The sequence below is a fragment of the Nocardiopsis sinuspersici genome, from assembly GCF_001998325.1.
Taxonomy (GTDB): Bacteria; Actinomycetota; Actinomycetes; order Streptosporangiales; family Streptosporangiaceae; genus Nocardiopsis; species Nocardiopsis sinuspersici.
Genome location: NZ_MCOK01000001.1, coordinates 115,344 through 172,601, shown reverse-complemented (window position 1 = coordinate 172,601; position 57,258 = coordinate 115,344). Strand labels below are relative to the sequence as shown.

Sequence of the window (57,258 nt, the reverse complement as noted above, 5' to 3'; positions counted from 1 at the left end):
CGAAGTCCTCCACCGGGAGGAAGACCTCGCCGCGCACCTCCAGCAGCTCGGGCGCGGGGCGCACGCTCTCGTCCAGCCGCTCGGGGATGACGTCGATGGTGCGCACGTTGAGCGTGATGTCCTCGCCGACACGGCCGTCGCCGCGGGTGGCCGCGCGCACGAGGCGGCCCCTCTCGTACACCAGGTCCACGGCCAGGCCGTCGATCTTGAGCTCGCACAGGTAGCCGTTGACGGGCACCTCTGCGCTGGCGCGGTCGGCCCAGGCGTTGAGCTCGTCGACGTCGAAGGCGTTGCCCAGGCTCTCCATCCGCACCAGGTGCTCGACCGCGGCGAAGTCGACGCTGATGGGCGCGCCGACCTTCTGGGTGGGCGAGTCCTGGGTGACCAGCGCGGGGTAGGACTCCTCGATACCGCGCAGCTCGCCCATGAGGGCGTCGTACTCCGCGTCGGAGATCACCGGCCGGCCCAGGTAGTACCGGTAGCTGTGGTCGTCCAGTTCCTGGCACAGCTCCGTGTGCCGTGCGCGTACCTCGTCGGGGATGTCTGTGGTGGTGTCGGGAGCGCTCACTCGCTACCTTTCTGCTCTCGTGCTCGCCTGCTGCGGTCGCGGACTCCCGGCGCCTACCTGCGGGGCTCGTCCCGCAGGACCCGGGCACCGTCGCGGGAGGCGGTCAGCGCCGCCCTCGCGTGCCCGGGCGAGGCGCCCGCGAGACCGCACGTGGGCGTGGTGACCACCGCGCGGGAGAGCAGGTCAGGGGAGAATCCCAGCCGGTTCCACAACTCGCGAACAGGGTCGACGGTAGCGGCGGGGTCGGACATTCGGGCGGTCTGCGCGGGGGTCCCGTCGTCGGTGGAGGGGACCACGCCGAGCAGGAGTCCGACCCCCGCCTCCACGGCGGTGCCGACCATCTCGTCGTGGTCGCGGGTCAGGAGCAGGGCGTTGAGGCTGAGCGCCCGCGCGCCGCTGCGCCGCAGGAGGTCGACGGGGACGCCGGGGGCGCAGCAGTGCGCGGCGGGGACGGCCCCGCTCTCGGCGATCGCGGAGAAGAGGACGCGCAGTGAGGCCTCGATCCGGACCGGGTCGACCGCGGGCAGGCGGCTCAGGCCGCTGGCGGTGGGCAGGGAGCCGAGCAGGACCGAGGGCAGGGAGGGCTCGTCGACCTGGACGATGATCCGTGCTCCGGGGACCCTCTTGCGGACCTCGGCCAGGTGGGCGAGGACGCCCTCCAGGTGGGACTCGGCCAGGTCGCGGCAGGCGCCGGGGTCGGCGACCAGGCGCTGGCCGCCCCGCAGCTCGATCGACGCCGCCAGGGTCCACGGCCCGGCGACCTGCACCTTGAGGGTGCCGGTGAAGCCGTGGGCGTGCTCGGTGAGGGCGTCGAGGTCGTAGGACATGAGGCTGGCGGCGCGGCCGAGGTCGCGTCCGGGGCTGTCGGCGACCCGCCATCCGCTGGGCTGGACCTCGATGGGGAACTCCGGCAGGAGGCCGCCGGTGCGGCCGACCATGTCGGCGCCGACACCGCGCTCGGGCAGTTCGGGCAGGTGCGGAAGGTCGGGGAGCTCGCCGAGGACGGTGCGCATGGCCTCGCCGGGGTCCTCGCCGGGCCAGGACCCGACTCCGGTGGCGGAGGCGCCGGGCCAGGGATAGGGGTTCTGTTGGTTCACATCGCCCAAGGTTAGGGCAACGGAGGGCGGGTGGCGCGTCCGACGAACCGCGCCCACCTGGATGATCCCGCCTTTGGTGAGGCTCTCGACCACCGGCGGTGCCACTGGGAGCAAGATCAGCGGGAGGAAGGCGCACCCGTCACACCGGTGACGTTTACGGTCGGCCCGTCAGCAGTGGTTCGTGGGTGCGCGGCGCCGGCGCGGTCCGGCGGCGCCGCCGGACGTGTCGGCGGCGCCCTCCTCCCCCTCGGGCACGGAACCGCCGTCCGCGGGGGAACCGTCGCCCACGGGGCCGGCGGCGCCGGAGCGGCGGGAGCGCAGGACCAGCAGGACCACGGCCGCCAGGGCGAGCGTGCCCGTGCCGAGCGCCATCCACGGCGAGTGCAGGAACATGGACCACCAGGTGCCCGCCAGCCCGCCGATGACCACGCCCCACATGCCCGCCCAGACCAGCGAGCCGACGAACATCGCGGCGAGGTAGCGCGGGAAGCGCATGCGCATGGCGCCCGCGGCCAGGTTGACGGCGGTCTGCACGCCGACGGTGCAAAAGCTCAGGGTGACCACGGGGGCGCCGTAGCGGTCGATGCGCTGCCGGGCGGCGTCCAGCCGCGCGCCGAGTCTCGCGCCCATGCGGCTGCGGTACACCCCGGCACCCAGTCCGCGGCCGATCCAGTACGTGGCCTGGGCACGGCACAGGACCACGCCGAGAAGCGTGAAGTAGACGAGCCAGAACGGCTGGCCGTCGAGAAATCCGAACTCCGGCATGGGCAGGCTCCCTTACCTCGCCCCGCAACTATGCTATGCCTTACCTAACTTCGGCAAGGGGGCGCGGGTTCCGGGCCCGGGTGGCGATCCCCACCCGGCGGCCGCCCGGCCTCGCTCGGGACCGGGCCGGGCAGCCCCCGGCACCGGTCCCGGGCGGGACCGGACGCCCTCAGGCGGGGGCCCTCACCCTGGACGTGCTGGAGATCGTGGCCGACCCCAGCACCGTGTCCCCCTCGTAGACGACCACGGCCTGGCCCGCGGCCACACCCGTGGCGGGCTCCGCCAGCCGGACCGTCAGCTCGGGCCCGTCCCCGCCCCCGCTCTGCCACACGGTGGCCGGGTAGACCTCACCGTGGGCGCGCAGCTGCACGTGGCACTCGGTGGGCTCGGTCAGGGGCTCGGACCCGCTCCAGACCGGGCGCACCCCGGTGATGGAGTCCACCCGCAGCGAGGCGCGCGGCCCCACCGTGACGGTGTTCTCGACCGGCTCGATGGACAGCACGTACCGGGGGTGGGGCGCCCCGCCCAGTCCCAGGCCCTTGCGCTGGCCCACGGTGAAGGTGTGCGCGCCGTTGTGCTCGCCCACCACGTTGCCGTCCTCGTCGCGGATCGGGCCGGGCCTCTCGCCGATGCGCCGGTTGAGGAAGCCCGCCGTGTCGCCGTCGGCGATGAAGCAGATGTCGTGGCTGTCGGGCTTGTCGGCCACCGACAGGCCGCGCCGGTCCGCCTCCGCGCGCACCTCGTCCTTGGTGCAGTCGCCCAGCGGGAAGACCGCGTGCTCCAGCTGTTCGGCGGTGAGCACGCCCAGCACGTAGGACTGGTCCTTGGCCTGGTCCACGCTGCGCACCAGGCGGCCGTCGACCTTGCGGACGTGGTGCCCGGTGGCCACGGCGTCGAAGCCCAGGGCCACGGCCCGGTCCAGGACCGCCTCGAACTTGATCTTCTCGTTGCAGCGCAGGCACGGGTTGGGCGTGTTGCCCGCCTCGTACTCGGCGACGAAGTCCTGCACGACCTCGCGGTCGAACTCCTCCGACATGTCCCACACGTAGAAGGGGATGCCGATGACGTCGGCGGCCCGCCGGGCGTCGTGGGAGTCCTCCACGGTGCAGCAGCCGCGCGCACCCGTGCGGTAGGACTGTGGGTTCTTGGACAGTGCCAGGTGAACGCCGGTGACGTCGTGGCCCGCCTCGGCCACCCGGGCCGCGGCGACCGCGGAATCGACCCCGCCGGACATGGCGGCCAGTACACGCAAAGTCATAGTGCGTCCAGCGTATGCGCCCTCCGGGGGTCGCCGCCACGCCGATACCGGGGGCGCGGAACACGCGTCGGAGGACTCACCCGGACCTCGATGGGCGAGGGTGGTCGTCCGGTTCTGCGAAAATCGGGGTATGGCTCTGTTCCGTCGTCGCCGCTCCGCCGACTCCACCACCGCCTTCACCGATTTCTGGGACGCCTGGCCCGCCTTGCGCGAGGCGCTCACCAGCGCGGTCGAGTCGGACCAGCCCGTGCCCGCCGAGGTCTCCGAGCGGCTCACCGCTCTGGTCCACGCGGTTCACCCCGACATGGACTGGGAGGTGGGCCCCGCGCCGAAACCGGGTGGCGGCGGCCTGGAGGACCTCGACCTGTCGGCGGACGTCGACCCGGGCAAACTCCTCGAACAGCTGGCCGCGCTGGACGACCCCTCCCGGCTGGACGGCCCCGCCTACGCCCTGACCCTGCGCCCGGGGGCCTCGGAGGAGGCGCGCATCCAGTCCGAGCGCTGGGCCCGCTCCGCCCCCGAGGACGACCAGTGGCTGTTCCAGCCGGTGCGCCCCGCCGACCACGACCGGCTGTCCTCCACCGTCCGCTGGGACGACCACGAGCTCGACCTGTCGCACGTGTCGGTGTCCATGCGGGTCGACCACGCCACCGGCAAGGTCGAGGTGGGCGTGTACCACCCCGACAACATGTTCCTGTCCGAGCGGACGCGCGAGCGCCTGGCCGAGCACGTCGCCCTGCTGGCGCTGGGCGAGGACGACATGGTCCGGTGGATCGGGAAGACGGCGCCGTTGGACGAGCCGCCGCTGGACCCGCTTCCGCCCACCTCGATGCCCGCCGTGGTGCGGCAGATGGCCGACATGCTCGGCGGCTCCGGCGGATGGGTGACCCTGCACGGACGCATCCCGCTGCAGGGCGCGGTGGAGATCCTGCTGCGCCATCCGCTGACCCGGCGCGACTTCCCCGCGTTCACCCTGTTCGTGCAGGTGGTCGTGCCGTACACGCACATGGACGAGGACAAGCTGCCCACCGAGTCCTCCGCCTCGGCCCTGGACGACCTGGAGGCCCGGGTCACCAGTGTGCTGGGGGACAACGGCGCGCTGTTCATGCGCCAGACCGTGGGCGGCAGGCGCGACTACCGCTACTACCTGGACCCGGAGTCGGGTGTGCTGCCCGAGTTCGAGGCCGTCCTGACGGACTGGCCCGAGGGGGAGGTCAAGCTGCGCAGCCAGATGGACCCCTCCTGGTCGCAGTTCAACGCCGCCCGCAGGCCGTTCCGCCGCCAACTGGGCGAGTAGGGGGCCTTCTCCGGGAATAGGGGCCCCTCCTCGGGGCAGTGGTATCAGGGGACCGTAACTCCCCCGGGCAGGGACTCCGACGGGGAGGCCGTGTCCCGGGACCGCCCGGGGTGGGAAGGCGGGGAGTGGTCCGGTGGAGCACCGGAGCACGAGCCGTCGGCCCGCAGCCGACCCCGGGGGGCGAGGGCCGGGGTGGATTCCCTTCCGCACCTTTGGCCCCAGATCCCCACAGGCGCAACGTGTCATTCCCACCAGGAGGATGATCCGGTCTGATGGACGGCGTGCTGCCACGAGCACCCACGGGCCGGCCCCGGGCCGCCGCGGTCGGCGCGATCCTCACCCTGTGTCTGGTGGGTGCTCCGCTGATGTCCCTGTTCCCCGTCGGTGTGTGGGACACCGCCCATGCCCTGACGATGAGCGGTGCGGGCCAGGGGATCCTGCTGCTCGCGCCGGTGGTCGTCGGTGCCGTCCTGCTGATGTTCTGGATCGGCCACCAGTGGTTGGAGAGGTCCGGGGTGAACCATCCCGCCGCCTCGGCCGCGCTGGTGACGTCCACCGCCATGGCAACGCCCGTGGTCGCCATGTTCCTGGCGCCGGAGGTCATGCCCATGCCCGGGGGGACGACCGTCAACACCGCCTTCCTGACCGGGGTGATCGCCACACTGGGCATGGGTGCGTCGGTGCTGGCCCAGCGGCCGCCGGACCGCTGGCAGCCGGGGGTGCTGCCCGCCCTGGCCGTGGTCGCCGTACTGCTCACGGCGCTGCCCGGCCTGTCCGAGATGGTGCGCGCACACGCCGCCGACGAGCGCTCGCGCGCGCAGATCACGTCGTTCGACCAGACGATCGCGGTGCTGGACCATCCGGACTGGTCGCTGGCCCAGGTGCACGAGGTGCACGAGGGGCTGCGCCTGACCTACCGCGGGCCCGAGGGTACGCCGCTCCACGTGCTGACCTGGAACGAGGAGCGCTCGACGAAGGCGGGTATCCACGCCGGGTGCGACTTCCCGGGAACGTGGTGCCGTGACCTGGAGGGGATGGTGGTCGTGCACCACTCCGGCGGCCATCCGAGCGAGCTGCGGACGCACCTGGACGACGGCACGGTGGCGAGCCTGGTGCCGCGGCCGGGCACGGCCGCCGACCTGGTCGACGCCTCCCGTGCCCTGCGCCCCGAGCGGCCCGGCGAGCGCGCCGCCCTGGTGGAGTCCGTCACGACGTAGGCGTCCCGGCGCCGCGATCTTGTACTTATAGCGAGGCTCGGCGCTCCAACCTCGCTATAAGTACAAGATCACCCCGTGTGGGCGCACTCCAGTCACACCGGCACCGTATCCGGGCAGCTGGCTGTGTCGGCGAGCGGAAAGGCGCCCCCGGTCGCAACCGGGAGCGCCTTTTCATCTCCGGAACCAGGCGACGTCGACGGCGCCGTCCGGAGCGGGAGGACGGGCCGAACCGACGGTCGCCCGCCCGGAGGAACGTGCCTCAGCCGTTCTCCTTCTGGATGCGCTGGACGAGCATCTGCTTGCCCTGCTCACCGGCCTTCTGGTTGTTCTCCTGGATCCGGCGGAACCACCGAGCGAGTTCCTCGTCGCCCTGGCGCTCGGCGTCCTTGATGTAGGTCTCCAGCTTCCAGACGTTCTCCAGGGACTGGTGAACGGCCCAGACCAGGTTGTAGTTCTTGTCCTTGAGCGGGCTCTCCGGCTCCGAAGCCATGACAACCTCCTTGGTGTCGCGCTTTCCGCTGCCGCGAGTCCCCTGCCCGAACCGGCTGGTCAGTACACACCGCTACGGCTGATGACGGTCAGTCCTTGCCGACTCTTGGCCCAGACGGGAAAGGGACTCGTGCACGGGTGCGCTCGGGGGGCACGCGACCGGCGCGGAGCCCTCCGGACACCGGCCTTCGGCGGTGAGGTGCCCGGCGGTGTCACGGCGCTCCCGCGCGGCGGTGGAGGCGGTCGAGCGCTGGGCGCGGCCCGGCTACTCGGACTCCGCGGTGTAGTAGTAGGGCTCGTCACCGTCCTCGTCGTATTCGGGCTCCAACCGCTCCGACAGGTCGACCTCGACCCCGGTTCCGGCGAAGGCGGCACGCACCTGCTCCTCCATCTCCTCACTGAGGTAGTGGTGGTGCAGGTCGAGCCTGCGCAGCCCGGCGAAGGCGGCGGCCCGGTCCACGAGCACCTGGCCGCCCCGGTCCGTGAGGACACCCAACGACAGGTCGAGCACCTCCAGGCGCCGGACGACGGGCGCATCGGCCAGCGCCATAACCCATCCGTCCACGGTCTCGGCGTTGCACACGCCCAGGCACGTCAGCCGGGGGAACGCCTCACCCGAGAGCACCGGCTCCAGGTCCGACGGCCAGGCGTCACAGCCGTACTCCATCATCCCCAGCCACAGCTCCAGGTGCTCCAGAGCGGGCAGCCCCGAGGACGCCACCTCGCGCACGACCCGGCCGGGGAGCCCGCCGGTCTCCACGGTGAGGGAGCGCAGCGAGTCGTGCGAGGGGACGTGCAGCCCGAGCTCGCCGCCCATGATTCCGTCGGCGCCCCTCACGGTCAGCTCCTCCAGCCGGGGGAAGGCCGCCAGGAGCGGGGCCAGATCGGACTGCTCGATCCAGGACAGCTCACACTCCGAGCCGTCGATGTCACCGAGGAAGACCGAACGCAGGTTCGGCAGCGCGTCGGCGTGCTCGGCCAACAGGTGGGTGATCTCGTGCTGGCCTCCGCCAGAGGCGTCCCAGTCACCGACGACCAGCGCCCCCACCCGTTCGGCGTCCACCACGGACAGGAAGCGGGCGACGTGCTCCGCGCACGCCTCGCCGTCGTACCGCAGCCGCCAGGCCACGGAACCGGGATCGCGGGGATCCCCGCCCCGCTCGCGGGCCCGGGTGATCCGCTCCTCCTCCGTGCCCCTTGCGGGGAACTCGACCACGGGCAGGCCCGCGAACTCGGTGAGAACAGGCATGGGCAATCCCTTCAGGGGGTGGAACGCCCCCATATCTAGCAGCCCCGGGCGACATACGGGGATGGGCGGAGAGCGGCTGATGTGCCGGAAGCAGCGCCCTACGGGGGATCACCGGTGGTCAGCCCGGCTCCCCCGGCCGCGGGCGGCCCGGCTACTCGGCCACCGCGGTGTAGTACCGGGGCTCGCCGTCGTCCTCATCCTCGTCGTAGTCGATCCCCAACCGGTAGGACAGGTCTGTCTCGACCCCGACCCCCGCGAACGCGGACCGCACCCGCTCCACCATCTCCTCACTCATGAAGTGGTGGTGCAGGTCGAGCCCGCGCAACCCCGAGAAGGCCTCGATCCGGTCCACGAGCATCCGCCCGCCCTCGTCCGTGAGGATCCCCAAGGACAGGTCGAGTACCTCCACACGCCTGACCACGGGCGCCTCGGCCAGCACCGGAACCCACTCGTCCACCTTCTGAGCGTTGCGCACGCCCAGGTACTTCAGCCGGGGAAACGCCTCACCCGAGAGCACCGGCGCCAGATCCTCCGGCGAGGTGCTACCGCCGTAGTGCTCCACCCCCAGCCACAACTCCAGGTGCTCCAGAGCGGGCAACCCCGAGGACGCCACCCCACGGGTGGTGGAGCCCGGCAGACCACCGCACTCGATGGTGAGGGAACGCAACGAGTCGTGTGAGGGCACATGCAGAGCGAGGACATCATCGCCCATGCCGTCGGCGCCCCGCACCGCTATCTCCTCCAACCGGGGAAAGGCCACCACGAGCGGCGCCAGGTCGGAATGGTCGATCCAGGAGAGCTCGCACTCCTCGAACCCCATGTCGCCCACGTAGACGGAACGCAGGTTCGACAGCGCGTCGGCGTGTTCGACCAGCAGGTTCACGGCGTCGTACAGACCTTGGTCGGAGGAGTCGTCCCAGTCTCCGATGACCAGCGCCCTCACCTGCTCGGCGCCCACCTCGGACAGGAAGCGGGCGACGTACCCGGCCTCTCCGTCCTCGCTCTCCGTCCGGCCATCAATGCGTAGCCGCCAGGCCACGGAGGCCGCGGAGGGCGAACCGGACGGGTCCCCGCCGCGCTCATGGACCCGCTGAAGCTCCTGACGCCATCCCTGGTCCGTCCTCTCGAAGGGAAACTCGACCACGGGCAGACCGGCGAACTCGGCAAGGTGGTTCGTGTAGAACATGGGGCCTCTCTCCTCAGGCTTCGGGGGATGAAACGTCCCCCGGCCTGAGAGCTCATCTCATGTGGCGGGTCTGCGGAAGCAGATCAACGTGCGGGCGGTGCCGGCGAACGCGGGGAAGTGCCCGGCTCCGCGCTCGTGGCGACGACGGAGTCGGAGGCATCCGGCCGGCCAGGCCACGGTGCGTTCACCTTGCCGGCGGTGTCACCACGACCGCTGGGAGGACTCCACGCCTTCGCGGGCCGGGCGACGGGCGACTCCGCGTTCTCGGAGCCATCGTTCACGCAGTGGGCCACGCGTTCAGGAGCCGAGTCGATCATGGATTGGCGTACATCTGCACGACGACGCGGTCGAAACGGCGCGCCTCGAGGTCCTGGCGGGTGATGGTCCAGTACAGGACCCCCATCGGGACTCCGATCCACTGCGCGAGCAGGACCCAGTCCTCGGGGCTGGTCCCCCGCACGCCCTCCTCCAGGGACGCCGAGGCGGGTGCCGGGTCCCCGTAGCCGTCGAAGTCCGCGGCGTAGCCACCGATCTGCCACTCGCCCCCCTCGTCGGACTGCTCGGACCAGACGTCCTGCAACGTCTTCGCGTGGGGGTGCCGGGCGAGGACCTCGTCCTCGACAGGGCAGGAGGGCAGTCCCACGCCGTGGATCAGCCGCAGGTCACCGGTGCGCCGCAGCTCATCGTCCAGGTCCTCGGGGGAGTCGTACTCGTAGGGCTCGTAGTCGAGCGAGACCTTCCGTTCCTCGACCGGTGTTCCAGCCGGGACGTATACGGCGCCGCCCGACAGGACAACGTCATCCAGTTCGATGTTCGCGAACAGGAGCACACGGCCGTCGGGCGGGAGCGGAAGGTCGGTGGCTTCCGGCGGGATCGCCGCCAGGTCGAGCGTCGCGATGAGTTGGTGCTCACAGGAGCCGTCGGGGTCGTCGGAGTCCCACACCGTGGCCGGGGTGGGCACGTCCGGCGGGAGCATCAGCGGACTGCCGAGCCGACCGACGACCGGGCCTGTGCCGTCGCGCGCAGTCCGCAGCTTCGGGCGGGCCAACCCGAGCCACCGGTCCACGTCGTCCGCCGGAACCCCCCTGTCGAGCGCCTGCTCCCGGAACCGGTCCAGCCACCACAGCGCCGACGCCGGCAGGGCTCCCACCGCCGGGTGCAGCACTCCCGCACCGAACTCCCAGCCGGGTTCCGGCCCCACCACTCCCGGCTCACCCGGCCCTGCGAGCCACTCCGCGGCGGACGAGCGGGTCCCCGCGTCGGCGTCCGACAGCGCGGCCGTCGCGGCTGCCCGGGCACCCGGGTGGTCGCCGAGCACCCTCCGGGCCGGCAGGCGGTGGCGGTTCGCGCCGAGCGCGAGCGAGGTCAGGCGCGGGACCAGGGCCTCAGGGACGACAGGGAACCGTTCGAGGATCGTCAGGATCATCGTCGTCGTGTCGACGGCGGACTCGTCCGGGTGCCGCCTCCCGTCGCCGCCGTCGAGGTACTCGTCCGCGAGGTCGAGGCGCTCGGCGAACAGGGGCCACCAGCGCTCGGCGTCCTCGGGTGTCAGGAAGGCGCCGATCTTTCGGCGGGTGTGGGTCGTGCGGGTGACCAGGAGCGCGGCGGTCCGCCGGTCCGCGTCGGGCATCCCGGCGGAGCGGTACGCGTCTCGCAGGGCGCGGACGTCGGGCATCATCGCCGGCCGCCCCTCGACGCCGTGCCACGGATGGTCTCCGTCGGACCCGCCGGCCCCCAGCGCCCGCAGCTCCTTCGCGAGGTCCGCGTCCTGGGGCGCGGCGACGGGTGGCAGGGAGGCGACGGCCTCCGCCTCTCTCAGCACCCGCACGCGGAAGACGGCCCGGCCCAGAAGCTGCTCGCGTTCCGGGTCCGCCGACCCGGCGCCGCCGTCGGCCAGGGCCTCCTCGATCGCCACCACGCCACCGCCGAGGTCGGCCAGGCGAGCCAGGGCATCCGGCAGGCGGTCCGGCGCCGCGGTCAGCAGATGCCGTCGCAGCAGGTCCACCTGCCGGGGCCCGTCGAACCGGGACAGCGTGGCCAGCGCCTCCGCCCGAACGCCCGCGTCGGCGTCGACCGCCAGCTCGGCGGCGAGTCCGGCGTGCGCTTTCGGCCTGCGTCCGCACAGGCGCGCCACATACCTCCGGACGTGGTCCTCGAACCCGGTGGCGACGTCCGCGAACTCGTCGGCGTACCGGGCGAGGAACGCGACGCCCGCGTCGCTCTCCAGGAGTCGGTTCCGGCGATACGCCCAGTGGCTGGAGTCCGCGTACAACAGCGCCGACAGCGTGGCGTGCACGGGAGTCCGGCCGGGAGCGTCGCCGGCTCGGGCGACCTCGGCGAGGGTGTGGGGGTCCCACCGCCGCTGGACGTTCTCGGCGTCGACCCCGTCCGCGGCGCCGTACGCACGGGTCACGTCGTCGGCCAGCACGAGGAGCCACGACGGCTCCCCGGAGACCGTTGTCCTGTCGGCGGCGGCGTGCAGCACCTGCCCGAACCGAGCGAGCACGTCGGCCTGTGCGATCCGGTAGACCGTGAGCCGTGCGGTCTCGGCATCCCGCGGCGACCAGCCGGGACGCAGGTCGGCGACGGCCGCCACCCGCTCGGCCGACCAGGTGAGGTCCGGCTTGGCGACCATGTCGGCGCCGGCCGGCCGCTCACGCAACGTCGCCAGGGCCTTCGGACCGGTACCGCGCAGTACGTGCTCGACCAACGGCTCGAAGACCCCCGACACCCGCAACGGCGCGAGGCAGTCCCGCACCGCGGCCGCCACCCGGAGCGAACTGTCCGTGCCACCGCACAAATCGGCCATTCCTGCTTCGGATCTGTACATGTCGGCAGCTTAGGAACGGGGGCCGACATTCGCGTTCGCCACTGCGATCTGTTCGAGGCCGGCCGAATACCGCCGCCCGCACCACCGGCACGAACACGAGGCCGACCACTTCCCCGCCTTCGTCCGCATCGTCTGCACACCGGCCTGCTACCGCCGACTCACCCAATGAGACGAATTCGAAAACCCCAGGCGACAGGCCAGGATGAGCGGTGGTCGGCCCGGCTTCTCCAGTCCGTTTCCCCAGCGGTGGGCGGCCCGACTACTCGGACGCAGCGGTGTAGTACTCGGGTTCGCCGTCGGTCTCGTCGTATTCGGGCTCCAAACGGTCGGACAGGTCCACCTCGACTCCGATTCCGGTGAACGCGGCCCGCACCCGCTCCACCATCCCCTCGCTCAGGTAGTGGTGGTGCAGGTCGAGTTCGCGCAGCCCGGAGAAGGCATCGGCCCGGTCGACAAGCGCCTGGCCACCCTTGTCGGTGAGGATCCCCAAGGAAAGGTCGAGCACTTCCAGGTTCTTGGCGACGGGCGCCTCGGCCAGCACCGGAACCCACTCGTCCACCCTCTCGGCGTTGCGCACACCCAGGTACCGCAGCCGGGGAAACGCCTCACCCGCGAGCACCGGCGCCAGGTCCGACGGCGAGGTGTCACCGCCGTAGTCCTCCACTCCCAGCCACAGCTCCAGGTGCTCCAGCGCGGGCAGCCCCGAGGACGCCACCTCGCGCGCGACCCGGCCGGGCAGGCCCCCGGTCTCCAGGGTGAGGGAGCGCAGCGAGGCGTGCGAGGGCACATGCAGCCGGAGCTCGCCTTCCATGCCCGCCGCGCCCTTCACGGCCAGCTCCTCCAACCGGGGGAAGGCGGCCACGAACGGTGCCAGGTCCCCCTGACTGATCCAGGAGAGCTCGGACTCCTCGAAGTCGATGTCGCCGACGAAGACGGACCGCAGGTTCGGCAACGCGTCAGCGTGCTCGATCAGCGGCTCCAGGAACCCCTCCGGGCCTTCCTGAGCCGGGTAGCCCCAGGCACCGAGGACCAGCGCCCCCACCTGCTCGGTGTCCACCACGGACAGGAAACGGGCGACGTGCTCCCCGCGCCCCTCCTCGGGGGGCTCGTCGCTGGTCCGCAGCCGCCAGGCCACGGAGGCGGGATTGCGCGGATCCCCGCCCTGTGCGCGGATCCGTTCGATCCGCCCCTCCTCCGTGCCGTCGGCGGGGAACTCGACCACGGGCAGACCCGCGAACTCGGTGAGACTGGGCATGGGATCTCTCTTCTCAGGGGGCGATCAGGGGGTGGAGCGTCCCCCATGCCTAGCAGTCCCGGGTGACGTACGGGGATCGGGCACCTGACGCCACCTGACGGCGCCAGGCGGGAGCACGGCCCGGGTCCGAGCCGACGTGGGCGAGGGGAGGCCGTCCGGCGTGGACGTCGTCGATGCCCTGCCTCCCATGGAGGTTCTGGAGAGCCGGCAGCCAGGGACACGGAAGCTTCCGGACCCCTGTCTTCGGCCTGTGGGGCAGTGGTCGGCAGGTCGGGACGAGGAGTGGGGGATTGCTCCCGGCACCCGCCGCGGCCGTCCCCCCGCTGCGAGGCGCAAGGAGAACAGCCGCGGCGGTGGTGCCGACGCTGGATCAGGCGGCGACGGAACCGCGCGTGCCCCTGCTCGTATCGGGAACGGCGACCGGACGTGTCCCGGGGCGAACGCCGATCCGCCGGGCCCGCGGCCGGAAGCTCCAGCAGCCCGATACCTCGTCTCCGTCCCTCCCCACCACCCCTGACCCGGGATGCGCATAACGCATGGCGACACCCGGAAGCCCTTCCCCGGGCCTCCGGGTGTTCTGCCGCGTCCTTCGCTGCGTCTTCCTAGTCGGGGGAGCCGGGCGGCGGCTGGGCGGTGTCCCCGCTCCCCTCCCCCATGCGTTCGGCGGGCGGTACGGCCTCCGGAGCGCCGACGGCCTCCCGCGCGACAGGGACGGCGGGGGTGGCGTCACGCTCCCGGAGCATCCGTTCCAGGCGCTCGACCTGCTGTCCCAACTCCACCAGCCGGGACATGACCGCCTCGTGCTGGACCTCCTCCATCTCCTGGTCCTCGGCCCAGCGGAGCTCGCTGACCTCCTGCTCCATCGACGTCACGATCACACCGATCACCAGGTTCAGCATGATGAACGTCGTCAGCACGATGTACAGCACGAAGAACGTCCAGCCCAGCGGGTGGTCCTCCAGCACGGCGTCCGAGACGTCCGGCCAGCTCTCCAGCGTCATCAGCAGGAACATCGTGTACAGGGACGTGTCCAGGTCGCCGAAGTAGGCCGGCACGTCCTCGCCGAACAACTGGTTGGCGATGATCGCCGCGGTGTAGATGACCACCAGGAGCAGGCTGATCACCGTGCCCATCCCCGGCACGGACTTGAACAGGGCACTGATGATCTGCCGCATCTGCGGAACCGCGGTGACCACCCGCAGGATCCTCAGCACCCGCAGGATGCGGAGCACGGCGAACGGGCCGACGGCGGGGACCAGCGAGATGGCGACCACGAGGAAGTCGAACCAGTTCCAGCCGCTGCGGAAGAACCCGCCCCGCCAGGCGTAGAGCTTGAGGCCTATCTCGACGGCGAACAACCCGACGATGGCGTGTTCCACGACGAGCAGATACGGAAGCGCCGAACCTCCGTAAGTCGCCCAACCCAAAATCGCGGCATTGACCAGAATCACCAGGAGCATCATGTTGGAGAACCATCGGCTCTCGACCACCTGGGTGACCTGTTCACGGCTCAATGCCACTTCCCCCTCCGCAATTCCACTCCTATTCGGACAAGGAGCACCTGAATATATCGAAGCGGGCTGTGCTTTCTTGTCACGCGCCATCCCCCGACTGGGCGCGTGCGCGTTCCTCCGCCTCTCCCGTGCTTTCGCGATGCCTCCGCCCACGCCGTTCCGCCTGGTGACGGCGTCCCGGAGGCCACACCCCCGCCCGGGTCAGGCGAACAGGGGAAAGCCACGGAGAGGGGGAATCCGGAGTGCGACATCCCACAGCCGCGTTTTCGGCCTGAACAACAACCAGTAGCCGCAGGACCGGAAACGCTGAGCCTGTGCAAGGTCCATGCCGTATCAGCGTCGCATCCGTCGACAGCGCTCCGTGCGCCCGGAAAATCCTCCCGGCGGGTGGAGCGGTGACGTGCGGACAGTGGTTCGAAGTGCCCTGCTGGTCACTGGTATGTTCTCTGCTGGCCACGGCAGAAGCCCGAGCCGTCGACAGCGCCATCGTCAGCGCCCCCGACCCCCGACTCCGATCTAGGAAGAGACATGGCGGAGCTGAAGTACTTCACCGGGGCGATGAACTCGGGCAAGAGCACCATGGCCCTCCAGGAGCACCACTCACGCGGTGGGGAAGGCGCGCTGTACACGAGACAGGACCGCGCGGGCGAGGGCATCATCTCGTCCAGGCTCGGGCTGAAGTCCCCCGCCATCGAGGTGACCGACGACCTGGACCTGTACGACGACGTCGCCGACCGCGGCGTGCCCTACGTCATCTGCGACGAGGCGCAGTTCCTCTCCTTCAAGCAGGTGGGGCAGCTCGCGGGCGTCGTGGACGGGTTGAAGATCGACGTGTACTGCTACGGGATCCTCACCGACTTCCAGGGGCAGTTGTTCCCCGGCTCCCAGCGCCTGGTGGAACTCGCCGACAAGGTGGAGGTCCTGCCGGTGTCCGCGCGCTGCTGGTGCGGCGGCCGTGCCACCCACAACGCGCGGGTGGTCGACGGTGTGATGGTCTACGTGGGCGAGCAGGTGCACATCGGCGGCAACGAGTCGTACGCGACCCTGTGCCGCCACCACTTCATGGCCGGAGTCGCCTGACCGACCTCAGAGCCTTCTACCGACCCTCAGCCCCTCAGAGTCACTCGGGAATCCAGTACTCGAATCCGTGCCCCAGGAAGTCCGCGATCTTCCTCGCCTCGTTCCTGAACTCGTTCTCCGATACCGTCCCGACCGATGTGTCCACCTGGTCATCAAATCGGATCTGATAGACAGCGCTCCTCGTCTGGATGAGGGCTATGTACACCGACTGTCCCTGATCACCGGTTCCATACACCGAGTAGGATTTCTCTCCGAGATCTGTCTTCCCCTCAGACTCCACATTGGCCAGTTCGCTTGAAAGCTCCGACCGGACTTCCTCGTATCTGATCGCAGCAACTTCCTCGGCTGAACCTCCCCTCTCAGCGTCAATAACTGCCTCATAGGAGAACCGGAAATGCCAGGGAGCCGAGTTCGAACTCGGAATAATCGTCCAGAGACAATCGTCCCGAACCACTCTCTCTGCGTCCTCGATCTCTGGCTCAGCCCCAGAGGCAGTATCAACATAGTCCTCTCCACCATCCTGGCGTGTGGTGTTGATGGAGGACAGGTAATCCAGGTTGTCTTCACAGACATTCATCTCCCCCTCCTCCAGTGAAGAGCGGGGCTCACCGATGTGCTCTGCGGGAAGGTCTCCAGAGCCGCCGGTTTCGGCTGCTATCCCGGAAGAGGTGAAGTCGAGAAAGAGGCTGGCGCCGCCGACAAGGACTCCGAAGACACCGAAGGCCGCGAGGGTCCCACACCCGAAAACCGCTGCGGCGGCCTTCCACCCGTGCAGTCCCTGCTTCGTGGGCGGTGCCTTCTCCTCAACCACGCTTATCCTGTGCCTCCAACTGGGCCTTCACATCCGGGTGCTCAAGCGGACGGGTGAAACCCACGATGTCCGAACGACTGGGGTCATCGTACTCGCGCACCGCGATCGGTCCACAGTCGGTGCACCAGGCCTCGACCATCAGCCCTTCACCGATCACCATTCCCACATGTCCGGGTCCCGACGGCTCCCCCGCACGACTCACATCGAAGAACACCAGGTCACCGGGCTGCTCTTCTCCACTGGGAATCTCGGGGCCGAATTTCCACTGGTTCTGGGAAATACGCGGGATCGAGGCACCGATGCTCTCGTATGCCTTCTGCATCAGGCCGGAGCAGTCGTACCCGACCGGCCCGATACCACCCCAGATGTAGGGCTTTCCGCGCTGGTCCAGGGCCCAGTCGACCACGGCCTGGGAAAGCTCGTCGGGGGCCTGCCCGATCAGTGTTCCCGCCTCGTCGAACTGGCACATGACAGCGGTCTGGACGGAGCCCGACGTGTCGTAGTTCCCGTCCGAGTACTCCTCCGCCCATCCCATGACGTCGTCCACGTACCACCAGGCGTGGTTGTAGCCGTAGATGGCCTGCCGGACGTCCTCCTTCAGGCCATGGGCGATCAAGTAGTCGGCGGCGGCCGGAATCGCGTCTGCGGGATCGTAGACGTTGACGATCCCGTCGCCGTTGCCGTCGACGCCGTACCCGTTCTCCGGCCGCTCCTCGACGGGCTGGATCGGCTCGCCGCCCCAGCTATTGCCCGCCGCGGAGCCGTCCAGGGCACCGAACTGCATCGGTCCGGCCGCGCCCCAGTCGTTGTGTCCCTCGGTGATCCCCGGGCCCTCCCAGCGCCCGTGGTGGGACTCCACCTGGCCGACACCCGCCAGGATGTTCCACGGGATTCCGCGGTCCTCCCCGACCTCCATGTACACATCCAGGTAGTTCTGCGGGATGGAGTCCATCGCGTAGCCGCTCGCGTCCGGCTGTTCGGCGTTCGCGTCCGGATCGCAGGTGAGGCCGTTCGTCACCAGGGAACCGATCTGCTGGGTGGTGTTGCTGATCACGGGGATCACGAACATCGCCGCCATGATCATCAGGGAGATCGCGATGGTGACGGCGGCACCGAACCAGAGACCCGCCGCTCCCCGGTCGGAGGATGTACGGGTGAACAGGGAGATCAAGGGATCACTCCTCCCCTCCGAACTGCCCGACGTCGGCGGGCTGGAAGTCGAAGACCTGCCAGGAGTCGCCGCTGCGCACGACGGTGACTGCGAACTCACCGAGTTCCTCGTCGAACTCCGCGTTCCCGGTCTCGGTGATGGACTGCGCCGTCACGACGAAGGTGATCGAGTCCCCTCCGAAGGTCCGCACCGATTCGACCTCGGCCCGCCCCTCGGCGACGGCCTCGGCCTCTGACATCTGGTCCCAGAAGGCGCCGACCCTGCTCGTGTCGGACAGGACCTCGGCGAACTCGTCGGTGGCCAGTTCCTCCATCGAGGCGTAGTAGGACTCGGGGGACTGGGTGTAGTCGATGGTCCCGTACGCCTCGGCGAAGGCCCGGGCGGCCGCCCCGGCCGTCCGGAGTTCCTCCTCGGTGAAGGGGAACCAGTCGAGGACGTTCACATCCTCGGCGCCGGTCGTCGGGATCGGGCTCGGTTCGACGGTGGACAGCGCGTCCGGTCCGCCGGAACCTCCCGTACCTTCCGACTCCTGGGAGGTCCCGGACTCGGTCTCTGGAGAGGCCGCCGCCGGGTCCTCCTCCGCGTCCTGACCGAAATCACCGAAGCTCAGGTACAGCCCGAACGCGACCAGCACGATGATCAGTCCGATGAAGACAGCCCGCTGGGCACGTTCGGGGAGAGGGTTGGGCATCGCTTCGGGCCTTTGTTCGTCAGTCGTCGTTCAACCAGAAGGGAACGTCGCGCTTGCGGTCCCTGGTGGGAGAGGAACTGCTCTCCCCCCAGAAGGGGGTGATGGGCGCGTTGTCCCCGCGCTTTCCGGAGCCGGTCAGCCAACCTCCGTCGCCGTCGCCCCGGCCACGGCTCTCGCTGGTGGGCGCGGGCCGGGCCGGACGCTGCGGAGCGGGGCGTTCGCGCCTCTCCTTCGGAGCACTCCAGCGTGAACCGCGGGCGTTGGGGTTCCCCCTGGGCGGGGTGTCCTCGCGTCCACTGAAGATGCCTCGTCCGCTCCCGGACGCGGGCCGCTCGGAACTCGCCGCGCGGCCGCCTCCGGAGACGGGTGCCGCGCCGCCGGACATGGAACCGCCACCGCGACCACTGCCGCTGTCACCGCCGTGCCGTTCGGGACCGCCGCGGCTTCCGGCGCTGGTCCCGAACACGGAGGCCCAGCCGCTGTCCCCGGTACCGGTGTAGCCACCGCTGGGACGGGGCGGGATGGAACCCGCGCCCGCCGCGCTACCGGAGAGGCTCGGAGCCTGGTCACTGCTACGGCTGGACGTGCCGCCGCGGGTGCCGCCAGCGCCGGCACCGCCCACAGGGGCGCTCCTGGTGACGTTGAGGGGCGGAGCCGCGTTGTCCCGCACCCTGCCGTACCCCGCGACTCCACGCGCCCGCGCTCCCTCCGCACGGACCGGGCCGCCATCGGTCGAGACGTCCTCGGCCACATCGCCGACATCGGTTCCGGCGGTCGGTACTCCGCCGCCGCCCGCCGGGACCCCGGCAGCCACCCCGGCGATCTGGGGTCCCCGCCGCAGCCCCCAGGCCTGGGCCTTCAGGTTGGCGACCGGAGGCAGGACCGCCGCGCTCCTGCTGAGCGCCTGGCTCTGAGCGGCGTCGCTGACGATGCGCGAGGTGAAGGTGTTCGCGTTGACCGAGGTGAAGAGGTAGGCGAAGGGCTTGCGGTAGACGAACAGGGCCACGGTGAAGAGTGCCAGCAGGATCATCTGCAGGCCCCAGCCGAGGCTGGTGGACATGACCATGCCGTAGCACATGACCAGCAGGGAGATCAGGAGCACGATGAAGATCTGCTTGAGTAGAAAACCGACCATCAGCTCGACCCAGCGCAGCAGGACCATCCGCCCGTAACCCGGGTGGATACCGATCAGCAGAAAGATCGGCGAGAGCAGGAAGAGAAGGAGAAAGGCGATTTTCAAAACGATGAGTGCCACGGAACCCGCAAGGATCAGACCTCCGGCGAAGATCGAGGCGAAAAGCGCGAGTGTGGCTACTCCTAGACGACTCCCCTGGTCTTCTCCTGAGAAGAGCGGGTAGACACTGGGAAAAGAGGACTCGACACTTGCAGCAATTTCTTCATAGTTTTCCTGCTTCCCTGCTACCAGGGATGTCGCTTCGATTTCTCCATCAGCGATCTGTTGTTGTTCTATACGGCTGATCCCCTGTGCTGAGATCAGATCTTGCGCATGCTCCTGCGCAGCGATCTCCGCAATGTCTCCGCTCCCGAACTGGCCAGCGACCCAGGGCTGGCACACCAGGCTGGACCACAGCATGTCCGCGTTGCGCCTGACCTGGAAGTCGGCTTCTGACTCCCAATCCGCTCGCTCGGGCGCCTCAGCGCCAGGCGGGCATGTCCCCGATCCTCCTCCGTAGGGCACCTGCCCGACGGCACTGGTCACCAACTGGCTGCCGGAGTTCACCAGGCTGCTGGCCATACCCATGATCTGTGCGGGATTGACCATGATCCACAGGCCGAGAGCCGTCGCCGCGACCATCCAGATGGAGGATTCGATCGTGAGCGTCATCCTCTTCCGGATAAGCCCGTACCAGCCCAGCCACAGCGCACCGAGAATAACGACGGTGGGAATCAGCGGCCGCCAGATCCCTTCCCGGAGCGTGACCACGACGTTCTCGACCAGTTCGTTGAAGCTGGCGAGGAGGCCGTCGGAGGTCGCGGCCTGGTAAACCGTGATCGTCGACTGGTTGATGGTCTTCGAGAGGTCCCAGGCCGTGTTGGCGAGAGTGGCCTGCGCGCCGTTGCTGATTCCGTCGACGCAGGACTCGGTGATCATGTGCCACTGCTGACCGGCGGTGCCGTACTGGCCGTACATACTGGCGTCGGGCGGTAGGCCGTTCGGGGAACCCTCGATGGAGGACTGCGACTGCGGAGGCACCAGCAGGCCGTCCGCGCCGCTTCCCGCCGACTCCGGCAGCGGCGCCGGTTCACCCGGGCACAGCGGAGCCGCCTGGGCTCCGCTGAGCGGCAGCACGACGAGACCGGCCAGCACCAGGAACGTCATCAGGATGCGTCGCCATCCGCGCCGTCGGACGTGCTGATGCGTCATCTGCTGGCTCCTGCGTCGTGGTTCGGGCCGAGGTGGACGTTCGCAGACACGGGGCCCTGCTGGTCACACCCGTGCACGCGTGCTCACCGCACGCGGCCCGTGCGCGACCGCAGGGCCCCCGCATGTCTTTACCCCATCCTCTATGGTGCGTCATCACCCGCTGAGGAGATGGGTGCAACGCGATGGATTTTCCGCCTCCTACCGTCCGCACGACCAGAACCCGGGGGACAAAACCGACCCTTGCCAATGTTTGTGCAGGTAGCAGGCACGAACGGCTTTCCGAAACACCCAAAAAGTACAAGGCCACAATTTGCTACCCACGTCGGCACTATGAGGGGCGTCACACTCAGGCCCGTGTCCAAAAATGGACACCATGTCCTAAAACGGACTGATACCGGGTGCCAGTACTGCCTTCGGTGAGAGCCCGAGTCCCCATTGCCGCAGGACCGAAACCTGACGTAGGACCACGGCCGCACCACCTGTGCCCCTTGCGCCCCAACCGGCCCCGCCCCAGTCAGTACGGGATTTCTGGGAATCACAGAGAAGAGCACCATCCGCTCCGCTCCCCGACCGGAGGACCCGACATGGCCGCTGAGCCCACTCCCCCGTACGGCCCACCCGATCCGCCCCACCCGCCATCCCATCCGGGAACCGTCCATCGGCCCATGTCCGCCGGGGGCACCGTCGCGCTCCTCGTGGGCGGGGCCCTGTACCCGCTGCTGGTCTCGGGCGTCCTCCTCGTGGGCGGAGCCCTCCTGCTCTTCGCCCTCACCGGCGGGGCCACAGGGCTCGCCGTCGGTACCGTACTCGTCCTGTGCGTACTGGTCCCGGGCGCGCACTGGCTCCTGCTGTCACTCCTGCGCCGGGCCCGCGTCCCCCGCCCGGGTGCCGTCGCCACCCTGCTGACGGGATCGGTCGTACTGGCGTTCGCCCAGATGGCGCTCCTGACCTTCGCCTTCGACGTCGGCTGGTTCGGAGGCGTGCCGCTCACCGCGGCCTTCCAGGGCATCGTCGCCGCCACCGTGCTGGCCGTGAGCCACGGCCGCGCGCTGGGCTGGGCCTGGGCCGCGGTGTGCGCGGTGGCGGTGGTGTCCTCTCTGGTCTCCGCGAGCGGGGACGCCCTCGCCGGCCGCCAGGAGGCCCAGTGGACGCGGGAGACGCTCGCCGCCCATCCGTACGTGGTCACCGTGCCGACCGGATGAGGCCGGGTCCTCCCTCCCCGCACTCCGATTCGCGTGGCTCCTTCCCCAACCCGGAAGCGCCCGAGGACGTCAACCAGGTGACCCCTTTCCCCGCTTCCGTGAGGACCCATGAGCACCGCTCCCGAGTCACCGCCCGGCCTCCAGCACGCGCCCGTCCCCGGGCCGGCCCACAGCACGGGCGCCGTGTGGACGATGGTCGCGGCCGCCGTCGTGTACCCGCTCCTGGTGAGCACGGTCCTGTGGGCCGGAGGACTGCTCGTCCTTCTCGGCGCACCGCACCACGGCTGGATGTACACGGCCTCGCTCGGCGCGGTCACCCTTGCGTTGACCGGCGCCGGGCACTACCTGCTTCTGCGGATCCTGCGCCGCCTGGGTGTTCCCCGGCCCCGGGAGTTCCCCACGGTCCTGAGCACGGCGGTGCTGGCGGCCGGTGCCCAGGCGATGGTGGCGTTGGTCCTGCACGTCATGGCCTTCGTGCTCCTGCCGGCCGTCTGCCTGGCGATGTCCCTGCTCGGGTGTGCCGTGTGGACCGCGTTCAGGCGCGGTCCCCGGTTCTCCCCCATGCTCACGCTCTCCCCCGTCGTCGCGGTGGCGCTGCTGCTCTCGGGTACCTGGTGGGCGGGCTTCGAGGAGGAGCGCCGGAGGGAGCGGGAGGAACTCCTTCGGGACGCCGCCGCCTTCCCACTCACGGTCGCCGTGCTGGACTCGGGCGACTGGAGACCGCTGGACATGCGGTTCAGCCACAGCCTTCGGGAGGCCGGCGTCGTCGTCGAGGACGAGTTCCACGAAGCCACCGTCGTCTACGTGCCCGCCGACCCCTCCCCCGGGCTCGACGGGTTCAGCCTCACCCTGGAGAGCATGGCGAAGGAGGACGCGGGTGAGAGGCCCATGCACCGGTCGTGTGGGTCCGAGGGCGGGACGTGGACGTGCGAGGAGCACGGGGACGCCGTCATCGCCACCAGCACGCGGGAAGGCGTGACCGGGAGGATGGAGGCACGCACGGAGTTCGCCGACGCGATCGTCATCCTCAGGGCGGACCTGCCCGGGGACGGCCGGGGAAATCCGGCCATGGAGTTCCCCGACATCGGTTTCGTGGAGCTGTCCGAGCACATCCGGCCCGAGGAGCCGGGAGAGCGCGAGGAGCTCGTGGCGACGGTCACGGACTGACCGCGACGCCTCCCCGGGCGCGGGCGTGCACCGGGTCCGGTCCGGATCGGAGACCGGTTGTGGGGGACGTCCTCACCAGGAGGTGGTCCGCAGCTCGCCCAGGTCCGCCAGGGCGACGCGGCCCTCCTCGGCCAGGACGCGCACCATCTCCTCGGCCTCGGGCAGGGTGACGTGGCGTCCCCGGGACACGCCCTCGGCGGGTGAGGGGCTCTCCATCCACAGCAGGGAGCCGCTCTCCCACATCATCTGGGCGACCTCGCCGTTCGCGGCCGTGAACACCGCGAACGTGCCCTTGGCGGGAGTGAGCTGGTAGACGAGCTGGCGGGCGGCGGCCGTCTCCAGGGGTTCGGCGTAGTCCACGAAACCCATGCCCTCCTCGGCGGTGTCGGCGTAGTTCACCTCCAGCAGGCCGGCGTGGGAGGAGCGGGCCTCCTCGCGGGGCCACACGGCGCCGACCGCCCAGCGGCTGAGCGGCTCCTCGACGCGCTCCCGCGAGAGCGCGGGGCCGTGGTGCACGCGCAGGAGGTCGAAGTCGCGCTCCAGGACGATGGTCTGGCCGTGGCCGCTGCTCAGGGTGGCCACGAAGGAGCGCGGCAGCCAGGGCAGGACCATTCGGGACAGCTCGCGGACGCTCACGCGGCCCTCGTAGCGGGAGATCCACTCGGGGACGCCGTAGGAGCCGGGATCGTTGAAGGAGACCCGGACCATGGGCTCGCCGTCCACGGCGGGGCCGGGGAAGGCCGCCCCGCGGCCGAAGCGGCGTCGGCTCCAGTCCATGGGTATGAGCAGGCCCCGGTCGGGGTCGCCGTCCCAGTCGACCGTGAGCCCGTGGGCGCGCAGGGTCTCGGCGGTCTCCTCACCGACGGCGGCGCGGCGCAGCGGGTGGCTGGCCTCGAAGCGAACGACCAGCGGACCGCCCGCGACCGCGTTCTTCCTGTCCTGGCGGTGGTAGAACGCGTAGCCGCGCACCGCCTGCCCGCTGGGGACCGAGTTGCGGGTGGCGAGCTCGCCGTTCAGGGCGGCCTTGGCGCAGCCGTCGCAGCAGCCGAACTCCTCGCGGGCGATGACACCGGACTCGTCCAGGGCGCGGAAGGCGCGGGTGAGGCGCTCTCCGTCGGTGCGGACGGGCCACCGGCGCTGCCTGTGGGCGTGGTCGGCCATGGCCCGGTCCACGTGGTCGTGCAGCTGGGAGAGCGCCTCGCGGACCTCGGGCGAGTCGGGGTCCTGGTCCTTCTCCAGCACGTCGACCAGGTCCTGTCCGGCGTGCCGCAGGATCTCGGTGAACCCCTCCCTGCCCGAGGCCACCCGTACGTTCACGGCCTCTTTGGCGGTGGTGAGGGGATGGCGGGTGCTCTCACAGACATCACTCATCCGCCCAATGTGTCAGAAGCCGAACGTGTTTGGGACGGATCGCCGAAGACCTTGCTGTCCGCAACCGGACAACTACGGCACCGCTGGCCACCACGGGTGCCGGGTGCGTGACCCGGGTGATCTACGTCTCGTGCAGGCGTGTTCACGGGCCCCGCGTACGAACGGCGCGGCCTCCTCCGCCTCCGCCCACGTGTCCGTGTGCGCCCCGGGAGGCCCCGGCGGATCCGGTCCCCGGTCCGCTCAGCCCCGTACGGCCACGGTGCCGTCCAGCCCGGTTCCCTCCGCCCCCGTGCCGTCCGGTCCGCCGGCGTCCGGCGTATTGGTGGTGGCCTGTTCGCCGGCGTCCGGTGCCCCGTCGGCGTCCGGTCCGGTGGACGCGGCCAGGCGGCAGCCGACCAGGAGCGCCTGCCCGACGCGTTCGTCGCGGGCCCGGCGGGCGATCGCGGCGGTGGCGGCGAGCTCGCTGACCTGCGCCGAGCGGGCGCCGAGGAAGGACGCCGAGGCCAGGTGGTCGGCGTACTCGGCGGTGGAGTCCACCGCCTCCTGGCACTGCTCCCACTCCCGGTGGGCCACCACGGCCTCCCTGACCAGGCGGCCGTACTCACTGATCTGGGCGACCCGGGCGCGCACCGCCTCCGCCACGGCGTGCAGGTGCTCCCGCTGGGGCTTGAGCGCCTCCCTGACCCGGGGTGAGACGGCGCGCTGCCAGCGGCGCAGGTGGGCGCGGCGCAGTTCGCGCTGGCGGGCCAGGAGCGAGGCGAGGCGCCACTCCTCGTCGCGCAGGACGGCCAGCGCCCGGTCGGTGTCCAGGGCCTCGCCGCCGAGTTCGTCGCGTGCCGCTTCCACGAGGCCGATCACGTGCTGGACCTCCCGGAGGAGGGCGTGGTCGCCTTCGCTGAGGTCGTCGGGCAGCACCACGTGTTCGCGGTACCGCTCCCCGGCGGTCCTCTGCGCCCCCGAGGTGAGGGTGTCGGCGACGACCACGGCCACGAGCAGCCCGAACAGCACCCAGGGCATGCCCGGGAAGGGATCCTGGGGAACGACGTCCATCAGCCACACGGGGGCGGAGGCCACCGTGCCGGCGCCCACGAGGACGCCCGCGGTGCGCGTGGTGGGATGGGTGTCCCGGCGGAGGGCCGTGACGGCGACGTAGGCGACCAGGCTGACGCTGGTGATCAGCATGCCCAGGTACCAGCCCGCGGTGAGCAGGGCCAGGGTCGTGGTGAGCCCGACGCCGAACAGGTGGATGCCGCACTCGCGTATCCGCACCAGGCGGGTGAGGACCTCCCCTCCGCCGCGTGGGGGGAACAGGGGCGGGGACTCCGCCTTCCGGAGGACCTCCTCGCGCTGGTCCTCGGGCAGGTCGGGGTCGACGACGGGGCGTGGCCGGATGACGTCCTCACTCATGGGCGGTCCCTTGTGAGTGCTGGGTCGGTCGGGGGGTGCAGGGGCGGGCACTCGGGGGAGGAACCCGACTGGGTAGGAGATGCCCATCCCCGACGCGCCCCGAACCTGGCATCTTGCATGCCTTTGCCGCATTTTGTCCGTACGTGATCCGAAACCCGCTCAGGGGCCATCCGAAACCCGCCCGCGTGCGGCGGCCCGGAGCCTTGGAGGCGCCCGCCGGACCGCTCCGGCGGGCGCCTTCGGCCTTACGTCCTTCCGGCCCTGCGGCCCTGCGGCCCTGCGGTCGGCCGCTACACCTGTCCGTCGCGCCCGCCCGAGGACACCAGGTCCTCGTCCTCCTCCCCGGGGCGCTGGCGGGTGGGGTTGGTGTCCAGCCAGCGCGTCAGGTTCTCCGAGACCAGGTCCACGCCGATCCGCCCGGACCGGCCGTCCAGGTCCCGGAACACGCACTCGCCGTTGCCGAGGTTGCGCAGTACCGCGAAGTGGTCCTCGTTGGGCTCGATGCCCAGCAGGGACATGACGCTCTCCACCTCGAAGCGCTCGCTGGAGCGGAAGGCGAACACCGAGGACAGGCAGTTGGTGACCTGCTCGTTGAGGAGGTCACCCGCGTTCTGGGAGACGAGGATGAGCGCGGTGTTGCGGGAGCGGCCCATGCGGGAGACCTCGGGGACGAGCTTGGCGCCCTCGGGGGTGGAGGTGACCGCCCAGGCCTCGTCCAGGAAGATCGCCTTGGGCAGGTGCCGGTCCAGGCCGTTCATGAGGCGGCGGGCGAACTGGGACACCAGGTAGAGCAGGGCCACGGACAGGCGCTGCTCGTAGGAGTAGTCGTCGCGCCCCACGCCGGAGTCGGGCAGGGTGAGCCCGCCCAGGGTGAACACCGTGGTCCAGCCCTCGGTGTCGATCTGGGCGTCGCCCTGGGGGTCGAAGCACAGGCTGGCCAGCCGCATCTCGGACATGGACTGCAGGACGGCGCCCAGGTTGCGCGAGGCCGCCCCCGAGGAGGAGACGAGGTGGTCCACGACCTTGGCCAGGGAGGGCTGGGGCTGGTTGGCGACGGCGGCGACCGCCTGGATCATGGCGGACTCGCGCTCCTCGCTCATGCGGGGCAGCAGCAGGCGCAGGGTCTCGGTGGCCATGGTCTTCTTGGTCGGCAGGTCGTCACCGAAGGCGAAGGGGTCGAGCAGGCCGGGCTGGGCCGAGCCCAGGGACATGATGCGGGCCTTGCGGCCGCGTCTGCGCAGGAGCTCGACGAGGGACTCGGCGTCGCCCTTGGGGTCGATGGCGGCCACGGTGACCCCGCGCAGGGCGAGCTGGTAGATGAGCAGGAGCGCCAGGGTGGTCTTGCCGCCGCCGGGCTCGCCGGTGATGGCGATGGCGGTGGGCCGGTTGCGGGCCGCGGCGACCATGGGGTCGAAGTGGACGATGGAGCGGGCACGGCCGAGGGTCTCGCCGATGTAGGGGCCGACCCAGCCGCCGCCGGTGTGGTCGACGCGGTCGCCGACGTCGACGGTGGCGGTGGGCATCCCGCCCGCGATGGTGCGCAGCGGCTGGCGCTGGGCGTAGGCGTTGAGGCGGATGCGGTCGCCCGGCAGCGACTCGTTGAACAGGGAGAACTGGTCCCCGGTGGAGTTGATGACGTCGATGCCGATGTCGCGGTAGTGCTCCACGACCGCCTCGACCTGCTGGCTGAGGAGGCGCTCGGTGGGCGCGGAGACCATGAGGCGGTGCCAGCCGTAGACGAAGGGCAGGCGCTCCTTGGTGATGCCGTGCTCCAGCATGCGGGCGGCGTCGATCTGCTCGGCGAGCGCGATGGGCGCCTCCACCCCGGCCTCGCGGATGTGGGCGTCCATGTCGCGGGCGTGGGCGAGCTTGCGGCCGACGTCCTTGGACGCCTTGGCGGGCGGGATGAGCTTCATCCGCAGGGACATCTCGACCGGGAAGGGGAGCGCGTCTGCGTGGTGCATCCACGGTTCCCCGTCGGGGAAGGGCATCAGGTCCGGGAAGCGCGCGAAGGACAGGAACGCGACGTGGGTGGACCCGGCGGGCTGTTCGAGGCGGAGCGTGGAGCGGCCGTTGTGCACGACGCCGTCGACGAGCGCCTCGATCTCGCCGCGCCCCCAGGTGCGCCTGCCCACGGCCGAGGGCCGGATCTCCTCGGCGGTGCCGCTGACGGCGTGCCGGATGAGCCAGGCGATCTCGTCGGAGGTGGCGTGGCGGGCGTGCAGTGAGCTGGCCGCCAGGGCGCGGCCGAGCCGCTCGGACTGGTCGGTCCAGCGGGCGAGCTCCTTGTCGTCCACGGCGTCGTCGTTGATGCCCAGGACCTGCTCGGTGCGCTGGTAGACGCCGAAGATCTGGGAGAACAGGCCGAGGCCGGAGGCGGCGCTGCGCTGGCCGAGGCGGACGCCGAGGTAGACCTCCTTGGTCCAGAAGTCCTTGGCCCACACGTGCCGGTACATCTCGTCGAGGTAGTCGTACCAGCCCGGCCCGGAGTCGGAGGTGCCGTCGAGGCGGGTGGCCCAGTCTGCGGCCGGATAGGTGCGGTGGGCGACCCGAAGGTGGACCTCGGCGTCGTTCATGCGGATGGCGGCGAGGGCGATGGTGATGTTGGTGGCGAGCGCCTGGCGCTCCTCGGGGGTGGTGAACTCGTAGGAGACCGTCGGCAGGCGGAAGTAGGCCCAGGCCTCGCTGTCGCTCAACAGCACGCGGTCGTCGAAGTAGCGGACCGCGAGGCGGGTCGCTCCGCGTGTCCCCCTGGTGCCGGTCATCTGGTAGCCCTTCTGGTCGCGTCACGTGGCGGGGTGCCCCGGGGTGCTTCGGGGCACTCCCCGGAGTGCGTGCCCGGCCGGGCGCCTGTGCCACGCACCCATAGTGGAGCATCGTGCCGGAGCCGTAGAAGCGGACCGGGTTACGGCGCGCCAGAATCTTCGCGGAGGGGGCCGGGAGGGAGCGCGGGTGCGCGCCCCCTCCCTCACGGCCTCGTACCTGTGGACGCCCTCGGCACCCGGACCTCGACGGGTACAGGACCGTCCGTGGCCGGGCCCGTGCGCCGCACCGGCGACGCCTCCGGCCGGCCCGTCAGCAGGCGGTGTCGATGGTGCTCCGGATGGAGGACTTCTCCGTCCGCGTGACGGTGAGGTCGTACCTGTACTTCACGTTGACCCAGGCCTTGACGTAGTCGCAGTGGACGGCCCTGTTCGTCGGCATCCACTGGGACGGGTCCTTGTCGCCCTTGGAGCTGTTGCTGCTGACGGTGACCGCCCACAGCTGGGGCGAGTCGACGTCGTTGGCGAAGGCGCGGCGGCGGCTGGTCGTCCAGTCGGCGGCGCCGGTCTTCCACGCCTCGCTGAGCGGGACCATGTGGTCGACGCTGATCTGGGAGACGTCGCCGCCCCACCACACGTTGTCGAAGGCGCTGTACCAGCGGCCGGAGGTCGGCTGGCAGTCGCTGTCGGTCACCACGCTGTGGCCGTCGCGAACCAGCACGTACTGGCGGGCGGTGCAGGGGCTGTCGACGACGTTCCAGTGCGGGAAGAGGCTTCGGTCGTAGCCGGTCTGCGGGCCCTTGGCCCGGACCGTGAGGGAGTCGAGCTGGCTCTGGGCCGCGGAGTCTCCGGGGATGCCCGGGGGCAGGACGTGGTGGGCGGAGGCCGGAGAGGTCCAGCCGAGAACGACGGCGAGGACGACCGCAGCGACGGCCGCGAACGCGCGGGGGAAGGGGGACATGCTTTCTCCTCATTGAGCGGGCGGAGGAAACAAAGACCCCACTACTGTGCGACGCCCCGGCTTTTCGCGCCATACCTTCGAGGGAAACTCCCGCCGAAGCGGGGATGACGCCCTAGGCACACGAGGATTATGAATCACCCTCTGAACCATGTCCATGTGATTTAGTGCACAACAAAAGTGCGCTCTGTAATGACATTACACGAGGATGACATCCGCAACCGGACGACCTGGGACGATGTACGTACCAATCCACCCGTGATCACACTGGGTGAAAAAATGCAGGTAAGCGGTTGGACAAAAGGGGAAGGGGGATGAGAGGCACGAAAGGGCGAGAGAGTTTCCCCCCATATAGTATAGCTGTCATACCCAGAAAGAACTTTGCTAAACAAAGCTTTTCTCGGGTGGCGAATGAGCCATGCCTAGCCTTTGTTAAGTTTGCGTGTCGTAGGAAAAACCGTCGACCTCAGAGAGGATGAACCCCGACAGGGGATCGGCCATGACTCTGCAGATGGATCTTCCGACATCGACCGCGGACCAGTACCCGACCCGTAAGAGCACCGAACCCGCTCTGCTGTACCGCAAGGACCCCACGGTCTGGGGCTCCGGTGACGGCCCCTTCACCTCCGACGAGCTCAAGGGCTACGACGGCCGCGGCTACACGCAGGTCGAGTCCCTCGTCACCGCGGACGAGGTCAAGGCCTACCGCGCCGAACTGGAGCGGCTCAGCTCCGACCGCAAGCTGCGCAGTGACGAGCGCGTGATCGTCGAGCCCACCTCCGACGAGGTGCGCTCGGTGTTCGAGGTGCACAAGATCAGCAAGGTCTTCTCCGACCTGGTGAACGACCCACGCCTGGTCGAGCGCGCCCGCCAGATCCTCGGCTCGGACGTGTACGTGCACCAGAGCCGCGTCAACTACAAACCGGGCTTCGGCGGCGGCTCGTTCTACTGGCACTCGGACTTCGAGACCTGGCACGCCGAGGACGGCATGCCGCGGATGCGCTCGGTCAGCTTCTCCGTCGCGCTGACCGACAACCACACGCACAACGGCGCCCTGATGATCATGCCCGGCTCGCACAGGACGTTCGTCTCGTGCGTGGGTGAGACCCCGGAGGACCACTACCGGTCCTCGCTGAAGAGCCAGCACGTGGGCACGCCCGACCAGCAGTCCCTGACCTACCTGGCCGACCAGCACGGCATCGACGTGCTCACCGGCGCGGCGGGCGGGGTCACCGTGTTCGACTCCAACTGCATGCACGGTTCGGGCGGCAACATCACGCCGTACCCGCGGTCGAACGTCTTCATCGTGTTCAACAGCGTCGAGAACGCCTGCGAGAAGCCGTTCAGCGCACCCAGCCCGCGCCCGGAGTTCCTCTCCGCGCGTGACTTCACCCCCGCGGGTCGCTGACACGACGACACCCTGAGCCCCCGTGTGGGGCGGGCCCCGAGCCCGCCCCGCACGGGGGCTCCGCTCTGTCCGGCACGGGTGGACCGGCCGGCCCCTGTGCCTCTCCACGGCCTCGCCACGGTTGCGCTACCGGGGGCCGGCTACTGCTGGTTGAGGGAGTTGACCAGGACCCCTCCCAGTGCGCCGTGGGCCCTCTTGGTCGCCGGACGCAGGGCGCCGACGTCGATCCTGGTGTAGGACGAGCCCAGGTGGTCGTCCCACGGAATGCGGACGATGGCACGGCAGCGGCCGCGCGCCACCCGCTCGGCGGCGTCCACGGCCTGGAGGCTGCGCTTGCTGACCCCGTTGACCACGAGCACGGACCTGGCCCGCAGTGCGCCGTAGCCGTTGCCGTCCAGCCAGTCGAAGGTCATGGAGACCGCCCGCTCGGCGTCGGCGTTGGCCGGGGCCACCAGCACCAGCCCGTCGGCGACCGGCAGGGCACGCGCCACGCCCGTGGCCGCCGGGTCCAACAGGGTGATCCCGTAGAAGCCGCCGAGCAGGGAGGCCAGTTGGCTGTAGTCGCGGTCGTCCAGGGTCTGCACGTAGGGATCGTCCAGGGTCTGCACGACCTCCAGGCCGGTTCCGGTCCGGCTGACGTAGCCGCCCATCTGTGAGTAGTCCCGGACGGCCCCGGCGTTGGCGAGCAGGGCGGTGAGGGTCTCGGGGTTCTGGGCGCCGATCCGGCGGGAGAGCCCGTTGGGCCCGGGGTTGACGTCGACGGCGACGACGTGGTCGTCGCGGTGCGCGGCCAGGGTGTGGCCGACCATCAGCGCGGTGACGGTCTGCCCGGCGCCGCCCGTGCAGCCCAGCACGACCAGGCTGCGCGGTCCGTTCAGGGGTGTGCGCAGGCGCTCGATGTCGCTGGCGGGCAGGTCCGAGCGGACGGGGGCCGCGCCGCCGGTGACGACCTTGGCCAGGCGCCGCCAGCCGCGGGTGCCGCCGGAGTCGCTGACGGGCTCCTCCGGTCGGACCTGGGCCGCTCGGGCCTCGGCCGGCCCGGAGCCCTGCGAGGGGACGCCGTTGGGCGTGTCGCCCAGGCGCTCCTGCTCACCGGTGCCGTGGTCGAGTTCAAGGGCGGGCCTGGGCTCGGAGCCGGATTCGGAGCCGGGCTCGGAGGCGGGCCCGTGCTCGCGTCCAGGCCCGGGCCGCTCGGACCCGGGCTGCTCGGGCTCCTCGCCGGGCACGGGCTGGCCGAAGAGCTGACCGATCCTGCGGGCGTTCTGCGCGACCCGGTGGAAGACGCCGTCCTGGGGGTCGGCGCTCCCGTGCGGGCCGTCACCGGTCCCGTGCGGCTCCCGGTCCGCGCTCCCGGAGCGCGCGGGCCGGTCGGAGGCGGCGTTCCCGGACGGGTCCCGGTCCCGGTCCCGCTTCCGCGGTTCGTCGTGGGAGGTCCGGGCGAGGGAGCGTTCCGCGGCCAGGACCTCGGCCATGCTGGGATTGGCCCGGGGGTCGCTGACGGTGCCGCCGTCGCCGCGGGGTTCACCGGAGTCAGCGGGTCCAGCGGCACCGGACGTGGGGGTGTCCGGCCGGTCCGCCTTGCGGCGGGCGGCCTCACGGCGGCGCGCCAGGGCGGCGGCCTCGGCCCTCTCCAGGTCGGCGGCGGTGCGGCGCCGGGCCGACTCCTCGTCGGTGTCCGCGCGGACGTTGGCGTCACCGCGCCCTGAGTCGTCCCGGACCTCCACGAAGCTGACGAGTTCGCCGGTCCCGTGGTCGAGCTGGGTGGGCGGTTTTGGCTCCTCGGTACGCGCGGGGGCCTGCGCCGACGGCTCGTCGGCCGGCTCCACCGTGTCGGAAGCGTCCTCGGCACCGGATGCGGCTGTGTCCTCCTCGCGCAGCTCCTCGGCGGGGATGACCGGGTTGCCCCGGTCGCCGACCTTGGGCTGGTCCGGGTGGCGCTTCCTGCCGTCCTCGAACCACTCCGAGGGGTCCTTGACCCCGCCGTCGCGCCCCCGCGCGGACACGGCGTCGGCGAACTTGGGGCGCGGCGGCGCCGGGGTGTCCGCGGTGCTGAGGTGCTGGTCGAGCACGGACATGTGCTCGTTCCACTCGGGACCGCGGCTCCCGGGCTCCTCGCGCGGCTGCGCGGGCATGGCCTCCTGCTCGCCGGTGCCGTGGTCCAGTTGCAGCGCGGGCTTGTGGGAGGCGGGCCCGGCGGACTCCTCGCGTCCAGCGGTTCCCTGACTCGTGGCGGGCTCCTCGGCGGCCCGGTCCCGACCGGCGGGGGTGCCCGCCTCCCCGGTGTCGGCACCGTCCGGCTCCGCTCCCGTGCGGGACGCGTCCGCGTCCTCGGGCACGGTGCCGCCCCGTTCGGAGGGGGCCCCGGGGGCCTCCGGCTTCGCGGACCCCGCGCGCGGCTCCTCCTCCGGCGCGGCGGAGGAGGGGGGAAGCCAGGGCACGGCGCCGGCGTCGGCCGGAGGACGGCCGGTGGCGGCCGCGTAACGGGCCGCGTAGTCCGACAGGTCGGCGTAGCCCGCGGGGTCCGCCGCCTTCTCGCCCTGCTCGTCCTTCTCCTCCTGCTTCCCGGTCCCCTTCTCCCCCAGCTCCCAGGGAGCGGCGTGGGGACGGCTCCTGCGCCGGGGCGCCTCCGGAGGCCCACCGGTGTCCGGGAGCCCCTGGCCGCGGGCACGGACGGTCCGCCGCTCCTTCGGGGCACGCTCGCGCATCCGGTCCGAACGGCGTTCCTCCAGGTCCTTGGCCACCTGGATGCCCTGCGTCCGCCCGCGCAGGCGCCTGGCGGCGGGTGTCTCCTCGTCGGTGTCGGAGACGGGAGCGCGCGCCACCTCCTCGGCGCGGGCGCGCTCGCGGGAGCGTTCACGGGCGCGCTGCCGCTCGGCCACCGCGTCGGCCAGCTCGTCGCGGTTCATGGCGGCGGTGTCGCCGACGCTGTAGGCGCCCTTGGAGGTCAGGCCGACGGGGGTCTCGCCGGAGGAGGCGCGCAGGCGCGCGAACCACGCGTCGTTGTCGCGCTGCTCCTCCCCCTCGGTCTCGTGGACCGTCTCCCCGGCGAAGCCGTCGTCGAAGCCGCCGGACTCGTCCCGCCCGGCCGCCTCGTGGCCGCCGGGCTCCTCCGGGGGCTCGTACGCGTCCGCTTCGAGGCCGAGACCGAAGTAGTCGAGCACGCGGCGGCCGATTCCGCGCCGGGGCGGCCGGCCTCCGCCACCGGTACCGGTGCCGCCGGAGGAGGCGACGGACGCGACGGACGCGGTCCTCTCTCCGGGAAGGCGCGACGGGCTCCGCCCCTCCTCGGGCTCGGGGCGTGCGGCGACGGCCACGGGGACGCGCTCCGACCGGGCCGGGGCGCTCTCCGGCTCGGCCGGGGCCCTCCGGGCCGGCTCGGCGCCCGACCTGGCCGGTGCGGTGCCGGGCTCGGCGGGCGCGGTGCCCGACCTGGCCGGTACTCCCGCCGCCTCCGCCGTTCGCTCTGTTCGCTCCCGGCCCTTCGCGCTCCTGACGTCCTTCTTCGCGCCCCGTGCGCTCCTCAGCCTCGCGGGCGCCTCGGCCGGAGTCCGCTCGACCCGGGACGCCGTCCTCTCGGCCGCGGTCCTCTCCGCCGGGGGCCGCCCGGATCCGACCGGCGTGTACACCGGCTCGTCCTCGGCCACCGGACCGTGGTCGGCGGGAACGGCCACGCCCCGCAGCGGGGGCGCCTCGGAGCGGTCGGGGCGCGCGGAGGCGCCCCGGCTCCGGACGGAGGCCTCCTCGGCCTCGGTCGCGACCGCCTCGCGCACCGCATCACGCTCGGCACGGCGCCGCCGCCCCGTCATGGGCAGCGGACCGGCCTCGGGGGCGCGGTGCCACACACGCACCGAAACCCGGGCCTCGGACGGCTCGTACTCGGGCGCCAGGCGGTTGTACACCCGCGACTCGGTGAGGAAGCGCGCCTGCGAGATGAGCAGTTCGGTGAGGCGCTTGCCCTCGACCACCGGCCGTGTGGCCAGCACCGTGATCACTCCGGGCGGGACCACCCACAGGACCAGGTGCCAGCCGTTGCCGAACACGAACGGCGCGTTGAGGACGCTGAGCAGGACCACCCAGAGCGCGAACACGCCCAGGGCCACCCCGAAGGTGCCCACCGGGAGCGGCATGGGCAGCCGGAAATCGTAGAGCTTGTAGAGCCGCTTCTCGATACGCCAGATGTTGGTGTACGTGGGCAGATCCACGTTCCCGGCCTCCCTCGCCTATTCCGTCGACACGCCCATCGCTCGGGCGATGGCCACCGCGATGACCTCGATGATGCCGGGGACGTAGAAGACGATCCCGATGAAGATCGCCAAAATGATGAACTGCGCGAACCGTGTGATCTCCCTCGTGAACAGGAAGAACACCGCCACGATGGACACGATGACGAGGAAGAGGGGTCCGAAGAACCCGCGCAGGAAGTCGGCGAGGCCGCCGGTGTCGGGGGCGTCCTGGGTGGCCTCCGCCGCGAGGAAGAGCAGGTCGGCACCTCCGGCGGCGTGGAACACGTCCGATGTGGAGGACATCAGGGGGAGCATGTCAGGAGCCACCCCCCGGTGTCGTTGCTGGTGTGCGCATGATCCTTCTCTTCTCCTTGCCTACAGGCCCCGTCACTCGCCGAACGAGCGCGGGGCACCCTGGATGTCACGCACGTGCCACTCACTGCCGGAGTCCACGACGGTGACCAGGTAGTTCTGCGTCAACTGTCCGGTTTCGTCCCCGTCGGAGGCCGGGAGGTTCCACCGGACGGTGACCGCTGCCTGTCGTATGTCATCATTCCCGCTCGAGCTCTGGGTTGGCACCGTAATATCGGACAGTTCGGCGAATTCCAGACTGTTTTCCGGAAGCGGGGTAATCGTGGCACCCGGTTCCAGGTAGCGCTCCAGGTGCGCCGGCTCCCCCGCGTAGGCCTCGAAGAAGCCGGGCAGCACCTCCTCCAGCTGCTCCCGCGCGCGCGGGTCGGTCTCGAAGGAGGAGCCCTCGGGCAGGGAGGCCTGGGTGGGCGCGGCCAGCAGGGCGGGGCTGCCGGACACCACCAGGGAGTCGCCGTCGGCGTAGACGGGCACGTCCAGGCGCATGGGCTCGCCGTTGACGTCGGCACGCACGACGACGAGGGCGTTGTGGTCGTCCGCCACGTCCACCGCGACGACCGCGAGGTTCTCGCCGGTGAGGCTGTCGGCCGGGACGTCGAGGTCGGCGGCCTCCCCCTCGGGGACGAACGCCGCCAGGTCGGACAGGCGCTCCTCGGGGTCGGCGGTGTCGAGGTAGGTCTCGGCGAAGCGGAGGCCGAAGCCCGCGGCGGCGGTCTCCGGATAGGTGACGGTGTCGCCGCTCCCGGGCTCCTCCGCCGTCTCGGGCAGGGCGAAGCCGCCGCGCAGGGGGAACCAGATGCCGTTGAAGACGACGACGATGATGAACGCCCACAGGACGGCGCGTCCCACGCCGACCCACCAGCGTCCGCCGGCTCCCGCACGCAGCTTCCGGGCGCGGGGGGCGTCGAACTCCCCGCCGCCGTCCTCCCGGTCACGCGCGGCGGTGCCGCGCCGTGACGCACTCGCCATCCCCGCCTCCTGCACACAGTTCCGTGCCGCCCGCTCTGGGCGGCGTATCCGCCATGCCTTGTCTACCCCATCCCTATAGTGAGGCATTGTGCGGGTTGGGAGCGTCCTTGGTGACTCCGCGTTTCCCCCTCAACCGCACATTGCGTGCACTGGTTGAACTTCTCAAAAGGTGCACAATACGGCAATAGTCCAGCTAACTCACCCTGTGGTTGTGCACTTCGGCGCAATTCTGGTCGGACCGGAAAGGGGTTAGTTTCCCCTCGGAGAGCAGGATGTGTCCCCGGGGGCCGGGGAACCGCTGCCCGGGCGCCACCGATCGACCGATCGGGCCGATCCGGTCCCCAGCGCGGGTCCACCGTGTGCACCCGGGGACATGTCCTAGATTGACGTCATGCTCCGATACCTCGCAGCCCGGGTGTTCTGGTCCCTCAGCCGGTGGAAGCTGGCCACCGGGCCCAAGCCCGACCGCCCCACCGTGCTGATCGGTGCTCCGCACACCTCCAACTGGGATTTCGTGTTGATGCTCGCCATTTCCTGGCGCCTCCGCCTGGAGCTGCACTGGCTGGGGAAGCAGAGCCTGTTCACGGGCTGGCGCGGCCCGGTCATGCGCGCGCTCGGTGGGATTCCCGTCGATCGTGCGAATCCCAGCCGGGTCGTCGACGACGTCGTCCGGCGCGTGCGGTCCGGCGAGACCTTCGGCCTGGTCATCACCCCCGACGGCACCCGCAGGGCGCACACGCACTGGAAGTCCGGCTTCTACCGCGTCGCCCGCGAGACGGGGATGCCGGTGACGCTCGGTTTCGTCGACCGCACCACGATGACCACCGGGCTCGGCCCGACCTTCGAGCTGACCGGCGACGTCGCGAAGGACATGGACCGCATCCGCTCCTTCTACGCCGACAAGGCGGGGCACAGACCGGAGCGTCGCGTCGAACCGCGCTTGCGCGAGGAGGGCGGCTCCGGCTGACCCGCGTCCGGGCCCGACGACCGATCTGAGGAATACCATGCCCGGAGCACGCGAAGGGGGCCGCGTGGACGCGCACTCGGCGCGTCCACGCGGCCCCCTCTCCGACCCGCGGCCGGATCAGACGTTGAAGCGGAACTCCACCACGTCGCCGTCGGCCATCACGTAGTCCTTGCCCTCCATGCGGACCTTGCCCGCGGCACGGGCGGCCTGCATGTCGCCCGCCTCGACCAAGTCGTCGAAGGAGACCACCTCGGCCTTGATGAAGCCGCGCTGGAAGTCGGTGTGGATGACACCGGCCGCCTCGGGCGCGGTGGCGCCCTTGCGGATCGTCCAGGCGCGGGCCTCCTTGGGCCCGGCGGTCAGGTAGGTCTGTAGGCCGAGGGTGGAGAAGCCGACCCGGGCCAGCTGCACCAGGCCCGACTCGGTCTGGCCCATGGACTCCAGCAGCTCCTGCGCCTCGTCCTCGTCCAGCTCGATCAGCTCGGCCTCGATCTTGGCGTCCACGAAGACCGCCTCGGCCGGGGCGACGAGGTCCTGGAGCTTGGTGCGCAGGGCCTCGTCGGCGAGCTCGTCGGTGTCGAGGTTGAACACGTAGATGAACGGCTTGACCGTGAGCAGGCTCAGCTCACGCAGGCGTTCCAGGTCCACGTCCTTGGCCACGGACAGCGAGGTGCCCTCGTTGAGGACCTCCTGGGCGTCGCGGGCGGCCTGGAGCAGCTCCTGGGCGTCCTTGTCCTTGGCGTTGCGCTTGGCGTCCTTCTCCAGGCGCGGGATCGCCTTCTCCAGGGTCTGGAGGTCGGCGAGGATCAGCTCGGTGTTGATCGTCTCGATGTCGCGGGAGGGCTCGACGTCGCCGTCGACGTGCGTGACGTCGGGGTCGTCGAAGGCCCGGATCACCTGGCAGATGGCGTCGCTCTCGCGGATGTTGGCGAGGAACTTGTTGCCCAGGCCCTCACCGGTGGAGGCACCGCGCACGATACCCGCGATGTCGACGAAGTCCACCGTCGCCGGGAGGATCTTCGCCGAGCCGAAGATCTCGGCCAGCTTCCCGAGCCGGGCGTCAGGCACGCCCACGACTCCGACGTTGGGCTCGATGGTCGCGAACGGGTAGTTCGCTGACAGAGCGTCGTTCTTGGTCAGCGCGTTGAAGAGGGTGGACTTGCCGACGTTGGGCAGGCCGACGATCCCGATAGACAGACTCACAAGACCAGAGTCTATGCGGCTCCGCGAAGGGGACGGTCCGTCTCCGGCGGGAAGGCTCGAACGGAAGAGCGGGATCAATCACCGAAACACTGTGCACAGGAACCGCTACCCACAGTAGGTTCGACGGATGCTGCCAGGGCTCCGGGGACGGAGGCCGTCCGGTGCGCACGGGCCACCCGTCGCTCACCCGGCCCCGTCCACGGACCGAGACACGGCCTCTTGGCACGGGAGAACGACCGGCCGCTCCCGTGGCGGCCTCGTTCCTGGGGGGAGACGACTGTGGTCACCGACCAACTGAGGGCGCTCGTGCGCCGCTATCCGCTTGTCCGCTTCGCTGCCCGGAAGCTCCGTGTCCGCCTGCCCAGACGGCTGGGCGGACTGGACCCCGAGCGGGTCCCGCCGTGGAGCCGGCGGGTGTCCTTCTTCCTTCCCCGGCTGGAGTCGGACACCCGCCGGATCGGCCCGGACAGCCTCACCCTGCGGCTGCCCGGCGACCTCACCGTGCCCCGGCGGCTGGCCGCGTTCGGACTGGCCAGGCACGAGCCCGACAGTCTGGCCTGCTTCATGGCGGTGCTCGAACACACCCGGCCCGGTGCGGTCTTCGACGTGGGCTCGGGTGTGGGGGTCTACTCGGTGCTGGCCGCCGCGCGCACGCGCCGTCCGGTGTTCGCGTTCGAGCCGACCCCGGAGATCGCCTCGGCGGCCCGGGCGGTGTCCTCATCGGCGGACCTGGGCTTCACCGTGGTGGAACTGGCGCTGAGCAACCACACCGGCACCGCCCACCTGCGCCGGGCCCGGCACAACGACATGTGCAACACGCTGGTGCGTTCGGCCCGCACCGACCTGTCGCACAGCGCCGTGCGGGTGACCACCCTGTCGCGGTGGAACGAGACCGCGGCGGCCTTCCCCACGGTGCTCAAGATCGACACGGCCGGTACGGAGCCGGACGTGGTCGCCGGAGGCCTGGAGGTCCTGCGGAGGTACCGTCCGTGGATGCTGGTGAAGGTCCGCCCCGACCGGGGTGTGGAGGAGCGGCTCATGGCACTGCTCGACCCGCTGGAGTACACCTGGTACCCGGTGGGCGGGCCACCGCCCTACGAGCCGCGTTCGGAGATCTCGGGGCGCGCCTCCCCCGCCTGGGAGCGGATGTGGCTGTTCACCCCGGAGCCCGTGCCCGAGGCGTTCTGGCCCTCGGTGTGCGACTGGCGAAGGGCCCTGGAGGACTGCGTCCCCGGTTAGGGCCGTCCGCTCAGAGCCATCCCTCCAGGGCGGCGAGGAAACCGGGCAGGTCGTCGCGGTGGACGCAGTGCCCGGCGTCCTCCACGACCCGGACCGTGAAGCCGCGCTCCTCCAGCTCGCGGGCGTCCTGCGGGGTGACGGTGACGCTGTTCCCGCCGCGCAGGACCAGGGAGGGGACGACCGGTTTCGCCGGGAGGAAGTCGTTTCCCGCGACCTCGGCCGCGACGAAGTCGAAGAACTCCGGGTCGAAGGACGCGAAGCCCCTGACCTCGCTCTCGACGTCGGCGTCGCTCCACCTGGGATTGCGCTCGCGCACGTGGTCGGTGTCGGCGACGGCGAAGAGCCGGCGCATGCGCTCGCCGGCGTCGGCCCACATGCCGGGCTGGCGGAAGGCCGGGTCGACGTAGACCGCGCGGGCCGGGCACAGCCGCTCCACCGCCAGGGAGAGCGCCACCCCGCCCATGGAGTGGCCGACGGCGACGTCGGCACCGGTCGGCAGGGAGTCCGCCAGGTCGTCCCCGAGGGCCGCCACGGAGTAGTCCCCGCGCGGGCTGGCTCCGTGGCCCCGCATGTCGACGCTGACCACCCGGTAGTCGCGTCGCACGAGTTCGGCCTCGACGGCGTGCCAGGTCTCGTGGCTGGACATGGAGCCGTGGACGAGGAGGACGGTTCGGTCGCCGGTGCCGCTGGTATAGGTCTCCAGTTTCATGGGAGAGGGCCTCCTGGGGAAGTGAGGAGCTGCCGAGGGCAGCGGGGGCCGGTGAGGGGAGGTCCGGCCGTCGCGTGAACAGAACCACCAGGGTCTCGAAAACTTTTGCGCGAGGGAAGTGGATGACCGGAAGTGGCCGCGCGCTCCGAATCCCTCCTCTCCCGTCGTCACCTCCTGCTAGGGGTGTCCACACGCACCAGGGCCGTCCCTCCGGCGGAGTCCGCGAAAACGGATGGACCCGGCGGACGGCGGTCCCCTAGATTGGGCCCTCCCCAACGTGAGGACTCCGCGCGCATGACGCCCCCCGCTCTTCAGGTCTGACACCTCTTCGCATCGGTCGCCGACCACGCCGTCGGCTCTTTCCCCATGCTCTTCGTCAGGTTCTGAGAGAGAACGCGCTTGTCCTCACATCCTCATACCGTGCTGCCCTGGGCGGTGCGGCGCACCCGCCTGCCCCTGCTCGCCCTCCCGTGCGTGGACTGCCCTTCCGGCCGTGCCGCCACCGGTGACGGCAGGTTCCGCGTCAACGCCAACGGCAAACTCCTCGACGTCTGGCTCCTGGTCAACTGTGTCTCGTGTGACCGGACCGGCAAGCTCACCGTCCACGACCGCGTCGCGGTCCGCTCCCTGCCCGCCGACCTCCTGGCCGGGTACACGGCCAACGCGCCCGCCCTCGTCGCGGACACCCTCCTCGACCCGTCGACCGCCCGGCGCAACCGGTTCACGCTCGACTGGGACGGGTGCTGGGAACTCCACGCACCTCCGGTGCCCGAGAGTCCGTGGCCCCTCCGGGCCGCGGTCGCCTTCGACGATCCCGTGCCGGTCCGCCCCGACCGCCTCATCGCCCGGGGCCTGGGCATCAGCCGGACCGAGGCCGTTCGCCGGGTCAAGGCCGACATCCCGCTGAACCGCAGGACGAAACGGGACTTCTCCTTCGTCCTGGTCTAGTCGGTGTTTCCTTGAAGCTGCGCCGCGCTTCGCCTCGTGCCCGGACACCGCGGGTACGGGAACCCTCGGTCCCCGCGGCGCAGGACCGAGTCCACCGGACAGAACCCGGTCGGTCCCGGTCCGGGGACCGCTTCCGGATCGAACGGTGGGCCCCAGCGCTACGGCGCCCGTCCCCGCCCTCCGGCCACGCGTCGGCGGGCGGGGCAGGGCGGGAGGCCGCGGACGGGGCGCCGCCCGCGCGGTCGGCTCCGCGAGCGTCCGGGGCCCGGCCCCGTGGGCCCACACGTGTCGAGGCGTGGGTGGAGCCCGGGAGCCGCGCCTCCAAGCGGGCCCTGGGGTGGTGGATATGTCCGGCTTGTGGGTGTGCTCACCGATGTCCTGCGTGGCGCGGGGCCCCGCCCCGGCGCGGGCTGACACCATAGGTCGCCATGAACGGCCTCGTACTCGTACTCGTGCTCCTGATCGGCCTGGCGGTCGGCGCCGCCATGGGCTGGGCCTTGGCCCGTGCCCGGGACGCCGAGACCCGGGCCGAGGCGCGTGCCGCCCAGGAACGCGCGGCCTACGTGGAGGGGCAGCTAGCCGACCGGTTCAGCGCCCTGTCCGCCCAGGCCCTGGACCAGACCAACCAGCGCTTCCTCGAACTGGCCGAGGGGCGGATGCGCGCGGTCGGCGCGGAGGCCGGGGGCGACCTGGACGAGCGGCGGCGTGCGGTGGAGCGCATGGTCGAGCCGCTGACCGAGACCCTGAACCGGGTGGAGCGCCAACTGCGGGAGGTCGACGCCGGGCGGGCCGCAGCGCACGCGGAGCTGGCCAAGCAGGTCGAGTACGTGCGCGAGGGATCGGAGCGGCTGCGCGAGCAGACGCAGTCGCTGGTGACGGCGCTGCGGCGGCCCGAGGCGCGCGGCCGGTGGGGCGAACTGCAACTGCGCCGGGTGGCGGAGCTCGCCGGGATGGGCCCGCACTGCGACTTCGAGGAGCAGGCCACGACACGGGACGGGGCGCAGAGGCCGGACATGGTGGTGCGCCTGGCGGGCGGCAAGAACATCGTCGTGGACTCCAAGGTCCCGCTGGCCGCCTACCTGGACGCCGTGGAGGCGGGCCAGGACGAGGCCGCCAGGCACCTGCGCGTCCACGCCCGGCACCTGCGCACACACGTGGACCAGCTGGCGGCGAAGTCGTACTGGTCCTCGTTCACCCCGGCTCCGGAGTTCGTGGTGCTGTTCATCCCCGGGGAGGCCTTCCTCGCCCCGGCCCTGGAGTACGACCCGGAACTGCTGGAGCACGCGATGGCGCGGCGGGTGCACATCGCGACGCCGACGACACTGATCTCGCTGCTGCGGACGGCGCAGTACGCGTGGCAGCAGGAGGCGCTGAGCGAGAACGCGCGCGCGGTGTTCGACTTGGGCAAGCAGCTGCACGAGCGCCTGGGCACGCTGGGCGGGCACGTGGAGGGGCTGGGCCGGGCGCTGACCCGGACGGTGGGCGCCTACAACCAGACCGTGGGATCGCTGGAGAGCCGGGTACTGGTGACCGCGCGCCGGTTCGGCGAGCTGGGTCTGGTGGACGGCGAGCTGGACCGGCCCTCGGGGGTGGAGGAGCGGCCGCGCACGGTGGCCGCTCCCGAGCTGTCCGACCCGGGCGCCCGGGCGCCGGACGCGGGCCGCGGGGCGGACTCCGACGGAGGAGTGCCCCACTCCGGTGGAGGGGCGTCCCGCTCCGACGTGGTGGCACCTCGCGCCGACGGGAAGGCCCCAGGCCGGGACGGGATCCAGCACGTGGGCAACGGCCACGCGGGCCCGTCGCGCGAGGAGCGGGGCGAGAGCGTCCACGGCCCCTGAGCGGCCGGAGGCCGCGGGGCGGTGCAGAGGCGGAGAACGCCGGGAGGCCCGGCCGTGGAACACCAGAACCGCGGCGGCCCGTCCCGGCGTCCAACGTGAGGAAGGGGTGTTCGCGATGGACGGGGGCAAGTACCCGGAGAATCGACACGGTTCTCGGGAGAGACACCGTATATTCACTACTAGTGACACACTGAATACAGTGAGTAGCACACCTGGGAGGCGAACAGCTATGCCCCCTCGAGAGACGCACGGCCCGGATCCCGGGCAGGCACCGTACTTCGTGCGGTCCCACGGCCGGGGCCGGAGCCGGGACCGGAGCGCATCGCATGCCGGGAACCGGCGCCGCGCGGCACCGGGGCCGAAGGCGGGCGGCGCCCCGCGACGCACATCCCGCCTGACCGGGCGCGGCGGCGTCCTGGCCATCACCGTGTTCAGTTTCGCCGGGATCATGGTCGCGCACTGGGCGGGGACCCCCACCGCCCCGGGCATCGCCTTCACCCTCGCCTGCCTGCTCGGCGCGGTACTGGTCCGGCCGAGCGACCTGCTGTCGCTGTCCGTGAGCCCGCCCATCGCCTTCTTCGCGGCCGTGGTCGCCGCCGAGAGCCTGTTCGCCCTGGGCAGCGAGGGGTTCACGCGGACGCTGCTCCTGGGCCTGGCCTCACGGCTGGCCGAGGTCGCGCCCTGGCTGTTCCTGGGCACGGCGCTGGTACTGGTGATCGGTGTGTTCCGGGGCCTTCCCGGCAACATCCGCGACCTGGGGGACCAGTTGAACGGCCGCAGGTAGTGCGACCCGCCGGATCAGGAGGCCGCCCGGGCGGGGACTCGCGAAGACAGGGGAGGCCGCCGAGGCAGGGGGACCCGCGGAGGCGGGAGAGCCGACGGGGTCAGAAGGGCGTGTCCCCGTCCTCGGGAGCGTCGCCCCGGCGCTCGTCCATCGCGGCGGCCAGTTTGGCGCGGGCCCCCTCCAGCCACTGCTCGCACACGCGGGCCAGCTCCTCACCGCGCTCCCACAGGGCCAGCGACTCCTTCAGGCTGAGCCCGCCGGACTCCAGTTGGCGCACGACGTTGTTCAGCTCCTCCCGGCTCTCCTCGTAGCTCAGCTCCGGCTCGGCGGTGCCCTCGTCCTTGGTGTTGGCTCCCTTGGCGGCCATCTCTACTCCCCCTCGGCGGTGTCTTCGGTGTGGACTGACTCCACGGCGGCGGTCAGGCTGTCCTCGGCGAACCGCACGCGCAGGGACTCCCCCACGTCCGGCTCCCCGGCGGAGCGCACCACCGACCCGTCCTCGCGCTGCACGATCGCGTACCCGCGCGCCAGCGTGGTGGCCGGGGACAGCGCGTGCAGGCGCGCCCGGGTGTGGCCGAGCCCGTCGGCGGCCCGGTCGAGCGACACGGTCAGGCTCCGGCGGGCCCGGTCGCGCAGGTCCCCGACCTGCTCGGTGAGCCGGTCGATCTCGCGTACCGGGCTGGCCAGCACCGGCCGGGACCGCATGCCCTCCAGCCAGGCGAGCTCGCGCTCCACCCCGCCCCTGAGCACGCGCCGGCCCCGGTCTCGGAGCTGGCGGATGATCTCCAACTGCTCGCCGACGTCGGGAACGGTCTTCTTGGCGGCGTCGGTGGGGGTGGAGGCGCGTACGTCCGCGACGTGGTCGAGCAGCGGGGCGTCCTGCTCGTGCCCGATCGCGCTCACCACGGGAGTGCCCGCGGAGGCGACGGCGCGCACGAGGGCCTCGTCGGAGAAGGGGAGCAGGTCCTCCAGGGAGCCGCCGCCCCGGGCGATGACGATGACGTCGACGTCCGGGTGCGAGTCCAGCTCCTTGAGCGCCTCCAGCACCTCGCGGACCGCGCGGTCGCCCTGGACCGCGACCGGGCGCACCTCGAAGCGCACGGCGGGCCAGCGGCGGCGCCCGTTCTCCAGCACGTCGCGCTCGGCGGCGGAGTCGCGGCCGCAGACGAGCCCGACGGTGTTGGGCAGGAAGGGCAGGGGGCGCTTGCGCTCGGCGTCGAAGAGCCCCTCGGCGGTCAGGGTGCGGCGCAACTGCTCCAGCCGGGCCAGGAGTTCGCCCAGGCCGACGTGGCGGATCTCCAGGGCACGCAGTGAGAAGGTGCCGCGGACCTCGTAGAAGTCGGGTTTGGCGTGTACGACGACGCGCGCCCCCGCCTCGGGAGGCGGACTCTGCGCGTCCAGCACGGAGGTCTGGCAGACCACGCGCACCGACACGTTGGCGACGGGGTCGCGCAACGTGACGTAGGCCATACGGCCGCGCCTGTTCAGTTCGGCGATCTGGCCCTCGACCCAGATCCGGCCCAGCCGACCGATCCACTGGCCGACCGCGTTGAGGACGACGCGTACCGGCTGCGGCGCATCGGCGGAACTCTCCATGCCCATGTCAACCGAGCCTAGGCGAGGACGGTGACAGTTCGGGGCAGGCCCGCCCCGGGGGAAGGGCGGCGTGAGGCGGGCGGTGCGGTCAGACGGTCGCGTCGCCGCCGGCGGAGACGGTGTTGTTCACACCGATGTCGGTCACCGCGGGCTCGCCCTCGGCGTGGTGGACGGTGTTGTCGGCGCCGGCCACGTGGATGGAGTCGGCGCTGCCCACGTGCACCGTGAGCCCGCTGCCCAGGACGGAGACCTCGCCGCACTTGCCGTTGAGGGTGATATCGGCGTTGCTGGCGGTGATGTTGACGTTCTCGCCCCCGCAGTCCTCGGTGACGCTGCCCTCGACCGCGGCGATGGTCAGGTCGCCGGTCTCGCTGTCCACGGACACGCCGCCGCCCTCGTCGAGGGTCACGTCGCCGTCCCCGTTGCCGACCGAGACGTCGCCGTCGGACTCGGCGGTGACCTCACCGTCCTCGCTGCCGACGGACACGCCGTCGGGGTCGACGTTCACCTCCTGGTCGGTCCCGGGGATGCCGACAGAGCATCCGGTCAGCAGGAGTGTGGAGGCCGCGAGAAGCGCGGCGGTGGAGGTGGCCAGACGCATGGATCAGTCCCCTTAGGACGGAGGGTGGGATGTTCTTCAGGTAGGACGCCCGGCACCGCTCCGTGGTTCCCGTGCCGGACGGGGCCGCCGGTCGCGGACCGGCGGCCCTCCCGCCACGTCGAACCGTACGCGCACGTCAGGCCCCGGACTCCAGCTTGCCGATGCGGTTGTCGTACATCTTGATGAACTCGGGGCGGCCCTGGTGCGCGACCTCGTAGGCGCGCAGGTCGCGGACCTGCTCGATGGTGAGCTTGCGCAGACGGGCGCGGACCGACGGCAGGGTGAGCTCGTCGTAGGTGGGAACGGCGAGCTCGTCGGCCGAGGGCGCGGCGCCCTTGCGGACCTTCTCCAGAACCTCGTCGCTGGCGACCTTGGTGTGCGCCTCGGCGGCCTCCAGCTCCTCGGCGATGGCCGAACCCTCCTCCTCGGAGATGTCCGCGCCGGCCGCGGTGGTGGACCCGGCCCGTGCGTCCTGGGCCTTCTCCGCCTTCGCGGCCTCGGCCTTGGCCGGCTTGCTCTCGGCAGCCTTCGCGGGCTCGGGCTCGGGCTTGGCGGGCTCGGGCTCCACGAGGGCGGCGGCCTCCACGGGCTCGCTCTTCCCGGCCTCCTTCTTCTCCGGCTTCGCGGCGGGGGCCTCCTTCGCCCCGGTCGGCTCGGCCTTGGCCGGCTTGCTTCCGGCGGCCTCGGCGGCTTCGGCCTTCTCGGGCTCGGCGGCCTTGTCCGCCTCTTCGGCCTTCTCCACGGGCGTCTCGTCGGCCCCGGCCTTCTCGGCGGGTGCCTCGTTCGCCTCGGCCTTCTTCTCCGCGGGTGCCTCGTCCCGGGCCTTCTCTGTCGCGGTGGGGGCCGCGGTGGTCTTCGCCGTCTCCTTGGCCGCGTCCTCGGACGCGGGGACGGCTTCCTTTCGCCCGAAGATTCCCTTGACCAGGGTGACCAGCTTCGTGGCGAGTGTCGGATTCGACATAGGACGGGGGCTCCTGATGCTGTCGGCGGGTGGGGTGAGCGGCACGCGTCCAGCAAACCAGCAGGGCCGAGTTGAGGGCGGACCGCCTGTAACAGATGCGATTGGTGAACCAGGATAGAGGAGGGACGAACACCATGAGCAGGAGATAAGTGAACGATTTCGCCACTTCGGAGCCCAACCGGGTGTGCCTCGTTGCGATACCGTCATCTTGGCCCCGGTTTCACACCGGTTCGACCACCGCGGTGCCTTATCCCACACCCGGGTCGTACACCGCCCAAGCAACCTAGGATGTACGCATGACTGCGATGACGACTGCCACGAACCAACGGCGTGTGCTCCTCGCCAACCCCCGGGGTTACTGCGCCGGTGTCGACCGCGCTGTCATCACCGTCGAGAAGGCCCTGGAGCAGTACGGCGCCCCGATCTACGTGCGCAAGCAGATCGTGCACAACACCCACGTGGTGCGCACGCTGGAGGAGCGCGGCGCGGTCTTCGTCGAGGACACCGCGGAGGTGCCCGAGGGCGCCATCACCGTCTTCTCCGCGCACGGTGTCGCCCCGGCCGTCCACGAGGAGGCGGAGAGGCGGAGCCTGAAGACCATCGACGCCACCTGCCCCCTCGTCACCAAGGTCCACAAGGAGGCCAAGCGCTTCGCGGCCGAGGACCGGGACATCATCCTCATCGGCCACATCGGCCACGAGGAGGTCGAGGGCACCAGCGGCGAGGCACCCGAGCACATCCAGATCGTGGAGAGCCCGGACGAGGTCGACAAGGTCGAGGTGCGCAACCCGGACAACGTGTCGTGGCTGTCGCAGACCACCCTGTCGGTGGACGAGACCAACCAGACCGTGGACGCCCTGCGCAAGAAGTTCCCGAACCTGCTCGACCCGCCCAGCGACGACATCTGCTACGCGACCTCCAACCGCCAGGACTCGGTCAAGGCGATGGCGCCCGAGTGCGAGCTGGTCATCGTGGTCGGCTCCGACAACTCGTCGAACTCGGTCCGCCTGGTGGAGGTCGCGCTGGAGGCCGGCGCCGACGCCGCCCACCTGATCGACAACGCCTCGCTGATGGACGACTCCTGGCTGGAGGGCGTCACCACCGTCGGCGTGACCAGCGGCGCCTCCGTGCCCGACATCCTGGTGCACGAGCTGCTCGACAAGCTGTCCGGCCACGGGTACGGCACGGTCACCCCGGTGACGACCGCCGACGAGACGCTGACCTTCTCCCTGCCCAAGGAGCTGCGCCGCGACCTGCGCGCCGAGTAGCGCGGAGGAGTCCCAGCGCGTTCCCCGCGGCGCGAGGGACCAACGGACACACGAGGCGCCCGGCCGGTTTCGGCCGGGCGCCTCTCCGTGTCCGGGCGGCCCCTCAGTCCGCCAGGGCGGCGTCCACCTCCGACAGCAGCCGGGGCCTCGCCCGCGTGCCGACCACCGTCAGCTGCGACGACCATAGACCTTGACGTTCACGTCAAGGCAAGGGACGGCTGTTGCGGTGACCGCGAAGGCGAACCGATTCGCCCCGTGAGCCGCGATCTCGTACCTGTGGCGGGTCCGGGCACCCGGACCCGCCACAGGTACAGGACCGTCCGGGGTGGAAGCACTCCGGTCGCACCGGCAACGTGTCCGGTCAGTACGGCTGGGTTCTGTTCGGTGGACTCGGTCCTGTGCCACCGGGACCGAAGGTTCCCGTACCCGCGGCGCACGAGCACGAGGCGAAGCGCAGCGCAGCCTCAAGGAAACACGATCTAGGCGGACCCGGCCTCGCCCCCGGACTCCGCACCCTCCCGCGGCTCCGCGCCGCCGTCGGCGGGGTCGGTCTCCAGGGCCTCGGCCACGCGGGTCAGCTCGTCCATGTCGGCGGGGCCCGCGACGACCAGGGTCACGCCCTCCTCGCGCCGGACCAGGGCGTCCCAGTCCTCGGAGTCGTAGTGCTCCCACTCGCTGCCGCCGACGGAGACCGTGCCCGCCTCCTCGGCGCCCCTGGTCTCCTCCGCGACGACCGCGTCCGGGTCGGCGTCGCTCTGGGTGAACATGACGTGGCTGTCCTCGGCGGTGGCGAAACCCACACTCCACGCGGCCGGTCCCGACTCGGCGACCTCCAGCGTGGAGCTGGTGGGCGTCCACCCCTCCCGCAGGAGCTCCTCGGAGGGCACCGTCACGGGGTAGTCCGCGGAGTCCCGCAGGGCGTCGGCGTCGGGCTGGTAGTCCACCGAGGGGATGTGCTCACCCGAGCGCGTGGCGACCACGAACGCCAGGACCAGGACGATGCCGACGATGACCCCGAGGGAGATGGCGTAGTTCTTGAAGGTCGCGTTGGACCGGCTGTGCTCACTCATGACACAGTCCAGCTTGCCGCAGGTGCGGGACCTCCCCGACCCGGGGTGTCCTTACTTGCCGGGTTCGAGCCGGGTGAGCAGACGGGTGATGTCGTCGGCGAGCTTGTGCGCCTCGGCGTCGTCGCGCTGGACCACCTCGGCCACGGCCAGGAGCATGGCGCCGCTCACCACGATGAGCAGCGCCTCGTCCACGGGCTCGTCCGCCTTGCGGAACAGCGCCACGTTGCGGTCGGTCCAGCGGGTGAGCCGGGACCGCAGCTGGTAGTCGAACCCCGGCGGGCCGTCACCGCTGAAGAAGAGCCGCGTGGTCTCCCTCTCCTCGATGCATCCGAGCAGATAGGCGCGGGCGGCGATGTTCATCAGCCGTGTGGGGTCCTTCTCCCCTCCGGCGCGCGCCTCCACGACCGCCTGGTGGGTGCGCTCCTGCTGGCGCTGCTGGAACTCCTCGTACAGGGCGAGGTAGAGGTCGGCCTTGCCGGTGAAGTGGTGGTACAGGCTGCCGACGCTGGCACCGGCCACGGACACGACCTCGCTCACGCCGGCCCTGGCGAAGCCCACCGTGCGGAACACCTGGGCGGCCGCCCTGAGCAGGGCCGTACGGGTGGCCGCGCCGCGCGGGGAGGTCCGTGCGGGCTTCGCGGGCTTGTCCGTCTTGTCCACTGTCACGCCCTCACTCCAGTCCGGCCGGTCCCGCCAGGGTAGACCTTCTCCCCCGACCGGCGGCGGGGGCGGGTGGCGCCGGGGCACCCGTGGCCGCTCGGGGATCACGTCGGGTGACTACCCTAGGGCGTGTCCGGTGGATGCCGCCCGTCACGCGGCGGAGTGCGCGTCCGCCGGGCGCACCCTGAGACCCGCAGCTCCGCCCTGTTCCCTGACGGAAGGTGTCACATCCATGTCGCAGCCCAGCAGCCCGTCCGAGCAGCCCACGGCACCCGACCGCAACCTCGCACTGGAGCTGGTCCGCGTCACCGAGACCGCCGCGCTGGCCGCGGCCCGCTGGGTCGGCCGGGGCGACAAGATCGGCGCGGACGGTGCGGCGGTGCGCGGCATGCGGCACATGATCAGCACCGTGTCGATGAACGGCACCGTGGTGATCGGCGAGGGCGAGAAGGACAACGCCCCGATGCTCTACAACGGTGAGCGCGTGGGCGACGGAGGGGGCCACGACTGGGACGTGGCGGTCGACCCGGTCGACGGCACCACCCTGACCGCCATGGGCATGCCCAACGCCATCGCGGTGATCGCGATGAGCCCGCGCAACACCATGTTCGACCCGTCCGCGGTGTTCTACATGGAAAAGCTCGCCACGGGCCCCGAGGCCGCCGACGTGGTCGACATCGCCGCACCCGTGGCCGACAACATCCGCGCCGTCGCCCGCGCCAAGGGCAAGTCGCCGCAGGACGTGACGGTCGTCATCCTGGACCGCCCCCGCCACAAGCAGATCGTGCAGGACGTGCGCGACGTGGGCGCCCGCATCAAGTTCATCAGCGACGGCGACGTGGCCGGCGCCGTCATGGCCGCCCGTGCCGGTACCGGCGTGGACCTGCTGCTGGGTATCGGCGGCACCCCCGAGGGCATCATCACCGCGTGCGCCATGAAGTGCCTGGGCGGCACCATCCAGGGCCGCCTGTGGCCCAAGGACGAGGAGGAGCGCCGGAAGGCGGTCGACGCCGGGCACGACCTGGACCGGGTGCTGTACACCGACGACCTGGTCGGCTCCGACGACGTGTTCTTCGCCGCGACCGGCATCACCGACGGTGAGCTGGTCGGCGGCGTCCGGTACGAGGCCTCGCGCGTCATCACCGACTCCCTGGTCATGCGCGGGCGCAGCGGCACCGTCCGGCAGGTGCTCAGCGAGCACCGCCTGAGCAAGCTGGCCTCCTACAGCGGTGTGGACCTGACCTCCGCCCCCCAGCGCGGCGAGGAGGCCTGACCCGAGCCGCGGTCCGGGCGCCTCGCACCGCCGGTGCGGGGCGCCCGGAGCCCCCTGTCTCCCGATCACCCCCGCAAAGCAGACACGGGGCGCGAACCACACCGGGGTGCTCTGGCATCAGACCCGACATTGGTTGCGCGTTCACGTGCAAGAGCATTCCCCATCGGAGGTCTGATGTCCTATCCCGATCCCCCACAGCAGCCCCAGTGGGGGCCCCAGCAGCCCGGGCCGCCCGGGCAGGGCTTTCCCCCGCCCCAGGGCCCCGGCCAGCAGTTCGCGGGCCCGGGCGGCCCCGGCGGTCCGCCGCCCGGCGGCCAGTTCCCCGGTGGTCCGCCGCCCGGCGGCCAGTTCCCGGGAGGCCCCCACCCGGGCGGACACGTGCCGCCCGGTGGCGGCGGCGGTGGCCGCAAGCGCTGGATGATCCCGGTCGCCGCGGGCGCGGCGGTCGTCGTGATGGCCGGGACCGTGTGGGCCACCGTCTCCCTCGTCAGCTTCGGCGGCCCCCAGCCGGAGGAGGTGCTTCCTGCGAGCTCGGTCGCCTTCGCCAAGCTCGACCTGTCGATCGACGGCTCCCAGGCGATGGAGCTGATGGAGTTCGTGGACCGGCTCCCGGACGAGGTCACCGAGGAGATGGACCAGTCCGACGGCGACATGACGGACCTGTTCGCCGAGGGGTTCCTGGAGACCTTCCCCGACGCCCCGCAGAGCCAGGACGAGGTCGCGGAGTGGATCGGCCAGCGCGCGGGCTTCGCCGCGTGGCCCGCCGGCGGTGAGGCCCAGATGGAGGAAGGCGCCGGTGTGGCCGCGGTGGTCGCGCTCGCGGTGGAGGACGAGCAGCTCGCCGAGGAGGGGCTCAACGAGTTCAGCGGTGAGTACGAGGACTTCGCCTTCGAGGTGATCGACGGCTTCGCGCTCCTGACCAACTCCGACGCGGCGCTGGACGACCGGATGTCGCAGATGGAGGAGCACGGTCCCCTGGCGGACGCGGAGACCTTCTCCGGCGACATGGCCGACGTGCCCGGTGGCAGCATCGCCGTGGGCTGGTCGGACTTCACGCGGCTGATGGAGGTCGAGGAGTTCGCCCAGTCGTTCGAGAGCGAGATGGCCGCCGAGACCGGTGAGATGAGCGGCCGGACGACCGCGACCCTGCGCGTGGACGGCGAGTACCTGGAAGCGCGGATGGACGTCTTCGACTTCGAGGTGGACGGCGCCGGCGTGGCGTGGCTGTCCGAGACCCCGGGCGCGAGCGTGGCGGCGCTGGAGTCGCTCCCCGAGAGCACGGTCATGGCGCTCGGCGCCAGCGGCCTGGACACGGCGCTGGCCGACGCCTACGAAAACGACGAGCTCCCCTTCGTGACCAGCAGCGGCCAGCTTCAGGAGATGGAGCGCATGTTCAACGGCATGGGCGCCGGGCTGCCGGAGGGCTTCACCCAGCTACTGGGCTCCTCGACCGCGTTCGGTGTCACCAGCATCGACATGCAGAGCTTCTTCGGCTCCTCCTACGGCGGCGGCGAGGAGGTCTCGTTCCAGTACCGCGCGGTCGGCGGTGACGAGCAGGTCCTGAGCGACTTCGTCGAGAACATGGCCGCCGACCCGTACGCCACTCCCCCGGGCGTGAGCACCGACGGCGACGCCGTGGTGGTGTCCCAGGGCAGCAGTGCCACGGGGAGCCTGGGCGATGACCCGGTCTTCCAGCAGACCATGCAGGGGATGGACGAGGCGGTGGTCGCCGGGTACTTCGACATGCGCCAGGTGCTGACCGGGACCGACGTGCAGAGCCCCGACCAGTGGGGTGCCCTGGGTATGGCGCTGAGCGTCACCGAGGAGGGGCAGCGCAGCAGCCTCGAACTGCGGTGGTCGCCCAGCGGCGGCGAGTAGCCGCGCGGGGACACGGACGGCGTGGGAGGACGGTGGCCTCCCACGCCGTCGGCGTCTTCGGGCTCCGACCGGTGGGTCCCGCGGCACGGCCGGCCGTGCCGGGCTCAGCTGACGACGCGGCGGCGCATCTGGAAACCGGCCAGGAACCACATCAAGACGATGAACCCCAGCAGCACGCCGACGTGGACGAGCGCCTGGCCCGCGCCGAGCCCGCCGAAGACCGCCCCGCGGATCAGCTCGACCGCGTGGTAGAGCGGGTTGACCATGGCCGCGTTCTGTACCCAGCCGGGCAGCCCGGTGAGCGGGAAGAACGTGCCCGCCACCAGGAACAGCGGGGTGAACAGGCCGCTGAACACGTAGTCCATGGACCGTACCGACGTGATCACGGCGGAGATCCAGATACCGAAGAGCGCGAAGGCGAACCCGGCGAGGAAGGCGATGAACGGCACCAGCAGCATGCCGGGGCCCGGGCGCAGCCCGAATCCCATCGCGACCAGCAGCGGGACGCACCCGTACACGCCCGAGCGCATCGCCAGCCACAGGGCCTCGCCGGTGACGAGTTCGCGTACGTCCACGGGTGCGGCGAGGATGCCCTCGTAGGTGTGCAGGAAGCGGCGCTTGATGAAGGTGTTGATGACCGCGGGCATCATCGACTGGAACAGCACCGACACCGCCACGATGCCGGTGCCGAGGAAGTCGATGTAGCTGTACCCGGCCAGGGTTCCGACGAGGGCGCCCATGCCGAAGCCGAAGCAGAGCAGGTAGAGGGTCGGCTCGACCACCGCGGCGAAGGTGGTCGCCCGCCAGGACTGGCCGTACAGGATCCACTCGCGGGCGACGACGCCCATGACCGCGTCGGCCTCGAACCGGCCGGGGCGCGCGTGGACCTCCGGGCGGGCGTCCTCCCGGGCCTGCTGTTGACGGGTGCTCATTCCACACTCTCCCCGGTCAGTGTCACGAACACGTCCTCCAGGTTGCTGGCCCTGCGCAGCGGTACGTCCAGCCTGTCGCGCAGGGACTGGGGCAGCTCCTCGGCGCGCAGGACCGACACGGTGGTCCCGGTGCGGCGGGTGGTGAAGCCGTGGCTGTGGACGAGGCGCTCGAAGGCGTCCACCCCCTCCTCGTCCGGGAGGTACTCCTCCACGGTGGCGCCCGCGTACTTGGCGACGAGGTCGGCGGGGGTGCCGCGTTCGACGACCCTGCCCCTGGCCATGAGCGCCACCTCGTCGGACAGGCGCTCGGCCTCCTCGATGTAGTGCGTGGACATCAGGACGGTGACGCCCTCGTCGCGCAGCGCCGAGATGGCGCTCCACAGGTCCTGGCGCACCTGCGGGTCCAGGCCGACGGTGGGCTCGTCCATGAGGACGAGCTCGGGCCGGTGCAGCAGGGCGCGGACGATGAGGAGGCGGCGGCGCATACCCCCGGACAGGTCGTCGACCAGGGTCGCGCCCCGGTCGCCGAGCTGGGCCAGCCGCATGGTGCGGGCGATGGCCTCTTTCCGTTGGCGGCGCGGGACCCGGTAGAGGTAGGAGAACATCCGCAGGTTCTGCTCGACGGTGAGCTCCTCGTCGAGGTTGTCGTGCTGGGGCACGACCCCCATACGGGCCCGGGCCCACTTGGACTCGGCGGGGACCTCGTGGCCGAGGATGCGGATCTCGCCCTCGTCGGCCACGGACTGGGCGGTGAGCATCTTCATGGTGGTGGACTTGCCCGCGCCGTTGGGTCCGAGGAGACCGAGGACGATCCCCTGGGGGACCTCCAGGTCGAGACCGTCGACGGCGGTGAGGGAGCCGAAGCGCTTGACGATGCCCCGGAGCAGCAGAGCGGGCACGGCCGACGTGTCGCGGGAGCTCATGGAAGCGCTTCCGGGCAGGCGGTGACCGGGGTCGGATGTGGTCATGGGTCAACGGTAGGCAGGAGGTCGGACGATTTTCCATTGGTTTTCGCCCCGGCGGGTCCCGGTCCCGTCCGTCCCGTGACCCGCCGGAGCCGGTCCGCCCAGGAAGACCCGTCCCGTGGATTCGCCTAAGGTTGGTGGTGTGAGTGAGGAAGTGTCCCCCGAACGGCTCCGCGCCTCCGACACGGACCGCGAACGGGTTCTGAAGGCACTGCGCGACGCCGTCGCCGACGGGCGCCTGGACCTGGAGGAGTTCGAGGAGCGTTCCTCCCTCGTGCACGGGGCGCGCACCCTCGGCGAGCTGCCCGGCGTCACCGCCGACCTCCTGCCCCCCGACCGGCAGCCCATCCGGCTGGACCGGCAACCGGTCCTCGGCGTGTTCGGCAACGTCAGGCGCGGGGGCCGCTGGGTGGCCTACCCCGGCGAACAGGCCGTGGCCTTCGTCGGCAGGGTCGAGGTGGACATGCGCGAGGCACTCCTCATGCGCAACCACCACAGGATGACCGTGACCGCGGTCCTGGGCCGCGTGGAGATCGACGTCCCCGAGGGCGTCGAGGTGCGGCTGAACGGCTGGTCGTTCCTGGGCAGGCGCACCACCACCGCCCGCCGCTCGGAGCTGTCCCACCCTCCCGTGCTGGAGATCGACGGGTTCTCCCTCCTCGGCGTGGTGCGCGTGCGCGCGCCCAGACGCCGCGGCCTCCTGGGCCGGCTGCGCCGGGAGCGCCGCCGCGGTATCGGCGCCTGAGACGGAGCGGTGCCCGGAGCGGAGCCGTCCGCAGGTCGGGACCGCGTCCGAGGCGGAGCGGCACCGGGGCCCGGGAGCCTTCGGTCCGGCGGCCGGCGAAGCGGCGCCGGCCCCCGCCCGCTGACCCGCGGTGACCTGCGGCGCTGTCAACATGATGCGCGCAACACCGCCAACCCCGGGTGAGGTGGCGGTGTGTTCCCGTGCGTCTGGCAGGCTGGGGTTCACAGGTTTTCCCAGGAGAGATGGGTTGCAATGAGCGAGTTCCGTATCGAGCACGACTCGATGGGTGAGGTCAGGGTTCCGGCCGAGGCCAAGTGGCGGGCCCAGACGCAGCGTGCCGTTGAGAACTTCCCGATCTCTGGCCAGGGGCTCGAAGGCGCCCACATCGCAGCCCTCGGCCAGATCAAGGCCGCCGCGGCCAAGGTGAACGCCGAACTCGGCGTCATCGGCGAGGACCTCGGCAAGGCCGTCCGCGAGGCCGCCCTGGAGGTCGCCGAGGGCAAGTGGGACAGCGAGTTCCCCGTCGACGTCTTCCAGACCGGCTCGGGCACCTCCAGCAACATGAACACCAACGAGGTCGTGGCGTCGCTGGCCACCGAGCGCCTCGGCTCCCCGGTGCACCCCAACGACCACGTCAACGCGTCGCAGTCCTCCAACGACGTGTTCCCCTCCTCCATCCACATCGCCGCCACCTCGGCCGTCCAGAACGACCTCGTTCCGGCGCTGCGGCACCTGGAGCGGGAGCTGACCGGCAAGTCGGCCGAGTTCGCCTCCGTGGTCAAGAGCGGCCGCACCCACCTGATGGACGCCACCCCGGTCACCCTGGGCCAGGAGTTCGCCGGATACGCCGCCCAGGTGCGCTACGGCGTGGAGCGGCTGGAGGCCGTGCTGCCCCGCGTGGCCGAGCTGCCGCTGGGCGGT

General features: G+C 71.1%; 47 protein-coding genes (2 of these 47 running past the window's edge). 16 read left to right on the top strand and 31 right to left on the bottom strand.

Annotated elements, in window-relative coordinates:
• The 4 genes from ligA to mnmA form a co-directional block, all read right to left on the bottom strand.
• A protein-coding gene (gene ligA / locus NOSIN_RS00735) for an NAD-dependent DNA ligase LigA (protein ID WP_077688887.1) crosses the window boundary here: on the bottom strand, positions 1–568 show its start. 1,736 nt of this gene lie to the left of the window's left edge; only the first 568 of its 2,304 coding nucleotides appear in the window; the start codon lies at positions 566–568; its stop codon lies off the left edge, out of view.
• A gap of 53 nt (positions 569–621) precedes the next feature.
• On the bottom strand, positions 622–1,665 hold the full coding sequence (locus NOSIN_RS00730) for a methionine synthase (protein WP_077688886.1): 1,044 nt from the start codon (positions 1,663–1,665) through the stop codon (positions 622–624).
• 168 nt (positions 1,666–1,833) lie between these two features.
• Entirely contained in the window at positions 1,834–2,430 is a 597-nt protein-coding gene (locus NOSIN_RS00725; RefSeq protein ID WP_077688885.1) for a DedA family protein, read from the bottom strand.
• 169 nt (positions 2,431–2,599) lie between these two features.
• Complete coding sequence (mnmA, locus tag NOSIN_RS00720; RefSeq protein WP_171986539.1) at positions 2,600–3,688, bottom strand: tRNA 2-thiouridine(34) synthase MnmA; 1,089 nt, start codon at positions 3,686–3,688, stop codon at positions 2,600–2,602.
• A gap of 130 nt (positions 3,689–3,818) precedes the next feature.
• Here mnmA and NOSIN_RS00715 point away from each other — a divergent pair, with 130 nt between their 5' ends.
• Together NOSIN_RS00715 and NOSIN_RS00710 are read left to right on the top strand one after the other, a co-directional pair.
• Positions 3,819–4,985, top strand: a complete 1,167-nt coding sequence (locus NOSIN_RS00715) for a DUF695 domain-containing protein (protein ID WP_077688883.1) — start codon at positions 3,819–3,821, stop codon at positions 4,983–4,985.
• A 272-nt stretch (positions 4,986–5,257) separates the two neighbouring features.
• Positions 5,258–6,202: a hypothetical protein gene (locus NOSIN_RS00710; protein ID WP_227014739.1), complete on the top strand. Its 945-nt coding sequence runs from the start codon at positions 5,258–5,260 to the stop codon at positions 6,200–6,202.
• 259 nt (positions 6,203–6,461) lie between these two features.
• Here NOSIN_RS00710 and NOSIN_RS00705 read toward each other — a convergent pair whose 3' ends face one another.
• The 6 genes from NOSIN_RS00705 to NOSIN_RS00680 all read right to left on the bottom strand — a co-directional run bounded on the left by NOSIN_RS00705 (position 6,462) and on the right by NOSIN_RS00680 (position 14,725).
• A complete protein-coding gene (locus NOSIN_RS00705) occupies positions 6,462–6,692 on the bottom strand; it encodes a hypothetical protein (protein WP_077688882.1) in 231 nt (76 codons plus the stop codon).
• Between the two features lie 264 nt (positions 6,693–6,956).
• A complete protein-coding gene (locus NOSIN_RS00700; RefSeq protein WP_077688881.1) occupies positions 6,957–7,940 on the bottom strand; it encodes an STM4015 family protein in 984 nt (327 codons plus the stop codon).
• Between the two features lie 151 nt (positions 7,941–8,091).
• Entirely contained in the window at positions 8,092–9,126 is a 1,035-nt protein-coding gene (locus tag NOSIN_RS00695; protein ID WP_077688880.1) for an STM4015 family protein, read from the bottom strand.
• A 313-nt stretch (positions 9,127–9,439) separates the two neighbouring features.
• Positions 9,440–11,956 carry a DUF1963 domain-containing protein gene (locus NOSIN_RS00690; protein WP_143832825.1) on the bottom strand — a complete coding sequence of 839 codons (2,517 nt, stop codon included), beginning with the start codon at positions 11,954–11,956 and terminating at the stop codon, positions 9,440–9,442.
• 259 nt (positions 11,957–12,215) lie between these two features.
• Complete coding sequence (locus NOSIN_RS00685; protein WP_077688878.1) at positions 12,216–13,211, bottom strand: STM4015 family protein; 996 nt, start codon at positions 13,209–13,211, stop codon at positions 12,216–12,218.
• A gap of 602 nt (positions 13,212–13,813) precedes the next feature.
• Positions 13,814–14,725, bottom strand: coding sequence for an ion transporter (locus NOSIN_RS00680; RefSeq protein ID WP_227014738.1), 912 nt, complete (start codon positions 14,723–14,725; stop codon positions 13,814–13,816).
• Positions 14,726–15,253: 528 nt separating this feature from the next.
• On the opposite strand from NOSIN_RS00680, the gene NOSIN_RS00675 reads away from it, so the two are divergent.
• On the top strand, positions 15,254–15,805 hold the full coding sequence (locus NOSIN_RS00675; RefSeq protein WP_077688877.1) for a thymidine kinase: 552 nt from the start codon (positions 15,254–15,256) through the stop codon (positions 15,803–15,805).
• A 40-nt stretch (positions 15,806–15,845) separates the two neighbouring features.
• On the opposite strand, the gene NOSIN_RS00670 is transcribed toward NOSIN_RS00675, so the two are convergent.
• From NOSIN_RS00670 to NOSIN_RS00655, 4 genes are read right to left on the bottom strand one after another with little or no spacing between them, the layout of a single operon-like run.
• Entirely contained in the window at positions 15,846–16,616 is a 771-nt protein-coding gene (locus NOSIN_RS00670; RefSeq protein WP_077688876.1) for a hypothetical protein, read from the bottom strand.
• A complete protein-coding gene (locus NOSIN_RS00665; RefSeq protein ID WP_077688875.1) occupies positions 16,609–17,787 on the bottom strand; it encodes a C40 family peptidase in 1,179 nt (392 codons plus the stop codon). Before NOSIN_RS00665 ends, NOSIN_RS00670 begins: the two co-directional genes overlap by 8 nt.
• Before the next feature lie 4 nt (positions 17,788–17,791).
• Entirely contained in the window at positions 17,792–18,478 is a 687-nt protein-coding gene (locus tag NOSIN_RS00660) for a hypothetical protein (RefSeq protein ID WP_077688874.1), read from the bottom strand.
• A 19-nt stretch (positions 18,479–18,497) separates the two neighbouring features.
• Positions 18,498–20,864, bottom strand: a complete 2,367-nt coding sequence (locus NOSIN_RS00655; RefSeq protein ID WP_143832824.1) for a conjugal transfer protein TrbL — start codon at positions 20,862–20,864, stop codon at positions 18,498–18,500.
• Positions 20,865–21,529: 665 nt separating this feature from the next.
• On the opposite strand from NOSIN_RS00655, the gene NOSIN_RS00640 reads away from it, so the two are divergent.
• Both NOSIN_RS00640 and NOSIN_RS00635 read left to right on the top strand, forming a co-directional pair.
• The gene (locus NOSIN_RS00640) at positions 21,530–22,066 is read left to right on the top strand and encodes a hypothetical protein (RefSeq protein WP_077688872.1); all 537 of its coding nucleotides are present in this window, start codon (positions 21,530–21,532) and stop codon (positions 22,064–22,066) included.
• A gap of 108 nt (positions 22,067–22,174) precedes the next feature.
• A complete protein-coding gene (locus NOSIN_RS00635) occupies positions 22,175–23,233 on the top strand; it encodes a hypothetical protein (protein WP_077688871.1) in 1,059 nt (352 codons plus the stop codon).
• 72 nt (positions 23,234–23,305) lie between these two features.
• On the opposite strand, the gene NOSIN_RS00630 is transcribed toward NOSIN_RS00635, so the two are convergent.
• The 4 genes from NOSIN_RS00630 to NOSIN_RS00615 form a co-directional block, all read right to left on the bottom strand.
• Positions 23,306–24,604: a DUF6891 domain-containing protein gene (locus NOSIN_RS00630; protein WP_077688870.1), complete on the bottom strand. Its 1,299-nt coding sequence runs from the start codon at positions 24,602–24,604 to the stop codon at positions 23,306–23,308.
• A 240-nt stretch (positions 24,605–24,844) separates the two neighbouring features.
• Positions 24,845–26,011 carry a hypothetical protein gene (locus NOSIN_RS00625; RefSeq protein ID WP_227014737.1) on the bottom strand — a complete coding sequence of 389 codons (1,167 nt, stop codon included), beginning with the start codon at positions 26,009–26,011 and terminating at the stop codon, positions 24,845–24,847.
• A gap of 290 nt (positions 26,012–26,301) precedes the next feature.
• A complete protein-coding gene (locus NOSIN_RS00620) occupies positions 26,302–28,776 on the bottom strand; it encodes an ATP-binding protein (protein ID WP_077688869.1) in 2,475 nt (824 codons plus the stop codon).
• 310 nt (positions 28,777–29,086) lie between these two features.
• Positions 29,087–29,734, bottom strand: coding sequence for an HNH endonuclease family protein (locus NOSIN_RS00615; protein WP_077688868.1), 648 nt, complete (start codon positions 29,732–29,734; stop codon positions 29,087–29,089).
• Between the two features lie 496 nt (positions 29,735–30,230).
• Here NOSIN_RS00615 and thpD point away from each other — a divergent pair, with 496 nt between their 5' ends.
• Positions 30,231–31,139: an ectoine hydroxylase gene (thpD, locus tag NOSIN_RS00610; protein WP_171986538.1), complete on the top strand. Its 909-nt coding sequence runs from the start codon at positions 30,231–30,233 to the stop codon at positions 31,137–31,139.
• A 140-nt stretch (positions 31,140–31,279) separates the two neighbouring features.
• Here the strand turns inward: thpD and NOSIN_RS00605 are convergent, their stop codons facing one another.
• The 3 genes from NOSIN_RS00605 to NOSIN_RS00595 all read right to left on the bottom strand — a co-directional run bounded on the left by NOSIN_RS00605 (position 31,280) and on the right by NOSIN_RS00595 (position 36,700).
• Positions 31,280–35,341, bottom strand: a complete 4,062-nt coding sequence (locus NOSIN_RS00605; RefSeq protein ID WP_077688867.1) for a TcpE family conjugal transfer membrane protein — start codon at positions 35,339–35,341, stop codon at positions 31,280–31,282.
• Between the two features lie 18 nt (positions 35,342–35,359).
• The gene (locus NOSIN_RS00600) at positions 35,360–35,677 is read right to left on the bottom strand and encodes a hypothetical protein (protein WP_077688866.1); all 318 of its coding nucleotides are present in this window, start codon (positions 35,675–35,677) and stop codon (positions 35,360–35,362) included.
• Positions 35,678–35,749: 72 nt separating this feature from the next.
• Positions 35,750–36,700 carry a conjugal transfer protein gene (locus tag NOSIN_RS00595; RefSeq protein ID WP_077688865.1) on the bottom strand — a complete coding sequence of 317 codons (951 nt, stop codon included), beginning with the start codon at positions 36,698–36,700 and terminating at the stop codon, positions 35,750–35,752.
• A gap of 391 nt (positions 36,701–37,091) precedes the next feature.
• On the opposite strand from NOSIN_RS00595, the gene NOSIN_RS00590 reads away from it, so the two are divergent.
• Positions 37,092–37,667, top strand: coding sequence for a 1-acyl-sn-glycerol-3-phosphate acyltransferase (locus NOSIN_RS00590; RefSeq protein ID WP_077688864.1), 576 nt, complete (start codon positions 37,092–37,094; stop codon positions 37,665–37,667).
• A 117-nt stretch (positions 37,668–37,784) separates the two neighbouring features.
• Here the strand turns inward: NOSIN_RS00590 and ychF are convergent, their stop codons facing one another.
• Complete coding sequence (gene ychF / locus NOSIN_RS00585; protein WP_077688863.1) at positions 37,785–38,870, bottom strand: redox-regulated ATPase YchF; 1,086 nt, start codon at positions 38,868–38,870, stop codon at positions 37,785–37,787.
• A gap of 279 nt (positions 38,871–39,149) precedes the next feature.
• Here ychF and NOSIN_RS00580 point away from each other — a divergent pair, with 279 nt between their 5' ends.
• On the top strand, positions 39,150–40,109 hold the full coding sequence (locus NOSIN_RS00580) for an FkbM family methyltransferase (protein WP_077688862.1): 960 nt from the start codon (positions 39,150–39,152) through the stop codon (positions 40,107–40,109).
• Between the two features lie 10 nt (positions 40,110–40,119).
• Here the strand turns inward: NOSIN_RS00580 and NOSIN_RS00575 are convergent, their stop codons facing one another.
• Complete coding sequence (locus NOSIN_RS00575; RefSeq protein WP_077688861.1) at positions 40,120–40,818, bottom strand: alpha/beta fold hydrolase; 699 nt, start codon at positions 40,816–40,818, stop codon at positions 40,120–40,122.
• Between the two features lie 420 nt (positions 40,819–41,238).
• Here NOSIN_RS00575 and NOSIN_RS00570 point away from each other — a divergent pair, with 420 nt between their 5' ends.
• The 3 genes from NOSIN_RS00570 (at position 41,239) to NOSIN_RS00560 (ending at position 44,388) form a co-directional block, all read left to right on the top strand.
• On the top strand, positions 41,239–41,766 hold the full coding sequence (locus tag NOSIN_RS00570) for a DUF1062 domain-containing protein (RefSeq protein ID WP_171986537.1): 528 nt from the start codon (positions 41,239–41,241) through the stop codon (positions 41,764–41,766).
• Positions 41,767–42,194: 428 nt separating this feature from the next.
• Positions 42,195–43,604, top strand: coding sequence for a DNA recombination protein RmuC (locus NOSIN_RS00565; RefSeq protein WP_077688859.1), 1,410 nt, complete (start codon positions 42,195–42,197; stop codon positions 43,602–43,604).
• A gap of 229 nt (positions 43,605–43,833) precedes the next feature.
• Entirely contained in the window at positions 43,834–44,388 is a 555-nt protein-coding gene (locus tag NOSIN_RS00560; RefSeq protein WP_077688858.1) for a DUF6542 domain-containing protein, read from the top strand.
• Between the two features lie 100 nt (positions 44,389–44,488).
• On the opposite strand, the gene NOSIN_RS00555 is transcribed toward NOSIN_RS00560, so the two are convergent.
• From NOSIN_RS00555 to NOSIN_RS00540, 4 genes are all read right to left on the bottom strand, one after another.
• Positions 44,489–44,755 (bottom strand): exodeoxyribonuclease VII small subunit, encoded by a 267-nt coding sequence (locus NOSIN_RS00555; RefSeq protein ID WP_077688857.1) that lies wholly within the window; start codon positions 44,753–44,755, stop codon positions 44,489–44,491.
• A gap of 2 nt (positions 44,756–44,757) precedes the next feature.
• Positions 44,758–45,990: an exodeoxyribonuclease VII large subunit gene (xseA, locus tag NOSIN_RS00550; RefSeq protein ID WP_077688856.1), complete on the bottom strand. Its 1,233-nt coding sequence runs from the start codon at positions 45,988–45,990 to the stop codon at positions 44,758–44,760.
• An 82-nt stretch (positions 45,991–46,072) separates the two neighbouring features.
• On the bottom strand, positions 46,073–46,585 hold the full coding sequence (locus NOSIN_RS00545; protein WP_077688855.1) for a DUF3060 domain-containing protein: 513 nt from the start codon (positions 46,583–46,585) through the stop codon (positions 46,073–46,075).
• A 136-nt stretch (positions 46,586–46,721) separates the two neighbouring features.
• The gene (locus tag NOSIN_RS00540) at positions 46,722–47,546 is read right to left on the bottom strand and encodes a hypothetical protein (RefSeq protein ID WP_077688854.1); all 825 of its coding nucleotides are present in this window, start codon (positions 47,544–47,546) and stop codon (positions 46,722–46,724) included.
• A 296-nt stretch (positions 47,547–47,842) separates the two neighbouring features.
• Here NOSIN_RS00540 and NOSIN_RS00535 point away from each other — a divergent pair, with 296 nt between their 5' ends.
• Positions 47,843–48,814 carry a 4-hydroxy-3-methylbut-2-enyl diphosphate reductase gene (locus tag NOSIN_RS00535; protein ID WP_171986536.1) on the top strand — a complete coding sequence of 324 codons (972 nt, stop codon included), beginning with the start codon at positions 47,843–47,845 and terminating at the stop codon, positions 48,812–48,814.
• 479 nt (positions 48,815–49,293) lie between these two features.
• Here the strand turns inward: NOSIN_RS00535 and NOSIN_RS00530 are convergent, their stop codons facing one another.
• Positions 49,294–49,884 (bottom strand): DUF4245 domain-containing protein, encoded by a 591-nt coding sequence (locus NOSIN_RS00530; protein WP_077688852.1) that lies wholly within the window; start codon positions 49,882–49,884, stop codon positions 49,294–49,296.
• Between the two features lie 51 nt (positions 49,885–49,935).
• The gene (locus tag NOSIN_RS00525) at positions 49,936–50,544 is read right to left on the bottom strand and encodes a TetR/AcrR family transcriptional regulator (protein WP_077688851.1); all 609 of its coding nucleotides are present in this window, start codon (positions 50,542–50,544) and stop codon (positions 49,936–49,938) included.
• A 232-nt stretch (positions 50,545–50,776) separates the two neighbouring features.
• Here NOSIN_RS00525 and glpX point away from each other — a divergent pair, with 232 nt between their 5' ends.
• Both glpX and NOSIN_RS00515 read left to right on the top strand, forming a co-directional pair.
• A complete protein-coding gene (glpX, locus tag NOSIN_RS00520) occupies positions 50,777–51,817 on the top strand; it encodes a class II fructose-bisphosphatase (protein WP_077688850.1) in 1,041 nt (346 codons plus the stop codon).
• Between the two features lie 174 nt (positions 51,818–51,991).
• Positions 51,992–53,695 (top strand): hypothetical protein, encoded by a 1,704-nt coding sequence (locus NOSIN_RS00515; protein WP_077688849.1) that lies wholly within the window; start codon positions 51,992–51,994, stop codon positions 53,693–53,695.
• A 104-nt stretch (positions 53,696–53,799) separates the two neighbouring features.
• Here NOSIN_RS00515 and NOSIN_RS00510 read toward each other — a convergent pair whose 3' ends face one another.
• Both NOSIN_RS00510 and NOSIN_RS00505 read right to left on the bottom strand, forming a co-directional pair.
• On the bottom strand, positions 53,800–54,627 hold the full coding sequence (locus NOSIN_RS00510; protein ID WP_077688848.1) for an ABC transporter permease: 828 nt from the start codon (positions 54,625–54,627) through the stop codon (positions 53,800–53,802).
• On the bottom strand, positions 54,624–55,550 hold the full coding sequence (locus NOSIN_RS00505; protein WP_077688847.1) for an ABC transporter ATP-binding protein: 927 nt from the start codon (positions 55,548–55,550) through the stop codon (positions 54,624–54,626). The genes NOSIN_RS00510 and NOSIN_RS00505 overlap by 4 nt, the downstream gene beginning before the upstream one ends.
• 196 nt (positions 55,551–55,746) lie before the next feature.
• Here NOSIN_RS00505 and NOSIN_RS00500 point away from each other — a divergent pair, with 196 nt between their 5' ends.
• Together NOSIN_RS00500 and NOSIN_RS00495 are read left to right on the top strand one after the other, a co-directional pair.
• Positions 55,747–56,337 (top strand): DUF1707 SHOCT-like domain-containing protein, encoded by a 591-nt coding sequence (locus tag NOSIN_RS00500; RefSeq protein ID WP_077688846.1) that lies wholly within the window; start codon positions 55,747–55,749, stop codon positions 56,335–56,337.
• 252 nt (positions 56,338–56,589) lie between these two features.
• On the top strand, positions 56,590–57,258 hold the 5' end (the start) of the coding sequence (locus NOSIN_RS00495) for a class II fumarate hydratase (protein WP_077688845.1). The gene runs 720 nt beyond the window's last position; the window shows 669 of its 1,389 coding nt (coding positions 1–669); the start codon lies at positions 56,590–56,592; the stop codon falls past the right edge of the window.

Excerpts from the sequence above, each read along its gene's own strand:
- NOSIN_RS00635 (WP_077688871.1), top strand. The coding sequence starts at position 22,175 with ATGAGCACCGCTCCCGAGTCACCGCCCGGCCTCCAGCACGCGCCCGTC.
- NOSIN_RS00615 (WP_077688868.1), bottom strand. The coding sequence starts at position 29,734 with ATGTCCCCCTTCCCCCGCGCGTTCGCGGCCGTCGCTGCGGTCGTCCTC.
- NOSIN_RS00655 (WP_143832824.1), bottom strand. The coding sequence starts at position 20,864 with ATGACGCATCAGCACGTCCGACGGCGCGGATGGCGACGCATCCTGATG.
- NOSIN_RS00505 (WP_077688847.1), bottom strand. The coding sequence starts at position 55,550 with ATGAGCTCCCGCGACACGTCGGCCGTGCCCGCTCTGCTGCTCCGGGGC.
- mnmA (WP_171986539.1), bottom strand. The coding sequence starts at position 3,688 with ATGACTTTGCGTGTACTGGCCGCCATGTCCGGCGGGGTCGATTCCGCG.
- NOSIN_RS00595 (WP_077688865.1), bottom strand. The coding sequence starts at position 36,700 with ATGGCGAGTGCGTCACGGCGCGGCACCGCCGCGCGTGACCGGGAGGAC.
- NOSIN_RS00565 (WP_077688859.1), top strand. The coding sequence starts at position 42,195 with ATGAACGGCCTCGTACTCGTACTCGTGCTCCTGATCGGCCTGGCGGTC.
- NOSIN_RS00540 (WP_077688854.1), bottom strand. The coding sequence starts at position 47,546 with ATGTCGAATCCGACACTCGCCACGAAGCTGGTCACCCTGGTCAAGGGA.
- NOSIN_RS00640 (WP_077688872.1), top strand. The coding sequence starts at position 21,530 with ATGTCCGCCGGGGGCACCGTCGCGCTCCTCGTGGGCGGGGCCCTGTAC.
- NOSIN_RS00705 (WP_077688882.1), bottom strand. The coding sequence starts at position 6,692 with ATGGCTTCGGAGCCGGAGAGCCCGCTCAAGGACAAGAACTACAACCTG.
- xseA (WP_077688856.1), bottom strand. The coding sequence starts at position 45,990 with ATGGGCATGGAGAGTTCCGCCGATGCGCCGCAGCCGGTACGCGTCGTC.
- NOSIN_RS00510 (WP_077688848.1), bottom strand. The coding sequence starts at position 54,627 with ATGAGCACCCGTCAACAGCAGGCCCGGGAGGACGCCCGCCCGGAGGTC.
- NOSIN_RS00625 (WP_227014737.1), bottom strand. The coding sequence starts at position 26,011 with ATGAGTGAGGACGTCATCCGGCCACGCCCCGTCGTCGACCCCGACCTG.
- NOSIN_RS00685 (WP_077688878.1), bottom strand. The coding sequence starts at position 13,211 with ATGCCCAGTCTCACCGAGTTCGCGGGTCTGCCCGTGGTCGAGTTCCCC.
- NOSIN_RS00560 (WP_077688858.1), top strand. The coding sequence starts at position 43,834 with ATGCCCCCTCGAGAGACGCACGGCCCGGATCCCGGGCAGGCACCGTAC.
- NOSIN_RS00695 (WP_077688880.1), bottom strand. The coding sequence starts at position 9,126 with ATGTTCTACACGAACCACCTTGCCGAGTTCGCCGGTCTGCCCGTGGTC.
- NOSIN_RS00535 (WP_171986536.1), top strand. The coding sequence starts at position 47,843 with ATGACTGCGATGACGACTGCCACGAACCAACGGCGTGTGCTCCTCGCC.
- NOSIN_RS00530 (WP_077688852.1), bottom strand. The coding sequence starts at position 49,884 with ATGAGTGAGCACAGCCGGTCCAACGCGACCTTCAAGAACTACGCCATC.
- glpX (WP_077688850.1), top strand. The coding sequence starts at position 50,777 with ATGTCGCAGCCCAGCAGCCCGTCCGAGCAGCCCACGGCACCCGACCGC.
- NOSIN_RS00575 (WP_077688861.1), bottom strand. The coding sequence starts at position 40,818 with ATGAAACTGGAGACCTATACCAGCGGCACCGGCGACCGAACCGTCCTC.
- NOSIN_RS00715 (WP_077688883.1), top strand. The coding sequence starts at position 3,819 with ATGGCTCTGTTCCGTCGTCGCCGCTCCGCCGACTCCACCACCGCCTTC.
- NOSIN_RS00675 (WP_077688877.1), top strand. The coding sequence starts at position 15,254 with ATGGCGGAGCTGAAGTACTTCACCGGGGCGATGAACTCGGGCAAGAGC.
- NOSIN_RS00710 (WP_227014739.1), top strand. The coding sequence starts at position 5,258 with ATGGACGGCGTGCTGCCACGAGCACCCACGGGCCGGCCCCGGGCCGCC.
- NOSIN_RS00600 (WP_077688866.1), bottom strand. The coding sequence starts at position 35,677 with ATGCTCCCCCTGATGTCCTCCACATCGGACGTGTTCCACGCCGCCGGA.
- NOSIN_RS00700 (WP_077688881.1), bottom strand. The coding sequence starts at position 7,940 with ATGCCTGTTCTCACCGAGTTCGCGGGCCTGCCCGTGGTCGAGTTCCCC.
- NOSIN_RS00660 (WP_077688874.1), bottom strand. The coding sequence starts at position 18,478 with ATGCCCAACCCTCTCCCCGAACGTGCCCAGCGGGCTGTCTTCATCGGA.
- NOSIN_RS00725 (WP_077688885.1), bottom strand. The coding sequence starts at position 2,430 with ATGCCGGAGTTCGGATTTCTCGACGGCCAGCCGTTCTGGCTCGTCTAC.
- NOSIN_RS00620 (WP_077688869.1), bottom strand. The coding sequence starts at position 28,776 with ATGACCGGCACCAGGGGGACACGCGGAGCGACCCGCCTCGCGGTCCGC.
- thpD (WP_171986538.1), top strand. The coding sequence starts at position 30,231 with ATGACTCTGCAGATGGATCTTCCGACATCGACCGCGGACCAGTACCCG.
- NOSIN_RS00590 (WP_077688864.1), top strand. The coding sequence starts at position 37,092 with ATGCTCCGATACCTCGCAGCCCGGGTGTTCTGGTCCCTCAGCCGGTGG.
- NOSIN_RS00555 (WP_077688857.1), bottom strand. The coding sequence starts at position 44,755 with ATGGCCGCCAAGGGAGCCAACACCAAGGACGAGGGCACCGCCGAGCCG.
- NOSIN_RS00630 (WP_077688870.1), bottom strand. The coding sequence starts at position 24,604 with ATGAGTGATGTCTGTGAGAGCACCCGCCATCCCCTCACCACCGCCAAA.
- NOSIN_RS00515 (WP_077688849.1), top strand. The coding sequence starts at position 51,992 with ATGTCCTATCCCGATCCCCCACAGCAGCCCCAGTGGGGGCCCCAGCAG.
- NOSIN_RS00545 (WP_077688855.1), bottom strand. The coding sequence starts at position 46,585 with ATGCGTCTGGCCACCTCCACCGCCGCGCTTCTCGCGGCCTCCACACTC.
- NOSIN_RS00690 (WP_143832825.1), bottom strand. The coding sequence starts at position 11,956 with ATGTACAGATCCGAAGCAGGAATGGCCGATTTGTGCGGTGGCACGGAC.